Origin of the sequence: Sphingomonas canadensis, from assembly GCF_026013525.1 — a bacterium.
Lineage (GTDB): Bacteria > Pseudomonadota > Alphaproteobacteria > Sphingomonadales > Sphingomonadaceae > Sphingomonas > Sphingomonas canadensis.
Window position 1 is genome coordinate 54,572 of the sequence record NZ_JAPDRA010000012.1, and the last position, 57,069, is coordinate 111,640.

48 protein-coding genes and 1 pseudogene (2 of these 49 only partly in view) are annotated in these 57,069 nt (G+C 67.7%); 24 read left to right on the top strand and 25 right to left on the bottom strand.

Features of this window, described 5'->3' with window-relative positions:
- Positions 1-275, bottom strand: partial view of an isovaleryl-CoA dehydrogenase gene (locus OM513_RS18695; protein ID WP_264946291.1) — the 5' portion only. The gene continues 877 nt to the left of window position 1, outside the view; only the first 275 of its 1,152 coding nucleotides appear in the window; its start codon is at positions 273-275; its stop codon lies beyond the left edge, outside the window.
- 98 nt (positions 276-373) lie between these two features.
- Between OM513_RS18695 and OM513_RS18700 the strand changes: the two genes are divergently transcribed.
- Complete coding sequence (locus OM513_RS18700; RefSeq protein ID WP_264946292.1) at positions 374-1,789, top strand: amino acid permease; 1,416 nt, start codon at positions 374-376, stop codon at positions 1,787-1,789.
- On the opposite strand, the gene OM513_RS18705 is transcribed toward OM513_RS18700, so the two are convergent.
- From OM513_RS18705 to hppD, 3 genes are all read right to left on the bottom strand, one after another.
- Positions 1,776-2,129: a Rieske (2Fe-2S) protein gene (locus OM513_RS18705; RefSeq protein WP_264946293.1), complete on the bottom strand. Its 354-nt coding sequence runs from the start codon at positions 2,127-2,129 to the stop codon at positions 1,776-1,778. The genes OM513_RS18700 and OM513_RS18705 overlap by 14 nt on opposite strands.
- Positions 2,130-2,154: 25 nt before the next feature.
- Positions 2,155-3,432, bottom strand: a complete 1,278-nt coding sequence (gene hmgA / locus OM513_RS18710) for a homogentisate 1,2-dioxygenase (protein WP_264946294.1) — start codon at positions 3,430-3,432, stop codon at positions 2,155-2,157.
- A gap of 177 nt (positions 3,433-3,609) precedes the next feature.
- Positions 3,610-4,662 carry a 4-hydroxyphenylpyruvate dioxygenase gene (gene hppD / locus OM513_RS18715; protein WP_264946295.1) on the bottom strand — a complete coding sequence of 351 codons (1,053 nt, stop codon included), beginning with the start codon at positions 4,660-4,662 and terminating at the stop codon, positions 3,610-3,612.
- Between the two features lie 114 nt (positions 4,663-4,776).
- Between hppD and OM513_RS18720 the strand changes: the two genes are divergently transcribed.
- The 3 genes from OM513_RS18720 (at position 4,777) to OM513_RS18730 (ending at position 7,338) form a co-directional block, all read left to right on the top strand.
- Complete coding sequence (locus OM513_RS18720; protein WP_264946296.1) at positions 4,777-5,379, top strand: TetR/AcrR family transcriptional regulator; 603 nt, start codon at positions 4,777-4,779, stop codon at positions 5,377-5,379.
- Between the two features lie 231 nt (positions 5,380-5,610).
- Positions 5,611-6,105, top strand: coding sequence for an asparaginase (locus OM513_RS18725; protein WP_264946297.1), 495 nt, complete (start codon positions 5,611-5,613; stop codon positions 6,103-6,105).
- A gap of 297 nt (positions 6,106-6,402) precedes the next feature.
- Entirely contained in the window at positions 6,403-7,338 is a 936-nt protein-coding gene (locus OM513_RS18730) for a BKACE family enzyme (protein ID WP_264946298.1), read from the top strand.
- Between the two features lie 125 nt (positions 7,339-7,463).
- On the opposite strand, the gene OM513_RS18735 is transcribed toward OM513_RS18730, so the two are convergent.
- On the bottom strand, positions 7,464-9,767 hold the full coding sequence (locus OM513_RS18735) for a TonB-dependent receptor (RefSeq protein ID WP_264946299.1): 2,304 nt from the start codon (positions 9,765-9,767) through the stop codon (positions 7,464-7,466).
- Positions 9,768-9,958: 191 nt separating this feature from the next.
- Positions 9,959-11,041, bottom strand: a complete 1,083-nt coding sequence (locus OM513_RS18740) for a M14 family metallopeptidase (RefSeq protein ID WP_264946300.1) — start codon at positions 11,039-11,041, stop codon at positions 9,959-9,961.
- A 97-nt stretch (positions 11,042-11,138) separates the two neighbouring features.
- Between OM513_RS18740 and OM513_RS18745 the strand changes: the two genes are divergently transcribed.
- The 3 genes from OM513_RS18745 to OM513_RS18755 all read left to right on the top strand — a co-directional run bounded on the left by OM513_RS18745 (position 11,139) and on the right by OM513_RS18755 (position 13,936).
- Positions 11,139-12,407 carry an MFS transporter gene (locus OM513_RS18745; protein ID WP_264946301.1) on the top strand — a complete coding sequence of 423 codons (1,269 nt, stop codon included), beginning with the start codon at positions 11,139-11,141 and terminating at the stop codon, positions 12,405-12,407.
- Positions 12,400-13,158, top strand: a complete 759-nt coding sequence (locus tag OM513_RS18750; RefSeq protein WP_264946302.1) for an SDR family oxidoreductase — start codon at positions 12,400-12,402, stop codon at positions 13,156-13,158. The genes OM513_RS18745 and OM513_RS18750 overlap by 8 nt, the downstream gene beginning before the upstream one ends.
- 79 nt (positions 13,159-13,237) lie before the next feature.
- A complete protein-coding gene (locus tag OM513_RS18755) occupies positions 13,238-13,936 on the top strand; it encodes a GntR family transcriptional regulator (RefSeq protein ID WP_264946303.1) in 699 nt (232 codons plus the stop codon).
- 17 nt (positions 13,937-13,953) lie between these two features.
- Here the strand turns inward: OM513_RS18755 and OM513_RS18760 are convergent, their stop codons facing one another.
- Positions 13,954-14,418: an Lrp/AsnC family transcriptional regulator gene (locus OM513_RS18760; RefSeq protein WP_264946304.1), complete on the bottom strand. Its 465-nt coding sequence runs from the start codon at positions 14,416-14,418 to the stop codon at positions 13,954-13,956.
- Positions 14,419-14,565: 147 nt separating this feature from the next.
- Between OM513_RS18760 and OM513_RS18765 the strand changes: the two genes are divergently transcribed.
- From OM513_RS18765 to OM513_RS18775, 3 genes are read left to right on the top strand one after another with little or no spacing between them, the layout of a single operon-like run.
- Positions 14,566-15,618, top strand: a complete 1,053-nt coding sequence (locus tag OM513_RS18765; RefSeq protein WP_264946348.1) for a Glu/Leu/Phe/Val family dehydrogenase — start codon at positions 14,566-14,568, stop codon at positions 15,616-15,618.
- A gap of 4 nt (positions 15,619-15,622) precedes the next feature.
- Positions 15,623-15,859 carry a hypothetical protein gene (locus tag OM513_RS18770; protein WP_264946305.1) on the top strand — a complete coding sequence of 79 codons (237 nt, stop codon included), beginning with the start codon at positions 15,623-15,625 and terminating at the stop codon, positions 15,857-15,859.
- Between the two features lie 4 nt (positions 15,860-15,863).
- Positions 15,864-17,060 carry an amino acid aminotransferase gene (locus OM513_RS18775; protein ID WP_264946306.1) on the top strand — a complete coding sequence of 399 codons (1,197 nt, stop codon included), beginning with the start codon at positions 15,864-15,866 and terminating at the stop codon, positions 17,058-17,060.
- Positions 17,061-17,077: 17 nt separating this feature from the next.
- Here OM513_RS18775 and OM513_RS18780 read toward each other — a convergent pair whose 3' ends face one another.
- The 8 genes from OM513_RS18780 to OM513_RS18815 are packed head-to-tail and all read right to left on the bottom strand — an operon-like array spanning position 17,078 to position 27,502.
- Positions 17,078-18,361 (bottom strand): NAD(P)/FAD-dependent oxidoreductase, encoded by a 1,284-nt coding sequence (locus tag OM513_RS18780; protein WP_264946307.1) that lies wholly within the window; start codon positions 18,359-18,361, stop codon positions 17,078-17,080.
- A gap of 3 nt (positions 18,362-18,364) precedes the next feature.
- Positions 18,365-19,750 (bottom strand): APC family permease, encoded by a 1,386-nt coding sequence (locus OM513_RS18785; protein ID WP_264946308.1) that lies wholly within the window; start codon positions 19,748-19,750, stop codon positions 18,365-18,367.
- A complete protein-coding gene (locus OM513_RS18790) occupies positions 19,747-21,039 on the bottom strand; it encodes a metal-dependent hydrolase family protein (RefSeq protein ID WP_264946309.1) in 1,293 nt (430 codons plus the stop codon). Before OM513_RS18790 ends, OM513_RS18785 begins: the two co-directional genes overlap by 4 nt.
- Positions 21,040-21,067: 28 nt before the next feature.
- Positions 21,068-22,042: an alpha/beta hydrolase gene (locus OM513_RS18795; RefSeq protein ID WP_264946310.1), complete on the bottom strand. Its 975-nt coding sequence runs from the start codon at positions 22,040-22,042 to the stop codon at positions 21,068-21,070.
- Positions 22,035-22,406 (bottom strand): nuclear transport factor 2 family protein, encoded by a 372-nt coding sequence (locus OM513_RS18800; protein WP_264946311.1) that lies wholly within the window; start codon positions 22,404-22,406, stop codon positions 22,035-22,037. The genes OM513_RS18795 and OM513_RS18800 overlap by 8 nt, the downstream gene beginning before the upstream one ends.
- Positions 22,403-23,611, bottom strand: coding sequence for an aminotransferase class V-fold PLP-dependent enzyme (locus OM513_RS18805; protein WP_264946312.1), 1,209 nt, complete (start codon positions 23,609-23,611; stop codon positions 22,403-22,405). The genes OM513_RS18800 and OM513_RS18805 overlap by 4 nt, the downstream gene beginning before the upstream one ends.
- Positions 23,612-23,613: 2 nt before the next feature.
- Positions 23,614-25,824 (bottom strand): TonB-dependent receptor, encoded by a 2,211-nt coding sequence (locus OM513_RS18810; protein WP_264946313.1) that lies wholly within the window; start codon positions 25,822-25,824, stop codon positions 23,614-23,616.
- Between the two features lie 46 nt (positions 25,825-25,870).
- Entirely contained in the window at positions 25,871-27,502 is a 1,632-nt protein-coding gene (locus OM513_RS18815) for a gamma-glutamyltransferase (RefSeq protein WP_264946314.1), read from the bottom strand.
- Positions 27,503-27,845: 343 nt separating this feature from the next.
- Here OM513_RS18815 and OM513_RS18820 point away from each other — a divergent pair, with 343 nt between their 5' ends.
- The 4 genes from OM513_RS18820 (at position 27,846) to OM513_RS18835 (ending at position 32,405) form a co-directional block, all read left to right on the top strand.
- Entirely contained in the window at positions 27,846-28,919 is a 1,074-nt protein-coding gene (locus OM513_RS18820) for a helix-turn-helix transcriptional regulator (RefSeq protein ID WP_264946315.1), read from the top strand.
- A 34-nt stretch (positions 28,920-28,953) separates the two neighbouring features.
- Positions 28,954-31,059 carry an alpha/beta hydrolase family protein gene (locus OM513_RS18825; protein ID WP_264946316.1) on the top strand — a complete coding sequence of 702 codons (2,106 nt, stop codon included), beginning with the start codon at positions 28,954-28,956 and terminating at the stop codon, positions 31,057-31,059.
- A gap of 63 nt (positions 31,060-31,122) precedes the next feature.
- A complete protein-coding gene (locus OM513_RS18830) occupies positions 31,123-31,836 on the top strand; it encodes a GntR family transcriptional regulator (protein ID WP_264946317.1) in 714 nt (237 codons plus the stop codon).
- A 110-nt stretch (positions 31,837-31,946) separates the two neighbouring features.
- Positions 31,947-32,405 carry an acyl-CoA thioesterase gene (locus tag OM513_RS18835; protein WP_264946318.1) on the top strand — a complete coding sequence of 153 codons (459 nt, stop codon included), beginning with the start codon at positions 31,947-31,949 and terminating at the stop codon, positions 32,403-32,405.
- Positions 32,406-32,544: 139 nt separating this feature from the next.
- Here the strand turns inward: OM513_RS18835 and OM513_RS18840 are convergent, their stop codons facing one another.
- From OM513_RS18840 to OM513_RS18860, 5 genes are read right to left on the bottom strand one after another with little or no spacing between them, the layout of a single operon-like run.
- Positions 32,545-34,620 (bottom strand): DUF3604 domain-containing protein, encoded by a 2,076-nt coding sequence (locus tag OM513_RS18840; protein ID WP_264946319.1) that lies wholly within the window; start codon positions 34,618-34,620, stop codon positions 32,545-32,547.
- Between the two features lie 54 nt (positions 34,621-34,674).
- On the bottom strand, positions 34,675-35,532 hold the full coding sequence (locus OM513_RS18845; RefSeq protein ID WP_264946320.1) for a BadF/BadG/BcrA/BcrD ATPase family protein: 858 nt from the start codon (positions 35,530-35,532) through the stop codon (positions 34,675-34,677).
- Positions 35,532-37,346, bottom strand: coding sequence for a D-lactate dehydrogenase (gene dld / locus OM513_RS18850; protein ID WP_264946321.1), 1,815 nt, complete (start codon positions 37,344-37,346; stop codon positions 35,532-35,534). The genes OM513_RS18845 and dld overlap by 1 nt, the downstream gene beginning before the upstream one ends.
- Positions 37,336-38,487 (bottom strand): N-acetylglucosamine-6-phosphate deacetylase, encoded by a 1,152-nt coding sequence (nagA, locus tag OM513_RS18855; protein WP_264946322.1) that lies wholly within the window; start codon positions 38,485-38,487, stop codon positions 37,336-37,338. The genes dld and nagA overlap by 11 nt, the downstream gene beginning before the upstream one ends.
- A complete protein-coding gene (locus tag OM513_RS18860; protein ID WP_264946323.1) occupies positions 38,484-39,578 on the bottom strand; it encodes an SIS domain-containing protein in 1,095 nt (364 codons plus the stop codon). The genes nagA and OM513_RS18860 overlap by 4 nt, the downstream gene beginning before the upstream one ends.
- A 140-nt stretch (positions 39,579-39,718) precedes the next feature.
- Between OM513_RS18860 and OM513_RS18865 the strand changes: the two genes are divergently transcribed.
- The 5 genes from OM513_RS18865 (at position 39,719) to OM513_RS18885 (ending at position 46,952) form a co-directional block, all read left to right on the top strand.
- The gene (locus tag OM513_RS18865) at positions 39,719-40,816 is read left to right on the top strand and encodes an anhydro-N-acetylmuramic acid kinase (protein WP_264946324.1); all 1,098 of its coding nucleotides are present in this window, start codon (positions 39,719-39,721) and stop codon (positions 40,814-40,816) included.
- Positions 40,817-40,964: 148 nt separating this feature from the next.
- The gene (locus OM513_RS18870; RefSeq protein ID WP_264946325.1) at positions 40,965-43,697 is read left to right on the top strand and encodes a TonB-dependent receptor domain-containing protein; all 2,733 of its coding nucleotides are present in this window, start codon (positions 40,965-40,967) and stop codon (positions 43,695-43,697) included.
- A gap of 64 nt (positions 43,698-43,761) precedes the next feature.
- On the top strand, positions 43,762-45,324 hold the full coding sequence (locus OM513_RS18875) for a sodium:solute symporter family transporter (protein WP_264946326.1): 1,563 nt from the start codon (positions 43,762-43,764) through the stop codon (positions 45,322-45,324).
- 7 nt (positions 45,325-45,331) lie between these two features.
- On the top strand, positions 45,332-46,231 hold the full coding sequence (locus OM513_RS18880; RefSeq protein WP_264946327.1) for an N-acetylmuramic acid 6-phosphate etherase: 900 nt from the start codon (positions 45,332-45,334) through the stop codon (positions 46,229-46,231).
- A complete protein-coding gene (locus OM513_RS18885; protein ID WP_264946328.1) occupies positions 46,224-46,952 on the top strand; it encodes a GntR family transcriptional regulator in 729 nt (242 codons plus the stop codon). Before OM513_RS18880 ends, OM513_RS18885 begins: the two co-directional genes overlap by 8 nt.
- A gap of 129 nt (positions 46,953-47,081) precedes the next feature.
- Here the strand turns inward: OM513_RS18885 and OM513_RS18890 are convergent, their stop codons facing one another.
- Complete coding sequence (locus tag OM513_RS18890; protein WP_264946329.1) at positions 47,082-47,828, bottom strand: SDR family oxidoreductase; 747 nt, start codon at positions 47,826-47,828, stop codon at positions 47,082-47,084.
- Positions 47,828-47,959 (bottom strand): annotated as a pseudogene (locus tag OM513_RS20855) (4-hydroxy-2-oxovalerate aldolase); the annotation flags it as partial. The gene OM513_RS18890 and the pseudogene OM513_RS20855, both read right to left, overlap by 1 nt.
- A gap of 15 nt (positions 47,960-47,974) precedes the next feature.
- Between OM513_RS20855 and OM513_RS18895 the strand changes: the two are divergent.
- From OM513_RS18895 to OM513_RS18905, 3 genes are all read left to right on the top strand, one after another.
- Complete coding sequence (locus OM513_RS18895; RefSeq protein ID WP_264946330.1) at positions 47,975-48,283, top strand: hypothetical protein; 309 nt, start codon at positions 47,975-47,977, stop codon at positions 48,281-48,283.
- Positions 48,284-48,464: 181 nt separating this feature from the next.
- Positions 48,465-49,379, top strand: coding sequence for a TAXI family TRAP transporter solute-binding subunit (locus OM513_RS18900; protein ID WP_264946331.1), 915 nt, complete (start codon positions 48,465-48,467; stop codon positions 49,377-49,379).
- Positions 49,376-50,365, top strand: coding sequence for an MBL fold metallo-hydrolase (locus OM513_RS18905; RefSeq protein WP_264946332.1), 990 nt, complete (start codon positions 49,376-49,378; stop codon positions 50,363-50,365). The genes OM513_RS18900 and OM513_RS18905 overlap by 4 nt, the downstream gene beginning before the upstream one ends.
- 45 nt (positions 50,366-50,410) lie before the next feature.
- Here the strand turns inward: OM513_RS18905 and OM513_RS18910 are convergent, their stop codons facing one another.
- The 3 genes from OM513_RS18910 to OM513_RS18920 form a co-directional block, all read right to left on the bottom strand.
- Positions 50,411-52,660, bottom strand: a complete 2,250-nt coding sequence (locus tag OM513_RS18910) for a TonB-dependent receptor (RefSeq protein ID WP_264946333.1) — start codon at positions 52,658-52,660, stop codon at positions 50,411-50,413.
- A gap of 101 nt (positions 52,661-52,761) precedes the next feature.
- Positions 52,762-54,573 (bottom strand): flavin-containing monooxygenase, encoded by a 1,812-nt coding sequence (locus tag OM513_RS18915; protein WP_264946334.1) that lies wholly within the window; start codon positions 54,571-54,573, stop codon positions 52,762-52,764.
- 113 nt (positions 54,574-54,686) lie between these two features.
- Positions 54,687-55,322, bottom strand: a complete 636-nt coding sequence (locus OM513_RS18920; protein ID WP_264946335.1) for a GntR family transcriptional regulator — start codon at positions 55,320-55,322, stop codon at positions 54,687-54,689.
- Positions 55,323-55,566: 244 nt separating this feature from the next.
- Between OM513_RS18920 and OM513_RS18925 the strand changes: the two genes are divergently transcribed.
- Positions 55,567-56,454, top strand: a complete 888-nt coding sequence (locus tag OM513_RS18925; protein ID WP_264946336.1) for an alpha/beta fold hydrolase — start codon at positions 55,567-55,569, stop codon at positions 56,452-56,454.
- A gap of 7 nt (positions 56,455-56,461) precedes the next feature.
- Positions 56,462-57,069, top strand: partial view of a 3-carboxyethylcatechol 2,3-dioxygenase gene (locus OM513_RS18930; protein ID WP_264946337.1) — the 5' portion only. It continues 340 nt past the right edge of the window; the window shows 608 of its 948 coding nt (coding positions 1-608); its start codon is at positions 56,462-56,464; the stop codon falls past the right edge of the window.

Below are 57,069 nucleotides of genomic sequence, written 5' to 3' on the forward strand. Positions count from 1 at the left end.
CCATAGCTGAGGCCGATCGAGGCTGAGGCGCGGCTCACCTCCTCGCACGCGATGACATGCTCGAGATAGCCCAGGCCCAGCCCGCCCCATTGCTCCTCCACGGTGATGCCGTGCAGCCCCAGCTCGCCCATCGCGGGCCACAGATCGCGCGGGAACCAGTCCTCCGCGTCGATCCGCGCGGCGAGCGGGGCGATCTGCTCCTTCGCGAACCGCGCGGTCGTCTCGCGGATCATGTCGGCCGTATCGCCCAGGCCGAAATCGAGCGTGGGTTCCATCCAATTCTCTCCCGAAACTTGCTTGCCGCCGGGCGGCGCGTATTCCTACCCTGTGCAGAAACAGCGGCGCTTCGACAAGCGCCCCAAGGGGGACCGGCATGCGAAACCTGGTGCGGCGTAAGGCGATGACGGCGGCCAAGGATCAGCCCGAGCATCACCGGCTGGCGCGCACGCTGAGCTGGCCGCATCTGGTGGCGCTGGGGGTCGGCGCGATCGTGGGCACCGGCATCCTGACGCTGATCGGGGTGGGGGCGGATCGCGCGGGGCCGGCAGTGCTGCTCAGCTTCGTGGTGGCGGGGCTGATCTGCGCCTGCGCCGCGCTCTGCTATGCCGAGATGGCGTCGATGATCCCCGCGTCGGGCAGCGCCTATACCTACAGCTATGCAGTGCTGGGCGAGATTTTCGCGTGGATCGTGGGATGGTCGCTGATCCTGGAATATTCGCTGGTGGTGGCGACGGTGGCGGTCGGCTGGTCCGGCTATGCGGTGGGATTCCTGAAGGGGCTGGGGATCGCGCTGCCGGAGTTCCTGACCCATGGGCCGACGGCGGACGGGCGCTTCGGCATCAACCTGCCCGCGATCCTGATCATCGGTGTGGTCGCGTGGCTGCTGATGCTGGGCACGCGGGAGAGCGCGCGGGTGAACAGCGCGCTGGTGGTGCTGAAGCTGATCACGCTGGCGCTGTTCGTCGCGGTGGCCCTGCCGCATTTCGATCCGGCCAACCTTCAGCCCTTCGCCCCCTTCGGATACGGTAGCACGCCGGGCGAGGGCGGGGTGAAGTTCGGCGTGATGGGCGCGGCGGCGATCATCTTCTTCGCCTTCTATGGCTTCGACGCGATCTCCACCGCGGCGGAGGAAGCAAAGGAGCCCGAGCGCGACCTGGCGATCGGCATCGTCGGATCGATGGTGGCCTGTACGCTGATCTACATGATCGTCGCGGCGGCGGCGGTGGGGGCGCTGCCCTTCGGCCGCTTCTCCGACAGCGCCGAGCCGCTGGCGCTGATCCTGCGCGAGATCGGGCAGGGCGGCATCGCCACCATCGTGGCGGCCGCGGCGGCGATCGCGCTGCCCACGGTGCTGCTGGCGTTCCTCTATGGCCAGAGCCGGATCTTCCTGGTGATGGCGCGCGACGGGTTCCTGCCGCGCGGGCTGGCCAAGGTGTCGCCGCGCGGCACGCCGGCGCGGATCACCGCGGCTACTGCGGCGGTGGTGGCCGTGCTCGCCGCGCTGACCCCGCTCGACATGATCGCCAGCCTGGCCAATGCGGGGACGCTGTGCGCCTTCGTGGGCGTGGCGGCGTGCGTGCTGGTTTCGCGGCGGCGCGATCCGGATGCGCGGCGGCCGTTCCGGGTGCCGGGCGCCTGGATCGTCGCGCCGCTGGCGATCCTGGGCTGCATCTATCTGTTCACCAGCCTGCAGGCGGTGACCCAATGGTCGTTCCTGGTGTGGAACCTGCTCGGGCTGGCGGTCTATTTCCTCTATGCGCGGCGGCGGTCGGGCCTCACGCGGTCGTGATCATGCCGTCCACCACGGCCACCGGCCACGGGATCAGCCGCGTGCCGGGGCATGGGCCGCCGACGCAGGCGCCGTCCTCGATCCGGTAGAGCGCGCCGTGCCAGTGGCAGCGGATCAGCCGGCCGTCGGGCGTCAGATAATCGTCTAGCTGGTGCGCCAACGGAAGCGCGATATGCGCGCAGCGATCGACATAGCCGAACACCGCATCGCCCCGGCGCACGACGAAGCCGTGGAAGCGCCCGGCCTTCATCTCCAGCACGAAGTTGCGCGCCGCGCCGTCCGCCACCGCAGCAAGCGGGGCGAGTGCGACGCCCGGCGGAGTGGCGGTCAGCCGTTCCACCAGCGCTCCATGCCGGAGAGCGGCTTCATGGCAGACGCGCTTTGGGAAATCCCTTCCATGCCGCGTCGTAATCGGCCTGGGCGCTCTCCATGGCAAGCCGCGTCGGGCGATAGGGCCAGCAGGTTTCGACCATGAACGCCATGGTGGCCTCCATCCGGTGCGGCTTCAGATCGGCGTTCGTGGCGGCATCCCAGCTCGCGACGTCCGGCCCATGGCCCGCCATCACATTGTGGAGGCTGAGCCCGCCGGGGACGAAGCCGTCCGCCTTGGCGTCATAGGCGCCCTGGATCAGCCCCATCGCCTCGCTCATCACGTTGCGGTGGAACCAGGGCGGGCGGAACGTGTCCTCCGCCACCATCCAGCGCGGGGGGAAGATCACGAAATCGGCGTTCGCGCGGCCCGCCACGGTGCTGGGCGAGGTGAGCACGGTGAAGATCGACGGATCGGGATGATCGAAGCTGACCGTGTTGATCGTGTTGAACCGCGCCAGATCATAGCGGCACGGCGCCAGGTTCCCGTGCCAGGCCACCACGTCGAGCGGGCTATGGTCCAACAGGGTTGTCCACAGGCTTCCCAACGACTTCTGCACAAGCTGGAACGGTTCGTCGCGATCCTCGAACCAGGCGGCGGGCGCCTCGAAATCGCGCGGGTTGGCCAGGCCGTTCGCGCCGATCGGGCCGAGATCGGGCAGGCGGAAGGCCGCGCCGAAATTCTCGGCGACATAGCCGCGCGCCTCGCCATCGGGCAGCAGCGCGCGGAAGCGCACGCCCCGCGGCACCAGCCCGATCCAGCCCGGCGCCAGCTCCAGCCGGCCAAGCTCGGTCAGCAGCGTCAGCCGCCCCGACTGGGGTATGAACAGCAGCTCGCCGTCCGCATCCATGAAGGCGCGCGTGTCCATGTCCCGGTTGGCGGCATAGGCATGGACGTTGACGCCATCCAGTTCGGCCGGATCGCGGGTGACCAGCATCGTCGCCATGCCGTCGATCAGGTCGGTGCCCGGCGCGGGGGCGGGCAGGGGATCCCAGCGCAGCCGGTTGGGCGCCAGCGGCCCCGGCGCCGGCTCGGCGGCGAAGCGCGGCGCACCCGTATAGGGCGCGAACGGCGGATGCTCCGCGGCGGGGCGCAGGCGATAGAGCCACGAACGCCGGTTCTCCGCGCGCGGCGCGGTGAACGCCGTGCCGCTGAGCTGTTCGGCGTAGAGGCCGAAGGCGGGCTTCTGCGGGCTGTTGCGCCCCACCGGCAGCGCGCCGGGGACTGCCTCGGTCGAGACATGGTTGCCGAAGCCGGGGAAATAGTCGGTCATGCGATGCCCTGGGCCTCCAAATCTGTCCGCCCCGAAGGACGAGTTTTTCTCGCACAAAGACGCAAGGCCACGAAGCGCGGTGCCGGCGCCGTTACCCGGCGAGGCCGCTTGCGCTCCGGCAGATGGGCGCCGCCGGCGCGGCGAACGGCTCAAACGCTGCGTGCGAAACCGAAGCGGCTATGCGTCCACCTTGATCACGCCGCGGCGGATCTGGTCCAGCTCGATGCTCTCGAACAGCGCCTGGAAATTGCCGTTGCCGAAGCCTTCGTTGCCCTTGCGCTGGATGATCTCGAAGAAGATCGGGCCGACCATATTCTCGGTGAATATCTGGAGCAGGATGCCCTCGCCGGTTTCCACCGAACCGTCGATCAGGATGCGGTTCCGCTTGAGCCGCTCCAGATCCTCGCCATGGCCGGGGACGCGCTTGTCGACCAGCTCGTAATAGGTCTCGATCGTGTCCTGGAGCCGCACGCCGCGGGCGCGGAGCCGTTCCACCGTGGCGTAGATATCGTCGGTGGTGAGCGCGAGGTGCTGGATGCCCTCGCCATTATATTCGCGGATGAATTCCTCGATCTGGCTCTTGTCGTCCTGGCTCTCGTTCAGCGGGATGCGGATCGCCTGATCGGGCGCGATCATCGCCTGGCTGAACAGGCCCGTCGCCTGGCCCTTGATGTCGAAATACTTCTGCTCCTCGAAATTGAAGAGCGTGCGATAGAATTCGCTCCACACGCGCATCTGGCCGCGGCGGACATTGTGGGTGAGGTGATCGAGCACGTCGAGGCCGACGCTGTTCGCGGCCTCCGCCTCGCGCCAGCCGGGGAACTCGGCCCAGTCGGCGTAGAGATCCTCGCCGTCCTGGACGAAATAGAGGTAGCTGCCGCCGATCCCCAGGATGACGGTGTCGTCTTCCTCGGTCTGCTTGGCGCCGTGCGCGAGCGCCCATTCCATCGCCCTGGCCGGATCGGCGACGCGGAACGCCATCGCGCTGGCCGAGGCGCCGTGCTCGCCGCGGAAGGCCGCGACACGGCCCGCCTCGTCGCGGTTCAGCATCAGGTTGATGCCGCCCTGCTTGTAGCGGGTGACGTTCTTCGTGGGATGCCGGTGCGTCGGCACGAAGCCGAGCAGCTCGAACTGCCGGGCCAGCGCCTCGGGCTCGGGCGAAGTGAATTCCACGAACTCGAACCCGTTGAGGCCGAGCGGATTGGACGGAGCGCGTGACAGGTCGTTCATGGGGACCAGCATAGGGGGCAATGAAAATAGTGTCAATTGATACCAGTTTAATTCTGTGACGGCCACGCAACGGATTTCCTTGCCAATTTCCAGAGAATCTGACTATGGTCAGATATGACTGAAATCGGCCTTCGCGAGCGCAAGCGCATCGACACCAGGGCGCGCATCGTCGAGGCGGCCTGCGCGATGTTCGAAAGCCGCGGGATCGAGGAGGTGACGGTCGACGAGATCGCCGCCGCCGCCGATGTCGGGAAGGGCACCGTCTACAACTATTTCGGCGCGAAGGAGGACATCGTCGTCGCCTTCCTGGTCGAGGTGGACCGGCCGGCGGTGGGCGCGATGGCTTCGCTGCCGTTGCAGGGGATGAGCGTGGCCGAGGCGCTGGACGCCGCCGCGTGGAGCCTGCTGGAAAACAAGGAGCCGCACCACGCCTTCGTCCGTGCATATCTCGCGCGGCTGTTCCTGGCGGACAGCATCGCGTTCGAACTGGCGGAATTCCAGGCGCAGCTCGATGCGGCGCTGACGGCATTATTCACCCGCCTGCTGGCGCGGCCGGGCATGCGCCGCGCGCTGCCGGTGGCCGAACTGGTCCAGTCGTTCAAGACGATGCACCTGGGGCTCACCGCCGCCTGGGCGCTGGAAGGGGCGCCCTTCGCCAACGCGCGCCAGATCACGCGGCGGCACATGTATCTGCTCGCCAAGGGGCTGGAACTCTAAGGGCGGTCCTGCGGAGGGCCGATAGGCCCCGGCCGCGCCGCCTTCGCGCCATGCTCCGGATCAGGTCTCGCCGGCTATTCTATGGGTGGCCGGGTGGGGGAGCGGGCTGTTGCCGATTCCGCCAAAGGCGGACGGACTCCAGGCCGCGGCGCTGGAAAAGCGCATGGCTCGAATCCTGGCCCGGACGGTGCTAGCGGGTGGCAAGCGCACGCCGATCCAAGGGAGCCCGCCATGACCGCCAGCGACGCCATCCTGATCCTCACCACCGGGGGCACCATCGACAAGCAATATTTCGACGCGCTGAGCGAATATCAGGTCGTCGATACCGCAGTCGCGCGGCTGCTGGAGGTAGCGCGGGTGACCAAGAAGTTCGAGATCGCCGAGATCGTGCGCAAGGACAGCATCGACCTGGACGATACCGATCGCGCCGCGCTGGTCGCCGCGGCACGCGATGCGGCGGCCACGCGCATCGTCGTCACCCATGGCACCGACACGATGACCGAAAGCGCCGCCGCGCTGGCCCAGGTGACGGGCAAGACGATCGTGATGACCGGCGCCCTGACCCCGGCGCGCTTCAGCGAGAGCGACGCGGCGTTCAACCTGGGCATGGCCTTCGCCACCGCGCAGGTGGCGCCGCCGGGGGTCTATATCGTGATGAACGGCACCGTGTTCGATGCCGCCCATGTCGTGAAGGACCGTGCCCGCGGGGCCTTCGTGCCCAAATAGGCCACGCGCCGCTTCGGGGCTCAACCGGAAGCGGCACCGGGAGGGGGGAGGCCCTCGCATCCGCCGGAATGCGCAGGCCCAGTTTCATGCGGCCGGCCAGCCCCGCCCCTCTTCAACATGATGCGCGAACACCGGCCGGGGTCTGCCGGCGGGCGGACCATGGACGAGCGCCGCCGCGACGCGCGGTTCGGCGCGCTGGCTGCCCCTCGCGCGTCCGGACCGTGAAAAGCGCTTGAAACCCCGCCGCCGAAGCGTAGGACAAAACGATCAAAGATCAAAAGTAGCGAAAGGGCACCTATGCTTAAGGCCAGGAAGACGATCATCACCTGTGCGGTTACCGGCTCGATCCACACGCCGAGCATGTCGCCGTACCTGCCCGTCACGCCGGAGGAGATCGCGCGGGAATCGATCGGCGCGGTTGAGGCGGGGGCCGCGATCGTCCACCTCCACGCGCGCGATCCGCTGGACGGTCGCCCGAGCCCCGACCCGGAGCTGTTCGCGCAGTTCCTACGCCCGATCCGCGAGGCGACCGACGCGGTGATCAACATCTCCACCGGCGGCGCGCCGGGCTTCACCATGGAAGACCGGCTGGCGGCGCCCAACCGCTTCCGGCCCGAGCTGACGTCGCTCAACATGGGATCGATCAACTTCGGCGTGTTCGGGCTGGCCGAGCGGCGGGGCGAATGGAAGCACGAATGGGAAAAGCCGTTCCTGGAAGGATCGCGCGCCGGATTCCAGTCCAACACCTTCGCCCAGATCGAGCGGGTGATCCAGGAGCTGCACCACGGCTATGGCACGCGCTTCGAATATGAATGCTATGACGTGGGGCACCTCTACACGCTGGCCCATTTCGCCGATCGCGGGATCATCAAGCCGCCGTTCCTCGTCCAGTGCATCTTCGGCATCCTGGGTGGCATCGGCGCGGACGTGAGCCACCTGACGCACATGCGCGACACGGCGGAGCGGCTGTTCGGTGACGATTACCTGCTGTCGTGCTTCGCGATCGGGCGGGCGCAGATGCCGTTCCTGGCCACCTGCGCCGCGATGGGCGGCAGCGTGCGCGTGGGGCTGGAGGACAGCCTGTACATCGCGCGCGGCCAGCTTGCGGAGAGCAATGCCCAGCAGGTGACGAAGATCCGCTGCATCGTGGAGGATCTGGGGATGGAGATCGCGACCCCGGCCGAGGCGCGCGAGATACTGGCACTGAAGGGCGGGGACACGCTTTCCTGGTGAACGCCGGCCCGGCCGGGCACCGTTCCCGGCCGGGCTGCCCCCCGTTGGGCTATCCCGCGATCCGCGCGGGCACAAAAAAAGCGTGGCGACGGTTTCCCGCCGCCACGCCCTCCAGGGACACCGGATCAGAAGTCGCGGCTGAGCGCGATCCCGAAAGTCCTGGGCTGCAGCGTCGTGACGCGCAGCGTGCGCTGGGCCGGCGACAGCGCGGTGCTGGCGCTGATCACCGGGCGATCGTTGAACAGGTTCTCGACGAAGCCCGCGATCTCCCAGCCGCCGTCCAGTTCCAGCCCGAGCCGCGCGGAGGCGCGGTCATAGCTGTCGCCCTGATAGGTGATGGCGTTGTAGCCGATCCGGCCCGGCGGCTGGGTGCGGGTGACGCCGTCGATCCACTGATAGTCGCCGCGCAGGAAGATTTCCGCGCCCTCGGCCACCTGCGCCCGGTATTCGCCGGTGAGCGACACCGTCCACTTGGGCACGCCCACCACGCGATCACCGTTGCGCGAGATCACGTTGCGCACGCCGGTGGTGGGGTTGGGGGGAGCGAGCAGGTCCTCGGTCAGTATCGCGTCGGTGTGTCCCACGCGGCCGCTGAGCGACAGGCCGGTGACGGGACGGACCGTGGTCTCCAGCTCGAAGCCGCGCGAGCGCGCCTTGCCCAGATTGTCGGTGTAGCCGAAGCCGCAGCCCGGCAGGTTCACCGGCTGCTGGATGTCGGTCCAGTCGATCTGGTAGACGGCGGCGTTGGCGGAAAGCTTGCGGCCGAACGCCTGGAACTTGATGCCCGCCTCATAGCTCCACAGCGAATCCGGGCCATAGCCGCTCGCCGGAGTGCCGCCCGATGCCGCCAGGTCCGCCGCGCAGGGGCCGAGTGGAACCGGCGGATTGACGCCGCCCGCGCGGAAGCCGCGCTGGGCAATGGCATAGACCATCAGGTCCTGCGACGCTTCGTAGCTGAGGCCGAACTTCGGCGTTACGGGGGAGTCGCTGCGCGATCCCGCCACATGCTGGACACCGCCGTTGAGCGGGCCCTGCGTCAGCCGTTCGAAATCCAGCTCGACGCGCGAGACGCGCACGCCCGCGCTGGCGCGCAGCCCGGGGAGCAGCATGTAGGTCACCTCGCCGAAGCCGGCGAGTTCCTTCTCGGTCCCGTCGGTCTGGCCCTGGTACACGCCCGATCCGGGCAGCAGCGGCAGCCCCACCGCCTGCTCGAAGGTCAGCCCGCCGGTCAGCGTGGTGAGCAGCGGCTCGGCGCCGAAATCGGCGACGAACTGGCTGAAGCTGTCCTCGGTCTTGCGATAGAAGCCGCCGATCAGCCAGGTGAACGGTCCGTCGCCGCTGGAGGCGAAGCGGATCTCCTGCGCGAAGTCCTCCTGCGTCACCTGGCTGTGGCTGGTCGAGCGATAGTCCTCGAAACCCGGGAAGAAATCCATTCCCGAGAAGATGTTGCTCTGGAGCGTCGAGTAATCGAGGTCCTGCCACTCGCGCTTGCGCAGCGTCGAGGTGACCGAGGTGAAGGTTGCCCAGCCGAAATCATACCGCAGCGTCAGGCTGGGGATCACGGTGCGGCTGACGCCGGGCTGGGGCGAGGTGTTGTTCTGGCTCGTGCCCGGCAGCGCCGCGACATAGACGGGCAGGTCGTCGCGCTTCACCTTCTGGTAGAGCACCGCCGGCTCGATCTCCAGGCCCGCCGCCGGGCGCCAGACCACCGCGCCGCGCAGCGTCACCGTCTCCGAATTGTCGACGTTCGAGGCCACCAGCGCGCCCGAGGTACGATCGATCCGCTCGACGAACCCGGCGTCGCGGCGCACGAGGCCGGAGACGCGGACGGCAAGCGTGTCGGTGACGATCGGGCCGCCCGCGGCGCCCGCCAGCTCATAGTTGGTGCCGCCGCCCGCGGTGCTCGAAAGCTCGGTGCGCACCCGGCCCGAATAGTCGGTGAAGGAGGGGGCGGTGGTGAGATAGCGGATCGTGCCGCCCATCGAGCTGGCGCCGTAGAGCGTGCCCTGCGGCCCGCGCAGCACCTCTACCCGCTGCACGTCGAACAGGCGCGGATCGACGTTGCCCGCGAAGTTCGAGGCACGCGCGGTTATCGGCACATCGTCGACATAGATGCCCACGGTGGGGGCACCCGCCGTGCCCGCGATGCCGCGGATCACCGGAGCGCCGTTCACCCCGCGCGAGCTGGGCAGCAGCACCAGCCCCGGCACGGTTCGCGAGATATCCTGAAGGTTGCGCGTGCCGGAGCTTTCCAGCTCCTTTTCCGAAAGCGCGCTGATGGAGATCGGCACGTCCTGAAGCCGCTCCTCGCGCTTCTGCGCCGTGACGACGATCTCGCTATCGTCCTGGCTATCCGATTCGGGCGCGGACTGCGCCAGCGCCGGCGCCGCGGCGGAAATCAGCCACAGCGCGGTGGCTCCCTTCAACATGGCCTGCCGGCGCGCGGCGGCGTGGTAACGCTTTCTCATTAGACAACCCCCTTCGCATTGTTTTCGGGTCTAACGTTGCTGATCTTTGATCAAAGATCAATACACGTGCCGCATTTCGGTCTCCTGCCTGTAATAATCGCCTTTGTTTCAATGGCTAATGGGCATGGCGGGCAGGCCCGCCGCGCCTGCGATCACCCGTTGCGGACGATTTCTTCAATGCCGATGCTGCGGTCGATCACGTCCAGGCCGGTCGCCAGGATCCGCGCCCGCCATTCCTCCGAAGCCGGGTAATAGCCCTCGCGGAACGCGGCCGAGACCGAACGGCCGAACGGCGAATCGATCGTGCCGCGCGTGTGGACGAAATGGTTGGCGCGAAAGGTGTCGAAGCGCTCGCCCATATCATAGGTGCCGAACTCCAGCCCGAAATCGCGGACGCTGCCCGGGCCGGTGACCCGTTCCCAGCGGTGATACGGCCCGTGCGGATGCTCCGGGATCATGCCCACCTGGCCCCAGCGATAGAGCATCGGCCCGAAGCGCTCGTCCACCCAGCGGGCATTCTCCGTCCCCGGCGTCTCGCACGAGATGATCATGCCCTGGCCGAAATCGCCGAAGCCGGTGTGGATATCGAGCACGTCGACGGTGCGCGCGCGGCGCAGGAAGCGCTCGCCGATCGCGTCCATCGTGTCGCGCGACCAGCTTGCCCCGGCGCCGTGATAGGTGATGCCCAGCGGGTGATCGTGCTGGCCGCGCCGGATCGCGGTGATCGCGCCTTCCATGCCATGTTCGCGGATCAGATCGGTGAAGATGGCGTCGGCGCGTTCGCGCTCCAGCCCTTCCCAGGCGCGCGGATTGATGCCCTCCTCATAGCGGTCATAGAGCGGGTTCGCGCGGAACGGCGCGGTATCGTAGACCAGGTTGCGGAACACATCGATGTGCTGGTGGTCCTCGCGCCTGTTCCAGGCGCAGCCCCAGGGATTGATCTGGTGGACCATCAGCAGCGCGTCCTCGCGCCCCGGCCAGTGGCGGCCCGCGCGCTCCAGCCAGGCCGACTGGATCGCGGCGCCGGCATAGCCCTCAATCCCGTGCGTGCCGGAAACCACCACGGTTACGCGCACGGCATCCTCCGGCCCGATCCAGGCGGCGCGGGTGCCGATCTCCAGGCCGTCCGGATCGGGCAGCGGGTGGGGATACCATGCCTGTGCCGCGCCCGCCGCGCGCGCCATCGATGCGAACAGCGCATCGGATTGCGGCACGGTTTCCGAAAACCATTGCATCGAACCTGACCCTCCTTGGCGATTGACAGCCCGTCTCCTGAAATTATGATCTTTGATCAATATGTGGGGAAGTCAAGCAATCTCAGACGGTACGGCGGTGTCCCGCGGCGAAGCGCATGCGCTGGTCGCGGTGCTGACGGGCGCGTATGTCCTGTCCTATGCCGATCGCCAGTTCCTGGCGGTGGCGCTCGAATCGATCCGCCACGATCTGGTGCTGGACGAGATCGCGCTGGGCATGCTCTCCGGCCCGGCCTTCGCGCTTTGCTACAGCCTTCTCGGCGTTCCGCTGGGGATGCTGGGTGATCGCGGCAACCGGCTGCGGCTGATCGCGCTGTGCATCCTGGTGTGGAGCGTGGCCACGGCGGCGTGCGGGCTGGCGCGCGGCTTCGGCGAGCTGTTCGTGGCGCGCATGGCCGTGGGAGCGGGGGAGGCGGGGCTGCTGCCGCTCGCCTATTCGCTGATGGGCCAGCGCTTTCCGGCGGAGCGGCTGCCGCTGATGGTCGGCATCTTCATCGGCGGCGGCGCGTTGGGCAGCGGCGTGGCGGTGCTGGCGGGCGGGCCGCTGCTCAATCTGGTGCCGGCGGTCCATGGGCTGGCGCCGTGGCGGGTGATCTTCCTGGGCCTTGGCATCGCGGGCCTTCCCGTCGCGGCGCTGATCCTGCGCCGGGCCGAGCCGCCGCGCCCAACCGCGAGGGCGCTGGACGGCGGAGGCGGTCTGGGCGCCTTCCTGCGTGGATCGCCGCATCTGCTGCTGCTCGCGGCGGGCGCGTGCATGGTCAACATCATGTTCTATGGGCTGGGCGCCTGGGTGCCCGCCTTCTTCCAGCGCGTGCATGGCTGGAACCCCACCCAGGTGGGCGTCAGCTATGGGTTGTTGCTGCTGGTGTGCGGGGTGCTGGCCAACCCCTTCTGGGGCTGGGCAGGCACGCGGGTGATCGCGCGCGGGGGCGATGTGATCCGGCTGATGCTGCTGGCGGCGGTGCTGCCGCTCGCGCTGCTGGTGCCGTTTGCCGCGCTGACGCCCGTGCCGGTGGCGAGCGCGGCGGTGTTCGGTTGCATGCCGCTGGTTTCGGGATCGCTGATGACGCTGGTGCCGGCGGTGATCGCCGCGGGCACCTCGGCGGCGCTGCGCGGGCGGGTGATGGCGGGCTTCTTCCTGTCGGTGAACCTGGTGGGAATCGGCGGCGGGCCGCTCGCCTATGCCTGGCTCAGCGGCGCGGGCGGGGCCGGGCGGCCGGGGATCGCCGTGGCGATCGCGGCGCTGACCCCCGTGGTTCTGGCGGCATGCGCCGCATTGTTCCTTGCCTCGCGCGCGGTGTCGCGGCGGGCGGCCTCAAACGATCGGAGTGGATTTGCGAATGGATGACAGGCGCCAGTCGGTGCTGGTGACGGCCGGCGGATCGGGAATCGGGCGGGCGATCGCGGAGCGGTTCCTGCGCGCGGGCGCCGAGGTGCATGTGTGCGATGTGGACGCGGACGCGCTCGCCGCGCTGGAGGCAGAGGAGCCCATGGTGCGGAGCTATCGCGCCGACGTATCGGACGAGCGCGAGGTCGCGGCGATGTTCGATGCGATCGGCGGCGTCGACGTGCTGGTGAACAACGCCGGCATCGGCGGCCCGCGCGGATCGATCGAGGAGATCGATGGCGTGGAATGGGAACGCACGATCGCAGTCAACCTGACCGGCGCCTTCCACGTCACCCGCCGTGCCGTGGCGGCGATGAAGACCGCGGGCGGCGGCGCGATCGTGAACATCTCCACCGCCTCGGTGCGAACGGGCATGCCGATGCGCACCGCCTATGTCGCGTCGAAACAGGGGCTGATGGGCTTCACCGCCAATCTGGCGCGCGAACTGGGGCCGGACAACATCCGCTGCAACGCGATCCTACCCGGCCTGATCGACAACCCGCGCGGTCGCGCACTGGTGGCGCGGATGGCGGACGAGAATGGGCGCAGCGTGGCGGAGACCGAGGCGGAGATGCTGCGCTTCATCTCGATGCGCTGCTGGATCGATCCGGCGGAGGTAGGCGATCTGGCCGTGTTCCTCGCCTCGCCTGCGGCACGGCACATCACCGGCCAGTTCATCGGGGTATGCGGCGGCGCCGAGTGGGAAGGCTGACCGGTGCATCCCCGGCGCCCGGCAGTGACAGACACCCCGGTCATCCCCTATAGCTTCGGGGAAAGGGAAGGAATTTTCGATGGCTACGCCCGCGCCGCGCGCGCGCTTCGCACCGGTCCAGCGCAACACCCTGAAGGATCAGAGCTATGCGCAACTGCGCCAGGCGCTGATCACCGGCCGCTTCGAGCCCGGCGAGAACGTGACCGTGAAGCTGCTGGCCGAGCAGCTCGGCTCCGGCATCATGCCGGTGCGCGAGGCGGTGCAGCGGCTGGTGGCGGAGGGCGCGCTGGTCAACCTGCCGAGCGGGCGCGTTTATGTGCCCGCGCTGACCCGCGCCGAGTTCGACGAGGTGATCGAGATCCGGCTGCTGCTGGAGCCCTATTGCTGCCGCAAGGCGACCGCCAACATGAACCCGCGGCTGGTTGCCGAACTGCGCGCGCTGCAGGAACAGCTCCAGCGCGCGGCCAGTGGCGATCAGGCCGAAGCGATGCTCTGGGCCAATTATCAGTTCCATTTCGGCATCTATCGCCAATCCGGCATGGGCCAGATGCTGCCGCTGATCGAGGCGGTGTGGCTGCGCTTCGGCCCGATGATGAAGCACAGCCAGGCCGACAGCGCCGACGCCCGCGCCTATGTGGAGGCCGAGCTGCACGCGCAGGACGAGCTGTGCGGCGCGCTGGAGCGGCACGATGGCGAGGGCGCGGCGCGGATGATGGAGCAGATCGTCAACGGCACCGCCGACTGGTATCGCCGGACCTTCCCCTTCGCGGAGGACTGAGCCGGGCCAGTGCCGGGTCAGAGCGGCAGCGCGGTGGTGGACTTGATCTCCGACAGCGCCACCGTGGAGATGATCTCGCGCACCGCGGGCAGCACCGACAGCTTGTCGAAGAAGAAGCGCTCATAGGCTTCGATATCCGGCGCGACGATCCGCAGCATGAAATCCTGCGATCCCATCAGCACATAGCATTCCAGCACTTCGGGCATCGCGCGGATCGCCGCGCTGAACGCCTCGAGCTGGGCGCGGTCATGCACGTTGAGCTTCACCTGCGCGAAAACCTGCGCGCGCAGCCCCACCTTGCGCCGGTCCACCAGCGCCACCCGGCGCTTGATGAAGCCTTCGCGCTCCAGCCGGTCGATGCGGCGCCAGCAGGGCGAGGCCGAAAGGTTCACGCGCTCGGCGATCGCGGCGGTGGTCAGCGTGGCGTCCTCCTGCAACAGCGCGAGGATCTGGCGTTCGTAGGCGTCGAGGGTATCGGGCATGATTCACCGGAATCTGGTCAGGACTCGAATAGCTTTACCGGAAATCCGGTGAAATCGCGATGAAGTAGGTGAGCGCTTTCGCCGCGCACGGCGTATTTCACCGCTCGACGGAACAATGACGTGCTGGAGCAAGACGTGACGCTGGAAATGCCATCGGCCCCCGAACGGATCGTTCGCCTTGAGGATGCCGCCACGGGACTATCGGGCGCGATCGTGATCGATTCGACGCGGCTCGGGCCGGCGGCGGGCGGATGCCGGCTGTGGCACTATGCGGACGGCGCGGCGGTGCTGGCCGACGCGCAGCGGCTGGCGCGGGGCATGAGCTACAAGAACGCGCTTGCGGGCCTGCCGCTGGGCGGGGGCAAGGCGGTGATCAGCCGGCCCCGGGGCAGCTTCGACCGGGCGGCGCTGTTCGCCGCCTTCGGCCGCGCGGTGCGGGCGCTCGACGGCGCCTATGTGACCGCCGAGGACGTGGGCACCGGAGTCGAAGACATGACCCATGTCGCCACCATGACGCGCCATGTGGCGGGCCTGACGCAGGTGCCGGGCCGGGCGGGGGGCGATCCTTCGCCCTGGACGGCGCGGGGCGTCTTCTCCGCGATGCGCGTGGCGGCGGAGCGGGGGCTCGGCCGGCCGTTGGAGGATATGGTGGTGGCGGTGCAGGGTCTGGGCCATGTCGGCTTCGCGCTCTGCGCGCTGCTGGACGCGGCGGGCGCCCAGCTGATCGTCGCCGATCCGAATGCGGAGGCCGCAGCACGCGCGGCGGAGATGTTCGGCGCGGCTGTGGTCGATCCCGCCGCGATCCTGGACGCCGACGCCGATATCTTCGCGCCCTGCGCGCTGGGCGGCGCGATCGGCGATGCGGCGCTGGACCGGCTGAAGGCGCGCGTCGTGTGCGGGGCGGCCAACAACCAGCTCGCCACCGCCGCGCACGGCGACCGGCTGATGGAGCGCGGCATCCTCTACGCGCCCGATTATGTCGCCAACGCGGGTGGGATCATCAACGTCGCCGCCGAATATCTGGGCTGGCCGCTCGCCCAGGTGGCGGAGCGGGTCGACGCGATCGGCGCGCGGCTGGGCGAGGTGTTCGATCGCGCGGCGGAGGAGGGCATCGCCCCCGGCCGCGCCGCGGACCGGCTCGCCGCCGCGCTGATCGCCGCCGCTCCGGCCTACAGTCTGGCTGGCGCGCCGCCTGCCTGACGCCATGGCCGCCGCGCGCTTCGAGATCGCGGGCGACGCCTGTCCGCAATTGCTCAACCGGCTGCTCGGGCTGCTCGCACAGCAGGACCGGGTGCCGGACTCGGTGATCGCTCGACGCGAGGGCGACATGCTGAGCATCGGTATCGCGATCGACGGAATCGACCCGCACCGCGCCGAGATCATTGCCGAGAAGATGCGGTCGATGGTGTCGGTGCTCCACGTACAAACCCAACTGGATTGACCCGATGGCCGAAACCGCATTGATCGCCGCCCCCGTCCTGGACGGCTTGCCGCAGCAGCCCGCCGATCCGCTGCTGGCGTTGATCGGCATGTTCCGCGCCGATCCGCGCCCGGACAAGATCGACCTGGGCGTCGGCGTGTTCCGCGACGACGGCGGCGCCACCCCGGTCCTCGACGCGGTGAAACATGCCGAGGAGCTGTTGCTCGCGCGCCAGGACAGCAAATCCTATCTTGGTGCGGACGGGGACCGCGGCTTCGTGGCGCTGCTGGAGCCGATCGTGTTCGGCGCGGACGCCGCCAATCCGCTGCGGACGGGGGTGCAGACCCCGGGCGGCACGGGCGCGCTGCGGCTGGGGATGGATCTGCTGGCGCGCGCGCGGCCGGACATGGCGATCTGGATCGGCGAGCCGAGCTGGGCCAATCACGTGCCCACCGCCGCGGCGGCGCAGCTCACCGTCCGCCGGCACCGTTTCTTCGACCAGGTCAGCCAGCGGCTGGAGATCGACGCAATGCTCGCCGGTCTGGCACAGGCGCGGCCCGGGGATGCGTTGTTGCTGCACGGCTGCGGCCACAATCCCAGCGGCGCCACCGTGCATGCGGCGGACTGGCTGCGGATCGCCGCCTTTGTGCGCGAGCGCGGGCTGATCCCGTTCGTCGACCTGGCCTATCAGGGGCTGGCGCACGGGCTGGAGGAGGATGCGGCGGGGCTGCGCATCCTGCTGGAAGCGGCGCCCGAGGCGCTGGTCGCCTATAGCTGCGACAAGAATTTCGGCATGTACCGCGATCGCGTGGGCGCGCTGTGGGTCCAGGCCACCGATGGCGACGCGCTGGCACGGGCGCGTTCCAACATGCTGTCGCTGGCGCGGACCTTCTGGTCGATGCCGCCCGATCATGGCGCCGCGGTGGTGCGGCTGGTGCTGTCCGATCCGCTGCTCCGCGCGAGCTGGGAGGCGGAGCTGGCGGGAATGCGCGATCGCATCGCGGGCCTGCGCCGCGCGGTGGCCGCGACGGAACCCAGGCTGGCGGCGCTGGCCGAGCAGACGGGCATGTTCTCGCTGCTGCCGGTCAGCGCCGCTGCGGTGACGGCGCTGCGCGAGGAGCATGGCATCTACATGGCCGGCGATGCACGCATCAACGTGGCCGGGCTGCGGCTGGAGGATGTGCCGCGCTTCGTCGCTGCGGTCGGGCGCTGGCTCGGCTGAGGCAGCGCCCCGCTCGATCAGCCCATCACCGATCCGCCGCCGGGGAGCACCGCGCGTCGGCGCGCGAAGGCGCCCAGGTCCAGCGCCTGGCCGATCCGCGGCAGGCGGAACGGCGGCGGGGCGGGGCGTTCGGCGCCATCGCCATGGTGGGCCACCAGCGCGGCGACGATCTCGCCCGCCATCGGCGCGTTCTTGAACTGGTTGCCGCTGGTGCCGATCGCCAGGAACATGCCGTCCACATCGGCGCGATCGTACACCGGCGTCCAGTCCGACGCGACGTCGTAGAGCGCGGCATAGCCCTGTGCCCGCGCCGCGATGGGCAGATCCGGAAAGCGCAGCGCCGCGCGCCATAGCTGGTTGGTCGATTGCTCGGTCAACGCGGGCTCAGGTCCGTCCGCGCTGGTCCACAACAGCGGATCGCAGGCCGGCTCGATCGATCCGATCAGCAGCTTGGCGCCGGTCTCCGGCCGGTAATAGACGCCGGTATCCTCGTCCGCCATCACCATCGGCCGCGCCAGGAAGCCGGCCGGGGCGGGGGTGTGGACCACCTCGGTCGCCATCGGGCGGATAACCACGCTCATGTCGCGTCCTGCCCCGGCCAGCGCGTTGATCGCGCCCGAATGCGGGCCGGCCGCGTTGACCAGCAGCGGCGCGTCGATCCGTTCCCCGTCCGCCAGCGTCACGCCCTGGATGCGTCCGCCGGCGGTGCGGATCGCGGCGATCTCCGCCTTGTAGCGGAAACGGGCGCCACGCGCCTCGGCGGCGGCGGCCAGGTTGCGGGCGGCGGCCAGCGGATCGTCGACATATCCGGCCTCCGGGAAAAACAGCGCACCCTCGATCGCGCGGCCGTTCGGCATGCCGAAGGCGGTGTCGTCGATGCGCCGCGGCGGCGCATAGGAATCGAGGGCCATGCCGGGCAACGCGCGCGTCAGCGTCTCCGCGTCCCACCGGTCGTAGCGGACGCCCACCGCGTCTAGGATGCGCCGCGGCCCGGCCAGCCGCGCATTCTCGGCGGTCTCGAACAACAGGCAGCCGCAACGGACGTATCGCGCCAGATGCTCGGCGGGCCGGGCCTCGACGAAATCGGGCCAATCCTCCCAGTGGAACTGGCTTTCATAGGCGAGCGCGGTCGCCGGGATGGTCGAATAATAGGAGCGGATCACCGCCGAGGAAGCGGAGGTGGAGCCGTATCCCGCACCCGCCAGCCGGTCGATCACCAGCACGTCATGGCCGCGCCGGGCCAGCGCGAGCGCGCAGGACGCGCCGATGATGCCGGCGCCGACGACAATCACATCGGTCATGGCTCAGTCCGCAGCCGCGATCCGGCGCCGTTGCACCATCCAGAACACCACGCCCAGCGCCAGCCAGATGAGCAGCAGTACATGGATCAGCGGCAGGCTGGTGGCGCCCACCAGCGGGCCGATCAGCGCCACGCCCATCATCATCAGCGATCCCAGCACCGCCACCGCGATGGTGGCATGGCCGCCAGGGACGCGATAGGCCGCGACATCGCCGTCGCGCCGCCGCAGGATCGGTACCGCGAGGCAGCACAGGACATAGCACAGCGTCATGCTCGCCGCGCTCATATCCACCACCGGGCCGATCGCGCCGCGGCCCAGCAGCAGGCCCGCGATGCTCAGCAGCGTCACGAACGCAACCGCGCGGCGCGGCGTCCCGCTCGTGCCGTCGGTCTCGGCCAGCCATTCGGGCACCATCCGCTCGCGCCCCAGCGCCACCAGCGTGCGGATCGCCATCACGAACACGCTGTTCCAGGTCTTGATCAGCGATGCCATCACCAGCAGCAGCAGCACCGATCCCAGCACCGCGCCGCCCGGCAGCTTTTCCGTCGCGGCCAGCGTCGCCATCTCGGCATGCGCCGTCTCGCGCCACGGGGCCACCATGGATACCGCCAGGATCGTGAGGCAGTAATAGGCGCCGGCCGCGGCGATCGTGATCAGCATCACCCGGCCGATGGTCTTCAGCGGCAGCCCGGGCGCGCGCTCCTCCACAACCTGGCTGATCGCCTGGAACCCGTTGAACAGGAAGGCCGCGTTGGCAAAGATCGCCGCCGCGCCCGCCCACCAGCGCGTTTCGGAATCGCTGGGGAACAGCGGCTGAAGGTTCGCGGGCGTCCCGTTGCCTAGCATATACAGCAACAGCAGCGAGGCGAGCGCCAGGAATCCATAGGTCACCAGGCTCTGGAACCGGGCGATCACCCGCTCGCCGCCATAGTTGACCATGAAGATCAGCAGCGCGCCGGCAGCACCCACCGCGATCTGCGGCAGCGTCACCGCGCTGCCGAATGCCGTGAACAGCGGCGGCTGGCGCAGCGCGGGCACCAGCAGTTCGGCGAACCAGGCGAGCGCCAGCGCCTCGAAGATCGTGACGCATACCCAGCACAGCATCATGAACCAGCCGACCAGAAAGGCCGTGGTGCGGCCATAGACGTGGAGCGTGAAGATGAACTCGCCCCCGGTCATCAGCGTGCGCGTGGTCAGCTCGGCATAGCAGGCGGCGATGCTGAGCATGATCAGCGCGCCCGCCGCGAAGCCCAGAATCGCGCCGCCCGGCCCGCCGCCGATCAGCCAATGGCCCAGGATGACGACCCAGGCCGATCCGATGATCGGGCCGAACCCCATCGCGAACATCTGGAACCGGCCGATATGGCCGTGCAGCCGCTCCGCGCTCACTTGCCGCCCTTCACGATCTTGCCGCCCAGCATCACGAAGCTGACGCGGCGCATCTGGCCGATGTCGGCGATGGGATCGCCGGGCACCGCGATCAGGTCCGCCTGCTTGCCCACGGCGACGCTGCCGTAGCGATCGCCGACGTTCAGGAACCCGGCGGCGACCGATGTCGCGGAGCGGATCGCGTCCATCGGCCGCATCCCCGCCTGCACCATCAGTTCGAACTCATGCGCATTGTCGCCATGGGCGGATACGCCGCTGTCGGTGCCGAACATGATCTTCACCCCGGCCTTCAGGGCGCGGGTGAAGTTGGCGGACATCAGCGGGCCGATCTGCGCGGCCTTGGGGCGTATCACCGGGGGCAGGGCGCCGTCGATCTTCGCCTTTTCCGTGATCCATTCGCCGGCCATCAGCGTGGGCACCAGGAAGGTGCCCTTCTCCTTCATCAGCCGGATCGTCTCGTCGTCGAGATAGGTGCCGTGCTCGATGCTGCCCACGCCCGCGCGGACGGCGCGCAGGATGCCGTCGGTGCCATGGGCATGCGCCGCGACGGGCATGCCGTAATCGCGCGCGGTGGAGACGATCGCGTTGAGCTCGGCCTGGGTCATCTGGGCGCCATGGGCATCGCGCTCCATGCTCATCACGCCGCCGGTGGCCATCACCTTGATGACGTCCGCGCCGTCCTTGTAGCGTTCGCGCACCGCCTTCACGGCGTCCTCGGGGCTGTCGACGACGCCGTCCTTGGGTCCGGTCTCGAAGCGCAGCGCGGGCGCCAGCCCGTTGGTGGGATCGCCATGCCCCCCGGTCGAGGAGAGCGCGGCGGTGGCGGTGAAGATGTGCGGGCCGACGATCTTGCCGCCTTCCACCGCCTTCTTCAGCGCCACCGTGACATTGTAGCTGTCGCCCAGGTCGCGGACCGCGGTGAAGCCCGCCAGCAGCGTCACCCGCGCGTTCACCTCGGCCTTCAGCACCAGGTCCGCCGGCCCCATCGTAAAGCCGTCGGTGAAGGCCGAGGTGCCGTCCGCCACCAGATGCGTGTGCATGTCGAACAGCCCGGGCATCACCGTGCTGGTGCTCAGATCGATCACCTCATCGTCCTTGCCGGGGACGGTGAAGCCGTCGTCGATGCGCAGGATGCGGCCGTCCTTCACCACGATGGTGGCGCGGGTGCGCACCGTATCGCTGACGCCGTCGATCACGCGCCCGGCGTGGATCAGCGTGTCGGCATATGCCGGCTGGATCGCGGCGCACGCCAGCAGTGCGGCGAGCAGGGCGGGGCGCTTGAGCTTCATCGGGCGGGGTCCTTCCATGATCTGGCGTTCACTTCGCGAACAGGGTGGGCAGCGCTCGCGCGAGCGCCGGCGCGGGGACGGAGGCGTGGCTTTCGCCGTCGAAGATGTGGAGGCTGGAGCGCAGCCCCGGATAGCCGCGGCCGGAAAGCGCCCGATGCAGGCGCCGGAGCTGAGCGACCGGATCGGGATCGCCGAACGCGGCGGAGAAGGCGCGCTCGGTCTCCTTCATCTCCGGCGGCAGGCCCAGCACGCGCGCCAGGCTGGTCTCCTCGCCGCCCGCGCCCAGGAACAGCCGCGCGGGCAGGTCGCGATGCGCAGCCGCATGGCGCGCCTCGGTGCGCAGGATCGCTTCCTGCGCCCAGAGCACTGGCGGGCTGCTGAGCGCGTAGCGCGCGAATGGGGAGGCGCCGCTGAACAGCGCGCCCAGTCCGAAGAGCCCGCCCAGCGAATGCCCGATCAGCATCGGGGCCGCGATATCCGCCGGATAGCGGCGCGCGACGCCAGGGAGCAGCTCGCGCGCGATGAACTCCAGGAACCGGGCGCCGCCGCCCGAGCGCACCTCACGCTCCGGCCCCATGAGCTGGCGGATCAGCGCCTCGTGCGGCGCGTCGGGCTCGAAGGTGAAGTCGAGCGTCCGGCGCAGGACGATCTCGGCGATATCCTGGGCTGGATAGCCGATGCCCACCAGGATCAGCGGCGGGATCGCACCGGAAGCGGCGAGCGCGCGGCTAAGGTCGGTCGCCAGCCCGAACAGCAGGTGCGGGTCCAGCAGCACCGCCACGCCAAATGGCTCCGGCCCCGCGCCCGGCAGCGCGACGGAGATGCGGTAGGGCTTTCCGCCGTCCGCGGGCGCGATGTCGAAGCTGTCGGTGCCCGGGATCGTCACCAGCCGTTCCGCGCCATCGCCGGAGCCCCCTTCGGCGCGCGACGGCGCCGGGGCGAGCGCCCCGCCGGCGGCCGCCCCGATCATTGCGTGGCGCAGCAGCGCGCGGCGATCAAGCATCGGCGCTCTCCGGCGCATGGGCGTGGAACAGCTTGGCGACGATCTTCCAGCCGCTCCCGGGATCGGCGAGCAGCAGATAATCGGTGTAGCGCCGCCCGCGGAACAGGTCGGTGACCCGTACCGTGGCCACCGGCCCGCTGTGATCGACCAGATCGACCGAGACCGAGCGCGGGCCATCGGGCGCGGGCTCCTCGACCATCGCGACGAAGGCGTCCAGGCCGCGCCGCACCTCGGCGCCGTCGCGCAGGCCGTGGAAATGGGCCGAGGGATCGAACAACCGGCGCAGCGCCGGGCCGTCGCCCGATACCATCGCTTCGTAATAGGCCAGCGCCACGGCGCGGATCGCGGATTCGGTGTGGTTCACGCGGCAGTCCTTGCGGCCGATTGCAGGTCGCGGGCGAAATCCGCCGCCAGCGCCGCATCGCCCGGGTTCAGGTTGAGGTGGAGCCCCGCAGGAGCGTGCGAGAGGAGCGTGAACCAGCCCGAACGGGCCATGGCGGCATGCACCGCGGCCATATCGTGCCGGTTCGAGGTGACGAGCATCAGGCTGAACCGCGGGTCGCCCAGCACCGCGAATCCCGGCACACGCGCGATCGCCGCCGCAAAGGCCGTCCGCGTCTCCCCCAGCGCGGCGGCGAGCGCGCAATATCCGGCGGCCCCCAATCGCGTGGCGACCGCCCAGGCGGAGGCCAGCGGCGCCCCCGGCGCGGTGCCCGCCAGCGTATCGGTGATCATCGGCGGCAGCGGGTGCTCCGCATAGGCGAACGGCGTCGCAGGCCCATCGCGCAGCACCAGCACCGCGGCGCCTTTCGCCGCATAGCCATGTTTGTGCCAGTCGCCGGAGATCGAGGCGACGCCGGGCACCGAGAGATCGAAATCGGGCACCTCATCGCCGTTCATCCGCTGGAACGGGGCGAGGAGCGCGCCCATGCTGCCGTCCACATGCAGCCGGACGCCGTGCGCGCGCGCGATCGTCGCGATCGCCGGCACGTCGTCGCACAGTCCGTTGGCGTAGGCGGGCGCGGAGGCATAGAGCATCACCGTGGCCGGCCCCGTGGCGGCGGCCATCGCCGCCGGATCGGCGCGGTGATCCGGCCGGGCGGGCACGCGGATCAGCCGCAGCCCCAGCAGCTCGGCCGCCTTGTCGATGCACGGATGGGCGGTTGCGGCGGCAATCACCTCTCCCACGCTGCCGGGCGGCAGCGCCTTCCGCCGCGCGATCCATGCCTCGCGCAGCGCCAGGATCGCGCTCTCGGTCCCGCCCGAGGTAAGCAGCGCCACCGCGCCCGCCGGAGCCCGCACCAGCTCCAGCGACCACGCCTCCAGATCCGCCTGGATGCGCGCCATGCTGGGGAGCGCGGGGAGGCCGGGATAGTGCGACGCCCGGCCGGCGCCCGCGAACAGCGCGCACGTCCGGGCGGCGAGCTCGGCGATATCGTCTCCGGCGTGGAACCGGCGTGCGAAGCGGATGCCCGCGAACGCATCGCGATCGCGCGCGCGCATCAGGCGGAGGCCGCTCTCGACCTCCGCCTCGCTCTGCCCCTGGGCCGGAAACCGCGCCGTCCGCATGGTCAGAATGCGAACCGCGCCTCTACGCCATAGGTGCGCGGTTCCTGGATGAAGCCGACGTTGAACAGCCCCGGCACATGGCTCATCGAGGATACCACGGTCTCGTTGAGCAGGTTGCGGCCATAGAGGCCGATCGCCCAGCTATCGTCCGCCGCCTTGAACCCGGCGCGCGCGGTGAGCCACCAATAGGCCTCCTGATGCCCCAGCGGCCCCGGCGTGGCGGAAAGTGCGTAACGATCGCGCCAGCTTGCCTCGCCGAAGGCGAAGACGCGCACGCCCTCGCTCACCGGCTGGTCGAAGCTGAGCGCCGTGGTGAAGGACACCGGCGAGGTATAGGGCGATTTCAGTCCCTTGTTCGGCCCCGCGGTCACCTTGGCGTCGACCAGGCCGGCGGTGAACGACCAGGTGAGCGGCTGCGCCACGGCGACCGTCAGCTCCAGCTCGCCGCCGAAGGTCCGCACCCCCGGCTCGTTGCGGGTGACGTAGCGGAAGTTGACCTCGTCGAACTGCAGCACCTGCTGGTCGCGCTGCTTCATGTAGAAGCCGGTGACGTTGAAGCGCACGCGGCGGTTGAACAGTTCGCTGCGCAGCCCGGCCTCATAGGCGTCGATATATTCGGGCTTCACCAGCCCGCCCGAGAAGCCCGAGTTGAAGCTGGCGTTGAACCCGCCGCCCTTGAAGCCGCGCGCATACTTCAGATAGGTCGAGACATCGGGCGTCCACTGCTGCGCGAAGGTCAGGTCGCCGGAGACCACCTTGTCGCTGATGCTGTTGCGCGTGGTGCCCAGATCGACGGTCGCCAGATAGGCCTTGGGCGCCGGATCGGCGAGCGTGATCGGGTTCACATAGGTGCCCAGCAACGGATCGGTGCCATCGATCCCCAGCAGCTCCTGCACGCGCACGTTGCGGTCGTTGATCGTATAGCGCAGGCCGCCGGTCAGGCTGAACCGGTCGTCGAAGCGATAGGTGAAGGATCCGAACGCGGCATAGCTGTCCGTCCCGGTGCGCGAATCGTCGATCGAGCTCGATCCGGCGATCACGGTGCCCAGGTTGAACCCTGCGAGGAAGTTCTGATAGTTCCGCAGTACCTCGTGATAATAATAGAGGCCGGCCAGCCAGGTGAAGGCCCCGCCCTGCGCCGAATGCAACCGCAGCTCCTGCGAGATCTGGTCCTGGCTCTGGTCGTTGCGCGCGGTGGCGATGAACGTGCCCGCGCCCGCCACGCCGAAGTTGGTCACCGGATCGGCTTCCTGCACGTCCACCACGCTATAGCCGCGCACGCTCGACACCGAGGCGAGGCGCATGCCGTTTCCGAAGTCGTAATAGACGTTGAGCGCGGCACCATAGACCTCGCGCCAGCCATAGTTCCACACGTCGCCGCCCACGCGCCGGTCGAGCAGTTCGGGCAGCACGTTCACCGGGTCCGGCGCGCTGTAATCATTATGGAAATCGTGGTTGTTGTAGTGGGTATAGTCACCGGTGACGAGGATCGTCAGCGCGTCGCTGGGCGTGAAGGCGATCTGCGCGCGCCCGGCCCAGGAATCCTTGGTGTCGAGCGGCTTGTCCAGATCGACGTTGCGGGCATAGCCGTCGCGCGATTGACGCTCGACCGCCAGCTTGGCGGCAAGCCGGCCGGGCACGATCGGCCCGCTCACCACGCCGCTGGCGACCAGCTCGTCATAATTGCCGAACGACACGCGCCCCTTGGCGAAGAAATCGTCGGAGGGGCGGGTGGTGGTGAGGTTGATCGATCCGCCCAGCACGTTGCGTCCCTGCAGCGTGCCCTGCGGCCCGCGCAGCACCTCGATCCGCTCGATATCGAGCAGGCTGGTGCTGAAGCCCGCGGCCCGGCCGATGTAGACATCGTCCAGGATCACCGCGACGCCGGTCTCGAATCCCGGCGCGCTGTCGGCGGAGCTGATGCCGCGGATGCTCACCTGGGTGCTGAGCGTGGTCAGGCGGCTGATGTTCAGGTTGGGCACGCTGTAGGCGATGTCCTGAACGTCGCGCAGCGCGCGGTCCTCGATCGCGGCACTGTCGAAGGCGGTGATCGAGATCGGCACGTTCTGGAGATTTTCCTTCTCCTTGCGCGCGGTCACCACGATCTCGCCCACGGTCGGCGCGTCCGCCTGCTCCGTTTCCTGCGCCCATGCCGGCGCCGGGCCGAACGCCATCGCCGCGCAGGCGCCGCCCGCCGCCAGGAACCACCGCATCCGCGCAACCCGTCCTGTTGTGTGTGCCATTGTTGTTCCCCCTGAATCAGACCGCCATGGCCACCGACGTCCGGCGGGGATCCCCGCAGGCATGGGCAGTTCCATGGGGGTCGAAGAAAATCCCCTCGAACGATCCGTTGCGGAAGCTCCATGGATTGAGCTTCTCGGCCTGGATTCCGGCACCGGCGACGGCGGCGAGCAGCGCGTCGCCGATATCCGCCTCGATCGTCATGCGGCCGTCCGCGTCGGCCAGTCCGCCGAAGGTGGCGCGCCGGACGCTCTCGGCGATGTCCATGCCGCAATCGACGATGTTGGTGATGTTCTGCGCCAGCGTCGCGATCAGGCTGGTGCTGGGCGATCCGCAGGCGATCAGCGGCCGCCCCTCGCGCAGGATCAGGCTGGGGCAGATCATCACCGATACGCGCGCGCCCGGCGGCGGCATGGTGCGCAGGAAGTGGTTGGCCGCGCCGCAGATGCTGACGCCGTCGATGAACAGCCCGTTGACCCAGGGCAGCGACAGCGTGGAATGCAGCGCGGTTGCGATATTGCCGTGCCGGTCCACCACGGTCAGGTGACAGCTCCCCGGGGGCGCCACGGGTGCGGCCTGGGCGGGGGCCTGGGCCTGCATCCGTTCGCGCGCGAACGCCTTGGAAAGGATGCGCTCGCGGTCGAGCGGAACGTAGCGCGGATCGCCATAGGCGGCACCGGCGGTCATCACCTCGCGCACCGCGCGCATCAGATGGACCAGCACTTCGGGAGATTCGCTCGCCGGGCCGAGGCGGGCGATGTCGATCTGCTCGGCGATGTTGAGCGTCTCGATCAGGTGGAGCCCGCCCATGTCCGGCGGCGCGGCGGCCACCACGTCGAGGCCGCGATAGGTGCCGCGCACCGGCTCCTCGCGGCGCACGGCATAGCGGGCGAAATCCTCTGGCGTCAGCACGCCGCCGGCCTGGCGCACGATCGCGCAGAAGCGTTCGGCGAAGCTGCCGTGATAGAAATAGCGGCTGCCCTCGTCCCGCAGCCGTTCGAGCAGATCGGCCGCCTCGGGCTGGCGCACGGTGCCGCCCGGCGGGGGCAGCGCGCGTGCGGGCATGAAGATGCGGCGGCCGGCGGGATTGGCGCCGATCGCCACCTGCGCCGCGAACAGCTCGCCCCAGAAGAACGGTTCGCATTCCACGCCGTCGCGTGCCAGCGCGATCGCCGGGGCGATCAGCCGGGCCAGCGGCATGCTGGAATAGGCCTGGTGCGCGGCCTCGATCCCCGCCCAGAAACCCGGCACGGCAACGCCGCGCCCGCCGAACACGTCTGCGGGGCCGAAACCGGTCAGCGGAGCCAGTGGCGCGTTGACATTGGCGTTGAGATACTCGGACCGGCCCGTCGCAGCATCGCGATAGAGCAGTGAGAAACAGCCGGTCACCGTGGTCAGGTGCGGCTGGAGCACCGTCTGCGCCAGCGAAGCGGCGAGCAGCGCGTCGCAGGCGTTGCCGCCCTGGCGCAGCACCTCCACCGCGATCCGGGTAGATTCCGCATGGCCGGTGATCGCCAGTCCCCGCGATCCGCTCGCGCGCTGCTTCGGCCCGAAGTCCGCGCCCCGCGAGCGGCGCTCCGGGGAGGCCGCTGCGGCGGGCGAGGCCGCGGCGGGCAGCAGCGCGCCCGCGGTCCCCAGCGCAGTCAGCATGTCGCGGCGTCCAATTCGCACGATCCCGCTCTCCGTGCCCGCCGGGAAGCGTTCCCGGCCCAATGGCATCGTTGCAGTGCAGCGTGTCCGCGCGCCGAAAGCGATTGCCGAGCGTTACTGATTTTTGACATCGCGTTACTCAATTGCGCCGCCGCCACGGCTCTCCCACTCCCGCCGGCCCTCCAAAACCCGCCCGGACGCCTGTCCGGACAGGCGCCGGAAATGATTTTGCGCTGGATTCGAATCCGGAAGCACGTATCTTACTGCTAGATCAGATAATGCCGGATGTCAGGGGCGCCGACGGGGCATCTCGCGATTTTCCGGCGGATTGCGGGGTCGCTGCATGCTCGATCGGGAGGACATTGCGGGGCAGGGGGACGGGTTTTCCCGGGTCGACGACGATCCGGGCCGCTATCGCTGCTATGGGATGCGCACGCTCGAGCGGACGCTGGAGCGCCCGCCGGGCCGGGACGTTCCCGCGCTCCCGCAACCCGTTGCCGCCGATCGCACGCTGACGCTCACGCTCGCCCCGTCCGAGGATCTGCCGATGAGCGGGCAGCAGGAGATCCACTTCTTCGGTAGCGATTTCGGCGTGGTGATCTCCGATCTCGGGTTCACGCGCGATTTCGACTATGAATTCGTCCATGAAGAGGTGAGCTTCTATCAGTTCCGCCTCGAGGGGCGCTCGATCGAGCGCGCGTCGGCTCGGCACGATCCGGTGCTGGTGCGCCGTCCCGGCTTCCGCTTCGGCCCGCCGCCCGCCGGGCATAACGAGCATTCGGTGCTGATGGCCTCCTCGCGCTGGCGCACCGTGACCCCGTTCGTGGGCGCGGAGACGGCCGAGCGGCTGTTCGGCGGACACGGCGGGCTGGCGGAGGCCGACCAGGCGTTCCGCGGCTGGCGGATGGCGAGCGGCTCCACCGTGCTGGGCCTGTCGGGCGAGATGCTGCCGGTACTCGATTCGATGCTCGCCTGCCGGTTCGAGGGCGCGGTCCGCCGCGCCTATCTGGAGGCCAAGACCGTCGAGCTGATGTGCCTGGCGCTCGATCGCCTGCGCGGCGACGGCGGCGATAGCTGGACCGAACAGCGGCTCACCGCGCGCGACCAAGGGCGGCTGGAGGCGGCCCGCGAGCTGCTCGACGCCCAGTTCGAGAATCCGCCCACGCTGGCCGAGATCGGCCGGATGGTGGGGCTGAACCGGCGCAAGCTGGCGCTCGGCTTCCGCAGCCAGTTCGGCACCTCGGTCCTGCAATATTGCCTGACGCAGCGGATGCGGATGGCCCGCGACCTGCTGGAACAGGGGCAGGCGATCGCGCTGGTGGCGCAGCGTACCGGCTATTCCGATCAGGCCAGCTTCTCGCGCGCGTTCCGGCGCCATCACGGCGCTACGCCCGGGCGGTTCAGCCAGATTCAATGACGTTCTTGGGGGAGGATTTGTGACGTTCCGATCGATGATTCTGGCGACTGCCGTCGCATGCGCGCTCGCCGCCGTTCCCGCCGGTGCCCAGGCGCCCGCGGCCCCGCCGCCCGTGGCTCCGGCCGCGGTTCCCGCGCAGCCTGAAGCGCCCGCCGCCAAGCCGCCGCTTGCGCCGATGGACGTGTTCGCGCTGGAGGATGCGGTCGATCCCCAGATTTCGCCGGACGGCAAGCGGATCGTCTATCTCCGCGCCGGCTATGACATGGCCAAGGACGCGCGGCGGGCGCAGCTCTGGATCATCGGCGCGGACGGCGGCAACGCCCGCCCGCTGACCCAGCCGGGCGCGACGGTGAGCCCCGCGCGCTGGTCGCCGGACGGCACCCGGATCGTGTTCATGGCGGTGCGCGACGGCGCGCCGAAGCTGGTCGTCCGCTGGATCGCCGACGACAGGGAGGTGGAGATCGCCAACCTGCCCGGCGCGCCGGACAGCATCACCTGGTCGCCCGACGGCAAGCAGATCGCCTTCGCCACGCTGGTGCCCGATCCGCCGCGCCAGGTGGGAACGCCGCCCTCGGCGCCGCCCGGCGCGGAATGGAAGCCCGCGCCGCGGGTGATCGATCGTTCCTATTACCGCGCCGACGGCATCGGCTATCTGCCAAGCGGCAAGCGCCAGCTCTTCCTCGTCTCCGCAGACGGCGGCGCGGCGCGGCGGCTGACCAGCGACCGGCACGATTACGGCGCCCCGCCGGTCGGCCCCGGCTTCTATGACTGGACCCCCGACGGCAAGGCGCTGATCGTCGAGGTGAACACCCACAGCGACCTGGAGTTCGTGCGCGGCAAGTTCTTCGACAGCGGGCTCTATCAGCTTGATATCGCCAGCGGCGCGATGACCAAGATCCTCGATCGCAACGGGCCGGAAGGATCGCCCGCGGTATCGCCCGACGGCCAGTGGATCGCGTTCACCGGATATCTGGACAAGGGCGAGTTCCATGGCGGATCGCAGCTCTCCGTGCTGAACCGCCGCACCGGCGAAATCCGCGTTCTCAGCAAGGATTTGGACCGGGACGTGGGAATGCCCGCCTGGTCGGCGGACAGCCGCCACGTCTACGCCATCTACGCCGATGGCGGCATGAACTATCTGGCGCGGTTCGATCTGAACGGCGGCCGTGCGGTGATCGCATCCGGCCTGGGCATGGCGCACACCGCCTACAGCGCGGTGCCCAGCTATTCGCTGGCCCGCGACGGCAGCTATGCGATGCAGGTCAGCGACGCCACCTCTACCGGCAACATCGCCGCCGGCGGGCCGGGCAGGGCGGCGCGCAGGGTGACCACGCTCAACGATACGCTGCTCGGATCGCGCGCGATCGCGCGGCTGGAGGAATTCCGCTACACCTCCAGCGCGGGCGGGCTGCCGATGGAGGGCTGGATCCTCTATCCCCCCGGTTTCGATCCTTCACGCAAATATCCGATGATCCTTGAGATTCACGGCGGCCCCGATGCCGGCTATGGCGCGCGCTTCGATATCGAGAAGCAGATCATGGCGGGGGCCGGCTATGTAGTGGTCTACACCAACCCGCGCGGCAGCACGGGCTATGGCCAGCGCTTCGTCAACCTGATCACGGATCGCTTCCCGGGCGACGAATATGACGATCTGATGAGTGGCGTGGATGCGGTGATCGCGCGCGGCTTCATCGATCCCGCGCGGCTTTATGTCACCGGCGGATCGGGTGGCGGCACGCTGACCGCCTGGCTGACGCAGCGTACCGACCGGTTCCGCGCGGCGGCCGTCCTCTATCCGGTGGTCGATTGGCAGAGCCAGGCGCTGACGTCGGACATCATGCCGCTGATCTTCAACGGCTTCTTCCATTCGACGCCATGGAACGATCAGGCGCGCTATCGCGAGCAATCGATGCTGCGGATGGCCGATCGCGTGAAGACGCCGACGCTGGTGATGACCGGCGAGGCGGATTACCGCACGCCGATTTCCGAATCCGAACAATATTATGCGGCGCTTCGCTATCACGGCGTCGAAAGCGTGTTCATCCGCTATCCGATGGAGAACCACGGCCTGCGCGCCTTCCCCAGCCATTTCGCGGCAAAGGTGGCGCAGATCATCGGCTGGTTCGAGGAACACCGGTGAGCCGCGGTCGCGGCGCCGGAGGGCGGCCTTGAACGCGGGGACGGCGGTGGTAGCGGTCTTGCGATGAACGACGAGACTTCTCCCCCGCGGCGCCGCGCCCGCGCGCGGCTGGACCCGCCGGTGCTGGGCGCGATCGATCCCAGCCTGGACGTGCCGATCGGCCAGCAGATCTATCGCGCTCTGCGCCGCGCGCTGATGGCCGGCCGCATCTCCGCGGGGGACCGGCTGTCGATCCGCGCGATCGCGGACTCGCTGGGGGTCAGCCCGGCCCCCGTGCGCGACGCGCTGAAGCAGTTGGAGGCGAACGATGTGCTGGAGGCGCGGCAGAAGAGCGCCTTCTTCACCCCGCCGATCGATCCGGAGGGTTTCGCGGGTCTCCAGCGCGTCCGCGTGGAGCTGGAGGGTTTCGCGGCGGCAGAGGCGGCGCGCAACGCCGACGCGCGCGACCTGCGGGCGATAGACGATGCCGCGGACCGCTACCTCGACGCGCTGGGCACCAATCCATCGGACTCGGTGGCGGCGAACCACGCCTTCCACTTCGCCGTCTATCACGCCTCGCACAATCCGGTGCTGGTCCAGCTTATCGAGGTGCTGTGGCTGCGCATGGGGCCGCTGCTCGCGACGGCCGAGCCTTCCTACGATCATTCGGCGGCGCGCGGCCATCACCGCGAAGCGGTGCGCGCGATCCACCGGCGCGATGCCGATGCCGCCGCCGCCGCGATTCGCGGCGACATCCTGGAGGCCTGCGACAGCATCCGCGCGGCGCTGTTTGGCTAGGCGCGGGGCAGGGCGGCCTTTGCGGCTGGGACATCGTCCTGTGCGGCGCTTGCCGGCCGTTTGAGTACCGGCTAACGCACTATCTGAGATATCAGATAGGAGTCGAGAATATGGTCGAGGCGGCGAGCGATACGGCGGAAGCTGGCCAGGCGTCCGCCGAGGTGGGGCTGGCGGTGGTCCATCCCTGGCTCTGCGACGCGATGGGACATCTGGCGACGCGCCACTATGCCGTGCTGTTCGAGGACGCGAGCTACCAGCTCATGGCCGAGTTCGCCCCTGCGCCCGAAGAGGACGCCGCCGCGGGCCTTGGCTGGGCGGATGTGCGGCAGGAGATCGCCTATCACGCGGAGATATCGTCGGGCGCGCTGTTGCGGGTAACGGGCCGCGTCCTGCGCATCGGCCGCAGCTCGATCGACACGGAACTTCGTATCGCCGCGCGCCGCGACGGGCGGCTTCACGCGACGATGACCGGCAAGACGGTGCGCTTCGACCTTGCCGCCCGCAAGGCGGTACCCATCGACGACGCCATCCGCGCCACCCTGGCCGCCCGCTTCGCCTGCGAGGGATAGCGGCACCCGCAGCCGATCGCCTGCCGGAACCAGGCGTGTTCTCGACGGGTCAGCGACGTCTTGAAAGGAGCGGCTCAGCGGGAACTCAAATACATATCACGTCCAGACCCGCCGCTCCGCTCCCCGCGAATCCGCACCGTCAATTTCGGGAGATCCAGATCGGGCTCGACCACGCCATATCGGCAGTGGAGTGGGAATAGAGGCGCCCGGGATATTCCTCCACCTGCCGTACCCGAAGATAATACATGGCGTCGCCCTGGAACCCGTTGTCGGTGAACTCGAAGATGCTGGTCTCGCCATCCGGCCGCACCTGATACACTGTCTGATATTCGCCATTCTGCAGCCGGACGATTTCCACCAGCGCCAGCTTGTTCGTCCCAGCCACGCGCACTGCGAAGCCGGGCTTGCCGCCGGTCGTATATTCGCTGCCCATCGGATGGCCGCCGCTGGAGAAATCCAGATAGATCTGCGTGCCAGTCGTGGCATAGGCGGTGCGCTGCCCCAGCGCGTTCCAGATCGCGTCGCGATCATTGCGGGGAGCGACTACTCCCGCCAGCCCGCCGGAATGGCGGATATCGATCGTATCGTTGTTCGCGCCCGGCTGCCCGAGGTGATTGTCCGATGCGCCGGTTACGCCGATGCGAAACCCCTTCTTCCACGCATATTGATACGACCATTGGGCGTCGGCCGGAGTCTCGAAGAGCTGGGGCTCGTCGTCGGGCTGAACGAGATGGCGGCCGTTCCAGAGCGAATACATCTCGCCGATCGGCCGGTATTCGTTGCTGACCTCGTCCTGCCAGATATCGTGGTTCGGGAACGGCCACGACACGTGCGGCATGGTGAGTACCGGCGCGCCCTGACGCTTGAGCGCCCCATGGAGCGCCGGATAGTCGGGATATTGGATGTGGTCGAACGGCTTTCCCGCGCGATCCTTGTACATCACGATGTAGTGGTTCAGCTCCGGCGTCCATTCGAAGCCGTAGAAGGTCGAGAACCGTCCCGGCCGGTAGAAGCTGTCGGAAATGTCCTGCGACGCCTGCCAGACGTGATCGGTGAGCAGCCGCGAGGCATGTTCGGACGTGCTCGCGAAATCGAGCCCGCTGGCGTTGAGGGCATAGCAATAGGCGCTGACCGCATTTGTGAAATTGGCGCGGTGATCACCCGCCAGGTTCAGTTCCTTGAAGGTGTTGGTGCCGGTCGTGTTGAGATCCTGGCCGGAATCGACGGTGAACAGCCCCTGATTCGCGGCGCCCGATCCGGTGTGGAAGTGCAGGTCTCCGAACAGATGGTGCTGCTTGATCTCGCCGTGCTGGACCCAGGCATATTTGTAACGGACGGGCAGCTTGCCGCCTTGCGCAGCCGCCTCGATCTTCTGGAATCCATTGGTGTTGAACGTGACAGGGACGACGACGCGGCCGTGATCCCGCGCTGTGAATTCGGCGGTCGCTGCGATCCTGGCCTTGGGGTCGGTGGAGCTCAGGCGAACGCTGCCGGTATAGCCGGTCGCGAGATTGCCGAACCGGTCGATCGCCACGATGGCCGCCTCGAACGGCTGCCCCGCCACCACGTCGGACGGGAAGTGGACGGCGAGAAAGCGCGCACGCGCCGGTTCGATATCGAGCGCCGGAAAGCGCGGCGCGACCTGCCATTTCGCGTCGCCGGCGGCCTTGGTCGCGTAGCGGATGTCCACCTTACCCGCGACGCTGCGCACCCTGCCGCGATAGAAGACCGAGAGCGTTTCACCTGCGGCCAGCGGCGCGGCCAGCGTCGCCTGGATGATGCCACCCAACACCCCGGTGATCGTGACGTCCACCTTCGCGCCGGTCGAGGTGGTGGCCCAGGCGTAACCCAGGCCTTGCGGTTCGGCGGTCTGGGGCGGGCTGAACAGCAACGATTCCGTCTCGGCATAGGCGACGGGAATCTCGATCCGGATCCCCGCGCCGTCCCCCTGCGCCGCATCTGGCCGATAGTCATAGCGCAGCGTCTGCAGGCTCGCGGCCGGTGCGCTCGTCATGTTGACGGTCAGTTGCCTTCCGGGGTGCGCATCGGGTGACGCGCTGGTCAGGCATTGCGCGAAACCGTCTTTCTGTGCGTTCGGGATCGGGGCGGCGACCGGGGCCGGCGCGGCGGGCATGCCAGCCCCGATCAGCGACATCGCGCCTCCCAGGCAGGCGATTCGGGCGGTCAGCGTGAGCGGCTGCGAAGAAGGTTGCATGAAATGTCCTCGACCCTTGTCTGTCTTCGTATCAATCTTGCGGCGCCGGCGGGCCTAGGCGTGTTTCGCGAGCTCGATCGCGCCGTCCAGCGGATCGCCGAGCGCGTCCGAAAGGCGCGACACGGTGCGCTCGCGCAGCCATGGCTTCATCCGCTGCGAAAGCCCGCCGACCAGCGCGCAGCGCTTCGCGCCGCGCTGGAAAATCGTCTCGATGAAGCGCTCGATATGCTGCGCGGCGTCCTCGACGATCGAACGCGCGATCGCATCGTCGGCCTCGGCATAGTCCATCACGACGGGAGCGAAGCTCGCATAATCCTTGGGCGTCGCTTCATCCATCCAGCTCACCACGCTCGCCGTGTCATGGTCGAAGCGGGCGGTGATGGCGCTGCTGAGGGGCGTGGATTTGGTGCGTCCGTCCAGCGCGCGCAGGGCATGCCGCACCGCGCTCAGCCCCAGCGCCGCGCCGCTGCCTTCGTCCGAGATCGGAAAGCCATATCCGCCGATAGTGAAGCTGCGCCCCTCCGCGCGGACATGCGCGACGCTGCCCGTGCCGATGATCAGGACAGCGCCGTCCTCCCGCCCATGCGCGCCGAGATTGGCGATATAGGCATCCGATTGATAGGCGACGGAGGCGAAGGGGAATTCGAACGCGCGCAGCGCCTCTGCCGCGCCCTGCCTGCCGAAACCGGCGACACCGATGCCGGCGCGGATCGTGGCGATCTGGCCATCGTCCAGTCCGGCCTGTCGAATCGCCTGGTCGGCGGTGCCGGACAGGGTTTCGTATAGCTGGGGGAAGCCGATCCGGGTGTTGGCGGCGCCGCCAGCTCCCGTGCCGATGACGGTGCCGTCCGCACTGGTGAGCCTGGCCCGGCAATTGCTGCCCCCCGCATCAATGCCCAGATAAAATACCATCACGCGATTCCTTGCGTAGAAAGGGGTTCTGCCGCGGCGGCCGGACCGCGGGCGGGCTCGTCGATCCAGGATCGGCTTCGGGCGGTGCCGCCTATCCCGGGATTCAACTGGTTGCGGGGATCGAGCGCGCGGTAGAAGCGGGCGAGTGCCGGTTTCGCGACATATTGATGGCCCACATTATGCTCGGCCGGATATTCGGCGCCGCGCGCATCGAGCCACGCGCACATCCGGCGCTTGAAAGCGGCCGTGTCTGCTCCTTTCCGAAGCACATAGTCCTGATGGAAAACGTGGCAGAAGAAATGGCCGTAACACAGGGCGTGCAACACGTGCCCCTCGTCGTCCGCAGGCAGGAAATCGTCCCAGTCGCGCGCGCTGCGGGGCAGGGCGACGTCCAGCGCGACGATATCCTCCACCTCGCGCCGATGCACTGCGCGATAGCGGACCGCGGCACCGGCGATCACGAAACGGTGCAGGAATGCCTTGGAGGCATCCCGGGCGCTGCATTCGTGGAACGCCCCTCCGCCCGTATCGAAAACCCGCGCGAGCAGTTCGCGCGTTTGCTCCGCGATCGTCGAGGACAGTTTCAGGATCAGATGATGTTCGAAACGGTCACGATATTCGCGCATCCATGCGGGCAGGGGATCGGGAAGCAGCCTCCCGGCCCGCTGCAACATCCTTTCGCTCACATCGGGGCCGAGGATCTGCGCCCGCGCCGCCCAGCCATCGATCCGGGCCTTGGCCGCGAACAGGGCGGGCAGGCGATCGGTGCCCAGCCGCTCGATCGCGAAGAAGGTATCGCGCCCATAGCGATCCGCCATGTCGAACGCGGCGCGATGGATATATTCGGCCGAGGTCGGCAGGACCGGAAATTCCGACAGGACCGTCCGCCGGATCGTATCGAGCCGCCGTGGATCGTTGGTCCCGACATAAAAGGTGGTGGTCGCCTCGTCTTTCTCGAAACTGTCGAGGCGGACGGCGAAGACGATCACCTTGCCCGCGCTGCCCGATGCCTCGAACAGGCAGCGTTCGTCGGCGTTGAAGCGCGCGGGCCGGCCGCTGTCCACGTCGCGAACATGGTCGGCATAGCTTTCGTCATGTGCCCGTCGCGCGGGTGCTCCGTCGACATCGGCGTCGGTGAAATCTCCGCGCTCCAACCGGTCGAGCATGGCCTCCGGCTCGTCGCCGAGCGCTATGCCGAGATGATTGACGAGGCGAAGCTCGCCGTCGGGATCGACGGCGGCGAACAGCGCGAGCTGGGTGAACGCCGGCCCGCGCTGGATCAGCGATCCGCCCGAATTGTTGCACACCCCGCCCACCACCGACGCTCCGAAGCAGGAAGAGCCGATCACCGAATGCGGTTCCCGGCCCAGCGGCCGCAGCCGCTTTTCCAGCGCGTGCAGCGTCGTACCGGGCAGGCACACCACCTGCGCGCCGCCCCGAAGGAGGTGGATGGCGGATATCCGTAGCGTGGAGATGAGCACGACCCCGCCGGGATACTCGTCTCCATCGGGTGTCGATCCGCCGGTGAGCCCGGTATTCGCGGCCTGGAGGATGATCGTGCGGTCCGCCTTCACGCAGGCCTGCACCACCTTCCATAGCTCGACCAGGCTCCCCGGGCGGATGACCGCGATCACCGCTCCCGAACCGCTGCGATATCCGTTGCGATATCGCCGGGTGGCAGGGGCGCTGGTAAGCACGTGCCTGCGTCCGACGATCGTCCGGAGCCCGGCGATCAGGGCGTCACGGCCCGCCCGATCCGCCGCGCCGGAAGCGCGCCATGCGGAGCCCGGTGTCGAGACGGGATTACTCGCCATTCTCGCTCAGATCGCCCGCGATCCAGCTCCGCCTTACGACCAGCCTGTCGTCCAGATGCGCCAGATCGGCCTGAAGCCCGGGCAGGATGCGCCCCGTCCGGTCCGCGATGCGGAGGAAATCCGCCGGGTTGCCGCTCGCCAGCCGCGACGCGGTCACCATGTCGAGCCCGAGCAGGCCGATCGCGTTCCGGAAGGCCTGCGCCATGCTCAGGGCCGATCCGGCCAGCGTCCCGTCCACGCCTTTGCACACCCCGTCCTCGATCCGGATGTCCTGTCCCATCAGGTTGAAATGCCGCATCTTTCCCCCGACGGGGGGCATAGCATCGGTGACGAGCATCACCCCGTCCAGCCCCCTCGCGGCGAGCGCCACCTTCAGCGCCGCTGGGTGGACGTGATGGCCATCGGCGATGATCCCGAAATGCGTGCCCCGGTCTTCCAGCGCGGCGCCCACCATGCCGGGCGCGCGCGCGTTTAGCTGCGTCATCGCATTGTAGAGATGGGTGAAGCCCGCCAGTCCCTCGTCCAGCGCGCGGCGGGTCTGGTCATAATCCGCCAGACTGTGCCCCGCGCATACCAGCACGCCCGCTTCCGCCAGATGCCGGATCGTCCCGTCCGGTGCGAGTTCCGGGGCCAGCGTAACGATCCGCGGCCCCAGGCTGGGCGCGGTGAGCAGGGACATCGCCGCCTCGTCCAATCGCGAGAATTTCTCCGCGAGGTGGATGCCCTTCTTGGCCGGGTTGAGGTGCGGCCCTTCGATGTGCAGGCCCAATACGCCCGGTACGCCTTCGCCGAGCGCCCGTTCGGTACTGGCGATGGCCGCGGCGACCACGGCCTGATCGTCGCTGATCAGCGTGGGCATCAGCCCGGTGGTGCCGAAGCGGCGGTGCGCGCGTGCGATGGCCGCGATCCCCTCGACGGTCGGCTGGTCATTCAACAGCACGTCGCCGCCGCCGTTCACCTGCGTATCGATGAATCCGGGCAGCAGCCACCCGCCGCCAAGATCGAACCGGGCATAGTCCGATGGCACCTGGGCGGCCTCGACCAGATCTCCGATCCGGCCGTCCGCGATCAGCAGCGCGCGATCCTCCACGATCGCGTCCGGCAGGACGATGTTCGCGCCGAGAAGGGCGAAGGGTTTCATAGCGTGCGTGTAACCTTGCTCAGATGCGGCGGCCGATCGGGATCGCGCTGCCGCATCAGGGCTATCCTGTTGGCCAGCGGGTAGAAGCTCAAGATCGATGCGATCGCGCTGAGCACCGGATGACAGGCGGTTGCCGAGGGCAGTTTGAAATCAGCCAGCGCGATGTCTTCATCCATGCCGGATGCGATGATCCGGGAGCCGCGCCGGTGAAAGTCCGCCAGCCTGTCGGCGAGTCCCGCCCGGGCCTGGTCGATCGGCCCGATCACCAGTACGGCGTCGTCTCCACCCACCAGCGTCATTGGCCCGTGGGCCACCTCCACGATGCTGAACGCCTCCGCGTGCAGCCCGGCCGCTTCCTTGAACTTCAGCGCCGCCTCGCCCGCGATCGACAGGGTAAGCCCGCGCCCCAGAACGAGCATGTCGCGGGTGCCGGCAAGCAGCGGCGCGGCCGCGCCCCAATCCGCTTGTCCAGCCTTGCGCAGGACATCGCCGATATCGTTCAGAGCGGCCAGCAACAGCGGGTCCCCGGTCCATTCCGCGGCGAGATGCGCGATGGCGGTGAGGGTGCAGACGAAGCTCTTGGTTGCCGCGACGCTCCGTTCGGGGCCTGCATGGACGGGGATGACATATTCGGAAAGCGCGGCGAGCGGCGATTCCACGTCATTGACGATGGCGATGACGATCGCGCCCCGCCGTCGCGCATCTTCCGCCGCCGCGATCAGATCGGGGCTGCGGCCGGACTGGGAGATGACGATCAGGGGCACATCGCGGAATTTGGGCGAGGTGGTTCCGTAAATCGATCCGATAGAGGGCGCGTGGCTGAGCGTCGGGGGGCCGCCATGCGTTTCCAGTACGGCCTTGGCGAAGGCGGCCGCCTGATCCGAACTCCCGCGCGCCAGCGTCGCGACGAAGGGCGGATCGATTTTGCGCAGCCTGGCGCCGAGATCGCGCATCAACTCCGCATTGGCGGCGATCTGTGCTTCGCACCGCTCAGGGCTTTCCGCCGCTTCCGTCACCATCAGCGATGGATGGTTGGAGGCATCATTGTCACAGGCCATGGCGCGTAATACCAATATCTTGAAATGGCGCAATTGGTTTTATAGTGGTTGCATACCTGCTCCGCCTTATGCAGAGAGAGAGTTGGTGTTGTGGCGTGGCTTCGGCTGGCATGGCCCTTCCGTCGCCAGGCCGGGGCTTACTCCTCTCCGGCTATATAGTGGAATAGAACGAGATGCGCGTCCTGGGATATATGAGTGGTACGTCGCTCGATGGCGTAGACGCGGCGATCATCGATACCGACGGCCATGAGGTTCAGCATTTCGGCCCCACGGCTTTCACGGGATTCACCGACGGCGAGCGGGAGACCATCGCCCGCGCGGTCGAGGCCGGGCTGCGATGGAACGGGGAGGGTGCGGAGCCGGCCGAGTTCGCCGCCGGGAGCGCCGCGTTGCATGACGTGCATCTTCGCACCGCGGGCAAGCTGCTCGCCAGGAATCGCGGCGCGCTCGATCTGGTCGGTTTCCACGGCCAGACCGTGCTTCACCGACCCGAGCGCGGGCTGACGGTTCAGATCGGCGATCCCGCCCGCCTGAGCGAGGATCTGGGCGTGCCGGTGGTCGCCGGGATGCGGCAGGGCGACATGGCGGAGGGCGGGCAGGGCGCCCCGCTCGTGCCCGTCTATCACGCGGCGCTTGCCGCGCGCGTAGGGGGCGGCGCGGGGCCGATCGCCTTCCTGAACCTTGGCGGTGTCGCCAACGTGACCTGGGTGGGCGCCGATGGTGCGCTGATCGCCTTCGACACCGGCCCGGCGTGCGGATTGATCGATTCGCTGGTCCGGTCGCGGGGGGCGGGCGCCTGTGACGTGGGCGGGGCGCTCGCGGCCCGCGGCAAGGTGGATATGGCGGCCTTGGGCGCGATGCTCGATCATCCCTTCTTCGACAAGCGCGGCCCCAAATCGCTCGACCGGTATGATTTCTCGCTGGAGCATGTCGGCGCGCTGAGCCTCGTTGACGCGGCTGCCACCCTCACTGCTTTCACCGTGGAAGCCGTGGCCTTGGCTGTGGCGGCGTTTCCCGAGCCGCCGCGCAGGTGGGTCGTTTGCGGCGGCGGACGGCACAATGCGACGATGATGCGTGCGTTGGCGCAGCGGCTGGGCGATTGCCGGTCCGCGGACGGCTTCGGCCTGCGCGGCGATTTCATCGAGGCTGAGGCGATGGCGTTCCTGGCGGCCAGATCGCGCCTGGGGCTGCCGCTCACCTTCCCGAATACCACCGGCGTGGCCCGGCCGACCTGCGGCGGGGAGGTGTGGGCGCCAGTGCATTACGTTTGACATTAAAGATACCAAAATAATACCAAAGCTTGACATGTCCGCAGAACATATCGAAAAGGTATTATCGATGGCGTGCCGCATTCGCCCGCGCCGCCATCAAAGATGTGATCGGGAGGGGGCGAATTCCCAAAAATGGAGGGTCGGCATCATGAAGCGTAATCTTGGCAGTGTGGTCGGCATGGTGGCCCTGGCCGCTTCGCTCGCGTCGCTTCCCACCTCGGCCTTGGCGCAGGGAGCGGGAACGGATCAGACCGATGACAATGGCGGCGGCGAGATCGTCGTCACCGGATCGCGAATCCCCACCGCGGGCCTGCAGACCACGAGCCCTGTCGTTGCGGTTTCGCAGGAAGATATCGCGCTCCAGACCGCGCTTACGGTCGAGGACTTCTCGACCAAGCTGCCGCAGCTTTCCGGCGGCGTCCGGCAGGGCTCGCAGGGCAGCGATTCGTTCGGCGCGCAGGTGCTTGAACTCCGCAATTTCGGCCAGAGTCGTTCGCTGATCCTGATCAACGGCACGCGCGCCGCGCCGTTCAGCTTTCGCAACTCCTCCGACGTCAATGCGCTGCCGGCCTCGCTCATCAAGCGGGTCGATGTGCTGACGGGCGGCGCCGCCGCGGTCTATGGTGCGGACGCGGTCGCGGGCGTGGTGAACTTCATCCTGGACGACGAGTTCGAAGGCATGCGTGCCTCCGGCGTCGCGCGCATTTCCGAACATGGCGGGGAGCAGTTCGGCGGATCGCTGATGGTCGGCGGTGCCCTGGGCGATCGCGGCCATGTGGTGGTCGCGGCCGATTATACCCAGCGCAGCGGATTTGATGCGGGCAGCCGCGATTGGGCCTATACGCCCGGCGCCACGATCCCGAGCATCGGCGGCAGGTTCACCGACGTGTCGAGCGGCCGCGTCTTCGGGTTTACCGACGATGGCCAGTTCACGACGGCGCCATCGGCCACTTCGAACATCAGCGACCAGTATCCGCTGGTCTCGTCGCTGAAGCGCATGAACGTCGCCGCGCTCTTCAAATATGAGCTGACGCCCGCGGTCGAGGTCTATGGCCGCGCGATGTATACCAATGTGCGCACCGATGAGACGGGTACGCCGGGCGCCAATCCGCCCTCTGTCGACCAGGTCGTCCAGATCTCCGAAACCAATCCCTATCTCACCCCTGAGGTCCGCAACCAGCTTACCTTTGTCAGTGGGATCGCCAATGTGCGTGTCCAGCGCTCGTTCGCCGAACTGGGCGTTATGACCTACAATACCGAGCGCGATACGCTGCAGACGCAACTGGGTTTCCGCGGGCCGGTGACGGACAATATCCGCTGGAACGTCTACGCCCAGTATAGCCGCTCGACCGAGGAATCGCCGATCGTCGGTGACGGCCTGGTCAAGAACAGCTCGGGCCAGAACATCTTCGGGCTGGTGGTGAACCAGATCGACATCTTCGGCCCGAACGGCGAGGGCGTGGCAAAGGCGCTGGGCAGCACCATTTTCAGCAACGGGCGCGATCGCGACCAGTTCGTTACCGCCGCGACGCTGAGCGGTACGTTCGACGACCTGTTCGTGCTTCCCGCCGGTTCGGTCGGGTTTGCGGTGGGCGCCGAGTATCGCAGCGAAACCGGAACCATCACGCAGGACACGGCGATCCTGACCGGCAATACCTACAAGCAGGGCGTCCGCAGCGCGTTCAGCGGCGAATTCGACGTCAAGGAACTATATGGCGAATTGCTGGTGCCGTTGCTCCACGATCTGCCGCTGATCCAGCAGCTTGACGTGGGCGGCGCCTATCGTCTCGCTGATTACAACCTGTTTGGCACGCACGGCACCTGGAAGGGCGAGGCCAACTGGAAGGTGGACGATAGCATCCGGCTTCGCGGTACCTATCAAAGCGTGCTGCGCACCCCGAACTTCGGGGAGTTCGCGGCCGAGACCTCGTCGCTGCCGTTCAGCAACCTCGTCACCGTCGCCCGGCTTACGCCGCGCTATGCCGGCGATCCCTGCGTGCTCGGCACGGGGGACACGGCACAGTGCGCGCGCTTCGGGGCGCCGGCCGTCGGGTCCGCCAATTCCTTCGATCCCAGCTATCTCACGGGTTCCTATTTCTACGGCGGCAACCCGAGCGTGCAGCCCGAAAGCGGCAGGACGACCACCGTCGGTATGGTGCTGACCCCCACGTTCGCGCCGTCGCTGAACATCACCCTGGACTGGTATGAGCTGGATCTGGAAGGCGCGATCGGCGTCATCCAGCCGGTCAGCGCGATCACGAGCTGCTACATAACCGATCCGCGCGCGGACAATCCGCTCTGCGCGCTGGTCACGCGCGATCCCACGACCGGCTATTTCGTCGATGCGTTCGTGAACCAGCAGAACCTGGGCCGCCTGACGCAGCGCGGCATCGATATCTCCGCCAGCTACACGCTTCGCTTGGCCGGGCTGCCGGGCCGTGGCGTCCGCTTCAACTATCAGGGCAATATCGTCACCAGCTATGTGATCCAGGCCAACTCCACCGTCGCGCCGGTGCAGTGCAAGGGCACGTTCGGTGCGGCGTGTTCGAGCGACGCGACGACGCTGGTCCAGCCCGATTATCGCCACGATGCTTCGGTGTCCTGGCTGTTCCGGGACGGCATGGTCCAGTTCAACTGGCAGCGGATCGGCAAGGTCAGCAACAGCGCTCCCGGCGCGACCGATAGCATTGCCGCGCAGAACCTCTTCGACCTGACCGGATCGTGGGATCTGAACGACATGTTCACGATCAACGCCGGCATCTACAACCTGTTCGACAAGGATCCGCCCTTCGTGGCCACGGGTGGCGTGTTCAACACCTTCCCCGATACCTACGATATCCTCGGGCGCACCTATGGCCTGTCGCTCACGGCACGGTTCTGACCGTCTCTGCAAGGGTGCCCGGCCGCCGTGCCGGGCACCTGTGGTTCGTAGGTGAGTGACCGAAATGCTGCCCTTTACTAGCTTCGACTGGATCGTGATCGCGATCTACGTCTTCCTGTTGTTCCTGGTCGCCTGGCTCTGTTCGCCCAAGAAGACCGAATCCGCGCGGGACTATTTCCTCGCCGGTGGCACCATCCCGGCATGGCTCGCCGCGATATCGGTACTTTCCACGACGCAATCGGCGGCGACATTCCTGGGCGGCCCCGATTACGGCTACAAGGGCGATCTGACCTATCTCAGCACGATAATCGGCGCATTCCTGGGCTATGCGTTCGTCGCGCATGTGCTGATCCCGCGCTTCTATGCGATGCGGGCGACGACCGTCTACGAACTGCTTGGCCAGCGTTTCGACGCTCGCGCGATGAAATGGGCGGGAGGCATGTTTCTGACCGGGCGGCTGTTGGCCAGCGGCGCGCGAGTCTATCTGGCCGCGATCGCCATCGCGATGGTGATGACCGGTACGGTCACCTTCGCCAGCGTCATCTTCGCGGCCGCCGTGCTTCTGATCGCGAGCTTTGCCTTCACGTTCTTCGGTGGGCTGAAATCGGTGATCTGGAACGATTTTCTCCAGTTCAACGTCTATGTCGTCGCGGCGCTTGCGATCCTGGTCTATCTGCGCCTGTCCATTCCCGCCACCAACGCAGAGATTCTCGAGGCGCTTTCGACGGCGCCCGGCGGCGTGGACAAGCTGCGTCTGTTCGATCTGTCGCTGGACCTTTCCCACCCCTTCTCGATGCTGGCCGTGCTGACCGGAGTCGCGCTCCTCTATGTCGCGAACGCGGGGCTGGATCAGGATACGACGCAGCGGCTGCTGGCGTGCAAGGACGCCAAAGCCGGCGCGCGCGGTCTCTATATATCGGCGGTGGCGACGCTGCCCGTCGTCGCGATTTTCGTGTTCATCGGCTCGCTTCTGCACATCTTCTACGGCCGGCCCGACCTGATGCAGGGCGTCGGCGGCCAGGCCGCTGACCTGGTCGCCGGGGAGAAGGTGAACGTGTTCATGTATTACATCCTGACAGAGGTGCCTTCGGGCCTGCGCGGGCTTGCCACGATCGGCATCGTCGCGGCGGCGGTTGGGACGACTACCTCCGCACTCAATGCGATGTCGTCGGTGATGATCCAGGATTTCTACCGGCCGTGGCGGGAGCGGCACGGCCAGGTCGCCGAATATCATTTCGTCGTCGCGGGGCGGGCGGGAATGGCGCTGATCGGCCTCGGGATGTTCGTTCTTTCGGCGCTTTCCTATTATTGGCAGCGCAATTCACAGATGGGTCTGCTAGAATTCGCGCTTCAGGTCATGGTGTTCGCCTATGCCGGACTGTTGGGGGTCTATTTCACCGCCGTCTTCACGCGGCGCGGGAACACCAGTTCCGTCGTGGCCGCGCTGTTCGGCGGTTTCATCGCGGTTTTCCTGCTTCAGCCGGCGATCGCACAGGCGCTGCATTTCCCGGAATTTCTCGCCGGATTGTCCTTTCCGTTCCAACTGTGCGCGGGAACGCTCGTCGCCGCCGCGATCTGTGCGGCACCCGCCGGGCGCCCGGCACAATTGAAGCTGACCAAGAGTTGAGGATCCCATGAACACTGAAGCGCGTGATCCTCGGTACGTAGAGATCGACCGCTGGCCGACGGCGATTGCCGTCGAGGCGATGATCGAAGCCCAGATTTCCGCGGTCGCCAGCCTTCACTCGCAAACCGAAGGTCTTGCCCTGGCGGCCGAATGTGCGGCCGAGTGGCTCGGCGACGCGGGCCGGCTGGTCTATGCCGGTGCGGGTACTTCGGGCAGGCTGGCGGTCCAGGACGGTGCGGAGCTGTTCCCGACCTTCGGCTGGCCGCACGAGCGCCTGCTGTTCCTCATGGCGGGCGGGATCAGCGTGTTGACGAAGGCCGCGGAGAAGGCCGAGGACGATGCAGACACGGCGCGCCGGGAGATCGCCGCGGCGGCGATCGGCGATGGCGATGTGGTTATCGGCGTGGCCGCGAGCGGCAGGACGCCCTATACGCTCGCCGCGATCACCGCGGCGCGTGACGCCGGGGCGCTGACGATCGGCATCGCGAACAACCCCGGCAGCGCTCTGCTGGAGGCGGCCGAGTTCGGCCTTCTCGCGCAAACCGGCGCCGAGGTGATCGCGGGCTCCACTCGCATGAAGGCAGGGACCGCGCAGAAGGTTCTTCTCAACACGCTGTCCACCGCGATCATGCTCCGGCGCGGGCTCGTCTATGACGGCATGATGGTCAACATGAATATCTCGAACGAGAAGCTTCAGGTCCGTGCGGAGAAGATGATTCAGGACATCGCCAGCGTGGACGCCGATGCCGCCGCGTCAGCGTTGAACACCGCGGACCTTGATATCAAATTGGGCGTGTTGTTGGCGCTGGGGCTTGATAAAGTGCAGGCGGGTGAGCTGCTCGGAAAGTACAAGCAGAATTTGCGGCAGGCATTGAATGCGATGCGGGGGGATGGGGCGGATGCGTGAGATTTTCGGCGGCTTCAAGGACGACAGCACGCCCCTCTACTTGCAGCTCGCCCGGAATCTGCGCGACCATATCGAGAGCGGGGCGGTACATCCCGGCTGCGCGCTTCCGTCCGAGCGCGACCTTTCGGAGATGGCCGGCCTTTCGCGCGTTACGGTGCGGAAGGGCATCGGCCAGTTGATCGCCGAGGGCGTTCTGGTCCGGAAACAGGGTTCGGGGACCTTTGTCGCGCGGCGTATCGAGGCACCCGGATCGGCGCTGACAAGCTTCAGCGACGATACCCGGACACGCGGAGAAGAGCCGGGCATAGTCTGGATGATCAAGGACTATGCGCAACCCACCCAGGAAGAAGCGGTGGTGCTCAAGATTCCCGCGACCCAGCTCGTCGCGCGGTTGAGCCGTGTCCGTCTCGCCGATGGCGAACCGCTGGCGATCGAGCATGCCGTCGTCTCGTCGGAATTTCTTCCCGACCTCGGGGCTGTCGGGGACTCGCTCTATCTCGCGCTGGAGGCGAACGGCTTTCGGCCTACCACCGGAACCCAGCGCGTACGCGCGTCGCTGGCCTCCCCAACCGAGGCCGGCATTCTCCGGATCATGCAAAATTCCGAAGTCATGCGTATCGAGCGTGTAACCAGCATTCCAGACGGGCGCGTGGTGGAGTTTACCCGATCCGTTTATCGCGGGGACCGCTATGATTTCGTTACGGAGATTCAGAGCCCTTAGAGCGGGGGCTCACAACCGCCATGTGACGGCGGCGGCGAGGCAGACAGCTCCGGGGAAGTTGGCAGTGAGCTTGTCTTAACGGGTCGCGATGCGCCCGCCGGGGATATTGCGGACCGGGGCGGGCCGGGCCTACACGCCGGTCTGGTACAGCCCGCCGTCCATCAGCACGTTCTGGCCGGTAAGATAGCCCGCATGCACGCTGCACAAAAAGGCGCACATCGCCCCGATCTCGCGCGGGTCGCCGATGCGGCCCGCGACCGGGTTCGCGGTGAGATGCTTCGTGATCTCCTTCGAGTTGCGCAGCCGGCCGGTGTCGAAGGGGCCTGGCAGGATGTTGTTGATCGTCACTCCCCTGGACGAGAATTGCCCCGCGATGCCGAACACGAAGTTGGTCAGCCCGGCGCGTGTCGCGTTGGAGAGGCCGATTACCGGGATCGGCACGCGCACTGCCGAGGAGGTGATGTTGACGATCCGGCCGAAGCCGCGCGCGGCCATGTCGTCGGCGGTCAGGCGGATCAGCTCGATCGCGCTCAGCATGTTCTGGTCGATGGCCGCGATCCAGGTGTCGCGGTCCCAGTCGCGAAAATCGCCCGGCGGCGGGCCGCCGGCGTTGTTGATCAGGATGTCGATCTGTGGCGCCGCGCCGACCAGCGCCTCGCGCACCGCGGGATCGGTGACGGTGCCGGGCACGATGGTGACGCTTACGCCGGGGGCGCGCGCGCGGATGTCCTCGGCGACTTCCTCCAGCGTCGCCGCGGTCCGCGCGTTGATGATCACGTTCGCGCCTTCCTCCGCGAGCACGGTGGCGCAGGCGCGGCCGATGCCGCTGCTCGCGGCGCAGATGATCGCCGTCTTTCCGGCAAGACCCAGATCCATTATCCTCTCCTCCAGCCGCGCTGCCGCGCGAGATCGCGCGCGACATCCACGATCATGTTCTCCTGCCCGCCGGCCACGGTGCGCGTGCCAGGCTCGACCAGGATCGTGCGGGTGTCGATGCCATATTCTGCGGAGGCCTTTTCGGCGTGGCACCGGAAGCCGGAACAGACGTCGGCATCGCCGGGCGTGAGCGTCTAGCGATCGGCGCGGATCGCGCCATTCCGCACCGCGACGATCGCATTGGCCGCTCGTCGAACAGCGCGCCGACATCGGGCCGGTCGATGCCGGGCTGCTGCACCGCGTGCGCGGTCAGCCCAGCCTTGTGCCCGGCGATGCGGCGGCCCCGGGCCTGCCGATGTCGCGTGTCGATCGCCTGGATCGCATATGCCCCGCGCAGCCGCTTCGCCAGATTCCCGTGGCTCGGTACGGTCATCGCCCTCTCCTCGATCGAATGACTAGGACGGTCCGCCCAAACGGGGTAGGGCGCGCGCGGAAGAAAAGCTCATATGGTGAGCATATCCGGGGGAGAAGGGGGGCCGGGGGCGCGAACGGCTTGGCTTCCTCTCCGAGCGGATTCGCCCCTTCGGTATCGGATCCAGCGCGTTGATCTTGCATGCTAGGCTGTTACAAGGCGGCATGACCGAGGAGATGGATGCGGCCATTGCCGCGCAAGGCGACGCTGCGCCGCTGGTGATCTATTCGCCCGCGCCGGCGGGCAATCCGATGCACGCGCTGAACCTGCGTTTCGGCGAGGCGCTGGCACCGAGGCTCGGCGGGCCGCTCGCGGTTGAGGCGCTCGCGCTGCCGCAGTCGATCAACGCCACACTGATGCTTCCCGCGGCGGAGCGGCGGCGGCGCTGGCCGATCGTGACGAGTGTGGATTTCGCTCCTGCTCGCGCGGGGGCGGGGCCGGACTGGCACGGCTATCCGCGTCCCAGCCCCGGCCTGACATATGTCGCGCGGCTCTACGATGTCGGCTTTGGCATCGCCGGTCTGGCGGGTGGCCCGGCCACGCCGGATGAACTGCGCGGCAGGCGCATCGCGGTGCCGGCACGGCCAAGCGCGGTGCGGCTGCTGAGCGAGGTCCTGCTGCGCGACGGCTGGGGGATGCTGGGAGAGGTGGAACTCGTCGAGATGGCGCCGTCCGCCGTGGTGCCGGCGCTGCTGGCGGGGGAGGTGGCGGCGACCTCCTGGAACCTCGTAGTCCCCGGTGAGGGCGGCGCGGCGCCGATCCTTCCGTCTGGAGCGTGGCGCTACCTTCCCATCACGGACGAGGCGCGCATGCGGATCAACGCGGCGAATCCCTTCGCACTGGCGGCGTCACCGGGGCCGGAAGGCGTGCCGCTGCTTTCCTTTGCCCAGGCGCTGGCAGCGTGGGAAGATTCTGACGCGCGCGCGGTCGTGGCGGCGCTCGACCTGATCGCCGCGCGTCCCGCCATCCCCGGCTTCCCCGCCGGGGTCGAGGAGATGCTGAATTGGCCCGGGCTGCGCTCCGAGGCGATCCATCCGGCCGCGCGACAATATTACCGGGGCAGGGGGATCATGTTGTGAAGGCGATCCTCGCATTCGGGGCGCTGGCGGCGGCACTCCCCGTCGCCTCCCCGGTCGCCGCACAGGCAGTCGGAGCCGCGGCGGAGGGGCCGGTGATCCGCGTTACCGTGCTCGGATCGGGTACGCCGGTGCCGAGCCGCGATCAGGCGGGCACGGCAATCCTCGTCGAGGCGGGCGGGCGCAAGCTGCTGTTCGATTGCGGTCGTGGTTGCACCACCCGGCTGGCGCAACGCGATCCCGCGCTGGTAGCGGGGGTCGATCTGCTCTTCCTGACGCATCTTCATTCGGACCATGTCGCCGGTGTTCCCGATCTCTGGCTCAACGGCTGGACGCAGGGGCGCGCCGCGCCGCTGCGTATCTGGGGGCCGAAGGGCACGAAGCGGCTGATGGCGGGTCTGCGCAAGGCCTTTGCCGACGATATCCGCTACCGCCTCGACGACGGCATCCCCGCGAACGACGACGGGCTGAAGCGCGCGGTGACGATGATCAAGCGCGACGGCGTGGTGTTCGACGAGGGCGGGCTGCGCGTCACCGCCTTTCGCGTCCATCATGGCGACCATCTGCCGGCCTATGGCTACCGGATCGATTTCGGCGGCAAATCGGTGCTGATCTCGGGCGACACAGGGCCGACGCCCGCGCTTGCGGCCAATGGCGGCGGCGCGGACGTGGCGCTGATGGAGGTCGTGTCGCCGCCGATGGCCGCCTATGTCCGGCGCAGCTTCGCGCCCGATCAGGCGGAGAAGGTGCTGGCGCTTCATCTTTCGGCGGCCGAGGCGGCGGATGTCCTTGCTGCGATCCGGCCTGGGCTCGCGGTCTATTATCATACGGTCGCGAACTGCCCGGCGGAGGCCGCGCTGCGTGCCGCAACCGCGCCGCGCTTCGCCGGGCCGCTCCTGGTCGCGCGTGACCTGACCGAGATCACGATCCTGGCCGACCGCATCGAGACGAGCGCGCCGCCCGGAGCGCCGGAATGCGAAGGGCGCTGACGGCTCCCGGCCGTCAGCGCCCTTCCTCCCCCTTTCGCAGGTCGTTCAGAAGCTGAAGTCTGCCCGGATGCCCCAGGTGCGCGGCTTGGTGTAGGAGGTGACTGCGCTCAGCCCGATGAAGCCCGGGCTGATATAGATGTTGGTCTTCTCCACATCGTTTTCGAGATCGGTGACGAACGCTGTGATCCGCAGGCCCGTGTCTGCGACCTTGTAGGTCACGGTCACGTCGGTGCGGCCATTCGACGGCACCAGATCAATCACCGGATCGTTGAACTCGCGCAGGTATTTCTTCGAATGCCAGTTGTAGTTGGCGGCGAAGGTGATCGATCCCGACGATCCCAGGTTGGCCTCATATTGTCCGCCCAGATTGATCGTGTGCTTCGAAACATAGGGTACGACGTTACCGCTCAGATCGCGCAGGATGTTGGTGCGCGGGTCCCTGTTGACGAGTGCGCTGAACTTGGCGTCGGTGAACGCATAGGACGCCGTCAGCAGCAGCTCGCGCGTTACCTTGAACTGGGTGTCGAGCTCGATGCCGTAGATGCGGCTCTTGCCCGCGTTGACCGTGAACTGGCCAGGCGCGTTGCTCGGCCCGAAGGTGCCGAGCGTGGTGAGCTGCATATCCTTGTAATCATAGTAGAAGCTGTCGAGATTCACCCGCGCGCGGCGATCCCAGAAGTCGGACTTGATGCCGAATTCATAGGCGGTGATGTTCTCCGGGCCATAGGGCGAGGCGTCCGACGAGATGTTGAACCCGCCCGCCTTGTAGCCGGTCGAGACGCTGGAATAGACGAGTACGTCTGGCGCCGCGTCCCATTCCAGCCCGAGCTTCCAGTTGAACTTGTCGAAATTCGCGATGCCGGTGAACTGGGCGTTGGGGATGTCGGGCGGGAAGGGCTGGCCGAAATTGCCGCGTGTCACCTTGGTGCCCGACTTGCGATCGTCGGTGTAGCGCGCGCCCGCGGTGACGCGGAACTCGGGCAGGATCGCATAGGTCGCCGATCCGAAACCCGCGATAGTGCGGCTGGCGCCGGTCTCGTCGAGGATGAAGTCGGGCAGGCTGATCATGCCGCCGGGCGTGAGGCCGTTCAGCTTCACGTTGCGCAGGATATAGGTGCTGTCCTTGTAGTAATATGCGCCGACGATCCAGCTAAACGGGCCGCCGCCGGTCGAGGCGAGCCGGAATTCGGCGCTCGAGGCGTCGCCGTCTTCATATTTGCGGAAGCGCGAGACATCGACCGGCGAGCCGTCGAAATCCTGGTAGAGATCGCTGGTCTGCCACATCTTGCCGATCTGGAGCACCGCCTCAACGCCGCCGAAATCCTTGGTCGCCTTGGCGAAGACCGTCTTGTTCTCGACGTCGTTCGAGGCAGGCGCGTTGTTGTTGATGATCAGCGGATCGGGATTTTCCGGCGGGATCGTCGCCAGCAGCGCCTGGGTGGGCGGCGGGCCGCCGATATTGCGCTCGAGGAACTTCATCGGGATGCCGGTGCCGTTCTGCTTCAGATAGCTGCCGAACAGCAGTACCTCGATCACGTCCGGCCGGCCGAGCAGCAACTGGCCCCGCAACGCGATGTCGCCGTCGGAGCCATATCCGTCGCTGGTGCCGGGAACGGTGGAGATGTTCTTCACATAGCCGTCCTCGCGCGACCAGACGGCGGAGACGCGCAGTGCCGCGACATCGGGAGCGATCGGCAGGTTAAGCATGCCGCGCAGTTCGACATGCTCGCGCGAGCCATAGCTCGCGCCCACCTCGCCCTCGATATCCTGGGCGGGCGCCTTCGAGATCACGTTGACGACGCCGCCCGTGGCGTTGCGGCCATAGAGCGTGCCCTGCGGCCCGCGCAGCACCTCGATCCGGTCGATGTCGAAGAAGGTCGCGTTCCCGCCCGAGGGGCGGCCGACATAGAAATTGTCGACATAGAAGGCCACGCCCGAGTCTGAGATCGAAGTGGTGCCCTGAAGCCCGATGCCGCGCAGCGAGATCTTCACGCCGTCCTGTTCGGAACCGACGTTCAGATTGGGAACATAGGATTGGAGGTTCGACATGTTGGTGATGCCGCGCTCGGCGATATCGGCTCCCGAAAACGCGCTGATCGCGACCGGCGTGTCCTGCAGCGAGCTTTCGCGCTTCTGCGCGGTGACCACGATTTCGCCCAGGCCATAGCCGTCGTCCTGCGCCGTCTGGGCGGGCGCAGGATCTTCCTGCGCCAGCGCCGGCCGCGCGCCGGACAGCGCAATCACCGTGGCGCTCGCCGCCAGCAAACCCCGCAGGGCACCGGAGTGGGTCCTCATGTTGCTTCTCCTCCCTAAAGCCATTCTAGCATGTTAGTTTTGGGCCTTTTTCGGCCTGTTGTCGCCCGGCCACCGGTTCTGCGGGGGCTACGGGCGATTCGTCAGTCTAGCGGGGTCACGACCGTATCGTCCTGGATCCGGTCCCGGCGCCATTCGCGGATGATCTGCTCATATTCTAGCGGGCCGCCGCCATAGGTGCCGCCGATATAGGTCGGCTTGTCGCGGAAATTGCCCTCGTTGTTGAGGAAGCCGGGCGTGCATTCCTCATAGAATTGCTGATGGTCGACATGCTTGGCCTCGATCAGGTCGTGCCAGCGCTCCTCGGCCTCGGGCGTCACCTCCATCGCCTTCACCCCGTGCGCCAGGCACCAGCCGACGATGTCGACCGCGTGTTCGGCCTGCATCAGCAACGTATGGGTGAAATTGAACGCCGTGGTCCCCTGCGCGGTGCCGCCAACGACATGCAGATTGGGGAAGCCGCTGAACTGGGTGCCGTGCAGTGTGCGCAGGTGCCGCCACTTGTCGTCCAGCGTGATTCCCCTGCGGCCCGTTACCTCATATTCGCCCACCTTGTGCGGGGGCGCGCCGACATCGAAGCCGGTGGCGAAGATGATCAGATCGACCGCGAATTCCTGATCGTTCGCGACGAGGCCGTTCTCGGTGAGCCGCTCCACGCCCCTGCCGTCGGTATCGATCAGCGAGACGTTCGGACGATTGAACACCGGCAGATATTCGTCGCTATAGAGCGGCCGCTTGCACAGGAAATTATACCAGGGCATCAGCCGCGCCGCCTGTTCGGGATCGTCGATCGTCTCGGCGACGCGGCGGCGGATCGCCTCCATCTTCTCATAATCGGCGCGCTGCATCATGTCGCCGGGGGTCAGGGCGCCGCCCGCCTGGAATTCGGTCTGCATCAGCTCGCCGAAACGCATCCAGAGGTCGCCCCAGCGATCGTTGACCAGATTCCTGTCGACATGTGCGCCCGAGACGATCGCGAGGAAATTCTCCATCCGCTCGCGCTGCCAGCCGCTGGGCTGGTGCTTCAGCCAGTCCGCGTCCGTGGTGGAATTGTCGCGGATATCGACTGCGGAGGGCGTGCGCTGGAATATGTAGAGCCGCTTCGCATAGGGGGCGACCTTCGGCGCGATCTGCACCGCCGTCGCGCCCGTGCCGATGATGCCGACGGTCTTGCCGGCAAGCCCGGTGAGCCCGCCTGACGGATCGCCGCCGGTATAGGCATAGTCCCAGCGCGCGGAATGGAACATGCGCCCCTTGAACTCGCGGATGCCCGGGATGCCGGGCAGTTTCACCTTGGCGAGCGGCCCCTGGCTTACCGAGACGAAGCGCGCGCGGATCGTGTCTCCGCGGCTGGTCTCGACGATCCAGCGGCCCGCTGCCTCGTCCCAGGCCATTCGCTCGACCTTGGTCTGGAACAGCGCATGATCGTAAAGGCCGAAATGGCGGCCGATGGCGCGGGCATGCTCGAAGATCTCGCCGCCCACCGCATAGCGTTCGGTGGGAACGGTGCCGACCTCCTCGATCAGCGGCATGTAGATATACGCCTCGATGTCGCAGCGCACCCCGGGGTATCGGTTCCAGTACCAGGTGCCGCCGAAATCGCCCGCCAGTTCGACAATACGGAAGCTGTCGATCCCGCGCTTGACCGCCTCCGCCGCGGTCAGCAATCCGCCGAAGCCGCCGCCGACGATCAGCAGGTCGACATCCTCGACGATCGCGTCGCGGGTGAAGCCGGGCTCCACATAGGGGTCCTCGACAAAATCCGCGAAATCGCCGGCTGCTTCCAGATACTGCGCCTCGCCGTCGCGGCGCAGGCGCTTGTCGCGCTCGGCAAGGTATTTCTCGCGTAGCGCCCGGGCATCATATTTCGAGCCGGAGACCGTAGCCGTTGCCACCACCCGATCCTCTCCCGCGGCGCCTATGTTGCGCTCGCATCATGCGGGACCGGCGACTCGCGGCCCCTTCCGTGGGATGGTTCTACGCCAACGGGAACTTGCATGCAAGGATGTTAGTTGAGCCCGGCCATGACATGCTGGGCGATGCCGGCGATATGTGCCTCCGCCAGCGCGCGGGCACGGCCGGGCGAGCGCGAGGCGATGGCATCGATGATGCTCTCATGCTCGCGCGCGGCATCGACCATGAACACGTCGAAGCCGCCGGCCTGGTTGATGAAGAAGTCCGACATGTTGAAATTGCTGTTCTGGCGCTCGTCGACAAAGGGGGATTGCGCCATGTCGTGGATGAGTTGGTGGAAGCCGCGGTTGAGCTCTGAATAGTCTTCCGGGCCCTCCGCGCCCGCGAAATCGATCGCGGCGATCCGCGCCTGGAGGTCGCGCAGGCGGCGGAGCTGGTCGTCGGTGCGCCGCGCCGCCGCCAGTTCGGCGAGAAGCCCCTCCATCCGCTCGAACATCAGATAGAAATCAGCGATTTGGTCGCGATCGGGCTTTACTACCTCGCAGCCGACCTGGGGGATGATGCGCACGAATCCCTCGGCCGAAAGCCGGTTGAGCGCGGCCATGATCGGCTGGCGGCTCGCACCCGTGTCGGACGAGAGCTCCTTCACCGACAGGCGCTGACCGAAAGCATAATGGGCCCCGATCAGACGTTTCACCAGCAGGTCGTAGACCTCGTCCTTCTTGTTCATCGGGTCCGTTTCCCAGCTTCGTGACGCACTTGGGCCCGTGTACGGGCATCCCTTCCTATTCGTGTTTGCGGCTAGTATGCAAGCGCGGGCAGGGGTGGCCCCGGCTTGCGTGCCGCCCTTGCCGGCGCCGCCGCATCGCTACGTCGCAAAGTGCCGCCGATATGTGACGTCTCGCGTCCCGAACGCGATCAGCCCGTTTACAAAGCATGCTTGCATGCTAGAATGCTCATCGAATCACGAGAGGATGACCATGTTCCTGTGGCCGGAGATCGCGAAGGGCACCGTGCGGCTGGGCTATGTCCAGGCGGGGCCGATCCGCACCCGCTATGTCGAGACGGGCGACGCGAATGCGCGCGAAGCGGTGGTATTCATTCCCGGCACCGGCGGACATCTGGAGGCGTTCACGCGCAACCTGCTGCCGCATGGTGAACATTGGCGCACGATCGCGCTCGACATGATCGGCCATGGCTACACCGACAAGCCCGATCATGATTACGAGATCCGCCACTATGTGCGCCACCTGCTCGATTTCTGCGACGCGCTCGGGCTGGAGCGCATTCATGTCCATGGCGAATCGCTCGGCGGCTGGATCGCGGCGCAGTTCGCGATCGACCATCCGGGCCGGACGGCCTCGCTGACGCTTAACACCGCAGGCGGGCTCAACACCGATCCCAAGGTGATGGAGCGCGTTTATGCGGTGACAATGAAGGCGGTGGCGGAAGCGAGCCCGGAAACGGTTCGCGCGCGGCTGGAATGGCTGATGAACGATCCGAAGCGCGTCACCGATGACCTCGTCGAACTGCGGCTCGCAATCTACACCCAGCCCGGCTTTCTGAAGGCGATGGAGCATATCCTGTGCCTCCAGAACATGGATATCCGGATGCGCAACGTCCTTTCCGAAGAGGGGCTTTCGCGCATCGCGGCGCCGACGCTGGTGATCTGGACCGATCACGATCCTACCGCGCCGGTGGCGACCGGCGAGCGTTTCGTCGCCGCCATCCCCCATGCCGAGCCGCTGGTGGTGATGGACGATTGCGCGCACTGGCCGCAGTGGGAGAAGGCCGATACCTTCAACCGGCTGCACATTGACTTCGTCGCGCGCCACGCCGCGCTGGCTCCGGTGGCGGGCTGAAGGCGCGATGACGATCCGGCTGCTCTGCGCTTCGCACACCCCGCTGATGGACCATGTCGAGGCGCCGCCCGAGGTGGAGCAGGAGGTGCGCGGCACCTTCGGCCGGCTCGGCGAGGAGGTCCGCGCCTATGATCCCGAACTGCTGATCATATTCAGCCCCGATCATTTCCGCGGCTTCTTCTACGATATGCTGCCGCCCTTCACCGTGGGTATCCGCGCCACCGCAATCGGCGACTATGGCATCGGCGAGGGCGATTACGACGTACCAGAGGCGCTGGCGCTGCAATGCGTGGAGCATCTCCACGCCAATGATGTCGATGTGGCGATGTCGTACCGGATGCGCGTCGATCACGGTTTCTCGCAGGTCCCCGTGCTGCTCACCGGCAGCGTGCGCACCTATCCGACGATCCCGATCCACATCAATTGCGCCGGCCCGCCGCTGCCCAGCATCCGGCGCGTTCGCGAACTGGGGCATCAGGTGGGGCGCTGGGCCGCGGGGCTGGGCAAGCGCGTGCTGATCGTCGGGTCGGGGGGGCTTTCGCACGATCCGCCGATCCCGCGGATCGGCAATGCGCCGCCGCACGTCGCCGAGATGCTGATCGCCGGCCGCAATCC

Excerpts from the sequence above, each read along its gene's own strand:
- OM513_RS18700 (WP_264946292.1), top strand. The coding sequence starts at position 374 with ATGCGAAACCTGGTGCGGCGTAAGGCGATGACGGCGGCCAAGGATCAG.
- hmgA (WP_264946294.1), bottom strand. The coding sequence starts at position 3,432 with ATGACCGACTATTTCCCCGGCTTCGGCAACCATGTCTCGACCGAGGCA.
- hppD (WP_264946295.1), bottom strand. The coding sequence starts at position 4,662 with ATGAACGACCTGTCACGCGCTCCGTCCAATCCGCTCGGCCTCAACGGG.
- OM513_RS18720 (WP_264946296.1), top strand. The coding sequence starts at position 4,777 with ATGACTGAAATCGGCCTTCGCGAGCGCAAGCGCATCGACACCAGGGCG.
- OM513_RS18725 (WP_264946297.1), top strand. The coding sequence starts at position 5,611 with ATGACCGCCAGCGACGCCATCCTGATCCTCACCACCGGGGGCACCATC.
- OM513_RS18730 (WP_264946298.1), top strand. The coding sequence starts at position 6,403 with ATGCTTAAGGCCAGGAAGACGATCATCACCTGTGCGGTTACCGGCTCG.
- OM513_RS18735 (WP_264946299.1), bottom strand. The coding sequence starts at position 9,767 with ATGTTGAAGGGAGCCACCGCGCTGTGGCTGATTTCCGCCGCGGCGCCG.
- OM513_RS18740 (WP_264946300.1), bottom strand. The coding sequence starts at position 11,041 with ATGCAATGGTTTTCGGAAACCGTGCCGCAATCCGATGCGCTGTTCGCA.
- OM513_RS18750 (WP_264946302.1), top strand. The coding sequence starts at position 12,400 with ATGGATGACAGGCGCCAGTCGGTGCTGGTGACGGCCGGCGGATCGGGA.
- OM513_RS18755 (WP_264946303.1), top strand. The coding sequence starts at position 13,238 with ATGGCTACGCCCGCGCCGCGCGCGCGCTTCGCACCGGTCCAGCGCAAC.
- OM513_RS18760 (WP_264946304.1), bottom strand. The coding sequence starts at position 14,418 with ATGCCCGATACCCTCGACGCCTACGAACGCCAGATCCTCGCGCTGTTG.
- OM513_RS18765 (WP_264946348.1), top strand. The coding sequence starts at position 14,566 with ATGCCATCGGCCCCCGAACGGATCGTTCGCCTTGAGGATGCCGCCACG.
- OM513_RS18770 (WP_264946305.1), top strand. The coding sequence starts at position 15,623 with ATGGCCGCCGCGCGCTTCGAGATCGCGGGCGACGCCTGTCCGCAATTG.
- OM513_RS18775 (WP_264946306.1), top strand. The coding sequence starts at position 15,864 with ATGGCCGAAACCGCATTGATCGCCGCCCCCGTCCTGGACGGCTTGCCG.
- OM513_RS18780 (WP_264946307.1), bottom strand. The coding sequence starts at position 18,361 with ATGACCGATGTGATTGTCGTCGGCGCCGGCATCATCGGCGCGTCCTGC.
- OM513_RS18790 (WP_264946309.1), bottom strand. The coding sequence starts at position 21,039 with ATGAAGCTCAAGCGCCCCGCCCTGCTCGCCGCACTGCTGGCGTGCGCC.
- OM513_RS18795 (WP_264946310.1), bottom strand. The coding sequence starts at position 22,042 with ATGCTTGATCGCCGCGCGCTGCTGCGCCACGCAATGATCGGGGCGGCC.
- OM513_RS18805 (WP_264946312.1), bottom strand. The coding sequence starts at position 23,611 with ATGCGGACGGCGCGGTTTCCGGCCCAGGGGCAGAGCGAGGCGGAGGTC.
- OM513_RS18810 (WP_264946313.1), bottom strand. The coding sequence starts at position 25,824 with ATGCGGTGGTTCCTGGCGGCGGGCGGCGCCTGCGCGGCGATGGCGTTC.
- OM513_RS18815 (WP_264946314.1), bottom strand. The coding sequence starts at position 27,502 with ATGCTGACTGCGCTGGGGACCGCGGGCGCGCTGCTGCCCGCCGCGGCC.
- OM513_RS18820 (WP_264946315.1), top strand. The coding sequence starts at position 27,846 with ATGCTCGATCGGGAGGACATTGCGGGGCAGGGGGACGGGTTTTCCCGG.
- OM513_RS18825 (WP_264946316.1), top strand. The coding sequence starts at position 28,954 with ATGATTCTGGCGACTGCCGTCGCATGCGCGCTCGCCGCCGTTCCCGCC.
- OM513_RS18830 (WP_264946317.1), top strand. The coding sequence starts at position 31,123 with ATGAACGACGAGACTTCTCCCCCGCGGCGCCGCGCCCGCGCGCGGCTG.
- OM513_RS18835 (WP_264946318.1), top strand. The coding sequence starts at position 31,947 with ATGGTCGAGGCGGCGAGCGATACGGCGGAAGCTGGCCAGGCGTCCGCC.
- OM513_RS18840 (WP_264946319.1), bottom strand. The coding sequence starts at position 34,620 with ATGCAACCTTCTTCGCAGCCGCTCACGCTGACCGCCCGAATCGCCTGC.
- OM513_RS18845 (WP_264946320.1), bottom strand. The coding sequence starts at position 35,532 with ATGGTATTTTATCTGGGCATTGATGCGGGGGGCAGCAATTGCCGGGCC.
- dld (WP_264946321.1), bottom strand. The coding sequence starts at position 37,346 with ATGGCGAGTAATCCCGTCTCGACACCGGGCTCCGCATGGCGCGCTTCC.
- nagA (WP_264946322.1), bottom strand. The coding sequence starts at position 38,487 with ATGAAACCCTTCGCCCTTCTCGGCGCGAACATCGTCCTGCCGGACGCG.
- OM513_RS18865 (WP_264946324.1), top strand. The coding sequence starts at position 39,719 with ATGCGCGTCCTGGGATATATGAGTGGTACGTCGCTCGATGGCGTAGAC.
- OM513_RS18870 (WP_264946325.1), top strand. The coding sequence starts at position 40,965 with ATGAAGCGTAATCTTGGCAGTGTGGTCGGCATGGTGGCCCTGGCCGCT.
- OM513_RS18875 (WP_264946326.1), top strand. The coding sequence starts at position 43,762 with ATGCTGCCCTTTACTAGCTTCGACTGGATCGTGATCGCGATCTACGTC.
- OM513_RS18880 (WP_264946327.1), top strand. The coding sequence starts at position 45,332 with ATGAACACTGAAGCGCGTGATCCTCGGTACGTAGAGATCGACCGCTGG.
- OM513_RS18885 (WP_264946328.1), top strand. The coding sequence starts at position 46,224 with ATGCGTGAGATTTTCGGCGGCTTCAAGGACGACAGCACGCCCCTCTAC.
- OM513_RS18890 (WP_264946329.1), bottom strand. The coding sequence starts at position 47,828 with ATGGATCTGGGTCTTGCCGGAAAGACGGCGATCATCTGCGCCGCGAGC.
- OM513_RS18900 (WP_264946331.1), top strand. The coding sequence starts at position 48,465 with ATGACCGAGGAGATGGATGCGGCCATTGCCGCGCAAGGCGACGCTGCG.
- OM513_RS18910 (WP_264946333.1), bottom strand. The coding sequence starts at position 52,660 with ATGAGGACCCACTCCGGTGCCCTGCGGGGTTTGCTGGCGGCGAGCGCC.
- OM513_RS18920 (WP_264946335.1), bottom strand. The coding sequence starts at position 55,322 with ATGAACAAGAAGGACGAGGTCTACGACCTGCTGGTGAAACGTCTGATC.
- OM513_RS18925 (WP_264946336.1), top strand. The coding sequence starts at position 55,567 with ATGACCATGTTCCTGTGGCCGGAGATCGCGAAGGGCACCGTGCGGCTG.